The 43,206-nt window shown below is 70.8% G+C and carries 37 protein-coding genes, 1 tRNA gene, 2 pseudogenes and 1 riboswitch (1 of these 41 only partly in view); of the genes and pseudogenes, 19 read left to right on the forward strand and 21 right to left on the reverse strand.

Translation table 11 applies throughout. The annotated features are described in order from the left end of the window. The 5 genes from ACWD0A_RS17170 to galU all read right to left on the reverse strand — a co-directional run. On the reverse strand, positions 1-420 hold the 5' portion of the coding sequence (locus ACWD0A_RS17170) for a GNAT family N-acetyltransferase (protein ID WP_451298835.1). Its footprint begins 243 nt before the window's first position; the window shows 420 of its 663 coding nt (coding positions 1-420); the start codon lies at positions 418-420; its stop codon lies beyond the left edge, outside the window. Next, complete coding sequence (locus ACWD0A_RS17175) at positions 417-947, reverse strand: MogA/MoaB family molybdenum cofactor biosynthesis protein (protein WP_451298837.1); 531 nt, start codon at positions 945-947, stop codon at positions 417-419. The genes ACWD0A_RS17170 and ACWD0A_RS17175 overlap by 4 nt, the downstream gene beginning before the upstream one ends. Then, positions 944-1,435 (reverse strand): cyclic pyranopterin monophosphate synthase MoaC, encoded by a 492-nt coding sequence (moaC, locus tag ACWD0A_RS17180; protein ID WP_177150524.1) that lies wholly within the window; start codon positions 1,433-1,435, stop codon positions 944-946. The genes ACWD0A_RS17175 and moaC overlap by 4 nt, the downstream gene beginning before the upstream one ends. A gap of 73 nt (positions 1,436-1,508) precedes the next feature. Next, a complete protein-coding gene (glp, locus tag ACWD0A_RS17185; protein WP_451298840.1) occupies positions 1,509-2,810 on the reverse strand; it encodes a molybdotransferase-like divisome protein Glp in 1,302 nt (433 codons plus the stop codon). Positions 2,811-2,814: 4 nt separating this feature from the next. Beyond that, entirely contained in the window at positions 2,815-3,738 is a 924-nt protein-coding gene (galU, locus tag ACWD0A_RS17190; RefSeq protein ID WP_451298842.1) for a UTP--glucose-1-phosphate uridylyltransferase GalU, read from the reverse strand. A gap of 95 nt (positions 3,739-3,833) precedes the next feature. Between galU and ACWD0A_RS17195 the strand changes: the two genes are divergently transcribed. Further along, complete coding sequence (locus tag ACWD0A_RS17195; RefSeq protein WP_451298844.1) at positions 3,834-4,451, forward strand: 5-formyltetrahydrofolate cyclo-ligase; 618 nt, start codon at positions 3,834-3,836, stop codon at positions 4,449-4,451. On the opposite strand, the gene ACWD0A_RS17200 is transcribed toward ACWD0A_RS17195, so the two are convergent. Further along, positions 4,417-7,218: a penicillin acylase family protein gene (locus tag ACWD0A_RS17200; protein WP_451298846.1), complete on the reverse strand. Its 2,802-nt coding sequence runs from the start codon at positions 7,216-7,218 to the stop codon at positions 4,417-4,419. The two genes, ACWD0A_RS17195 and ACWD0A_RS17200, sit on opposite strands and share 35 nt — an antisense overlap. A 217-nt stretch (positions 7,219-7,435) precedes the next feature. On the opposite strand from ACWD0A_RS17200, the gene ACWD0A_RS17205 reads away from it, so the two are divergent. The 6 genes from ACWD0A_RS17205 to mscL all read left to right on the forward strand — a co-directional run bounded on the left by ACWD0A_RS17205 (position 7,436) and on the right by mscL (position 13,530). Then, positions 7,436-8,935 (forward strand): potassium/proton antiporter, encoded by a 1,500-nt coding sequence (locus ACWD0A_RS17205; protein ID WP_451298908.1) that lies wholly within the window; start codon positions 7,436-7,438, stop codon positions 8,933-8,935. A 286-nt stretch (positions 8,936-9,221) separates the two neighbouring features. Beyond that, positions 9,222-10,493 carry an MFS transporter gene (locus ACWD0A_RS17210; RefSeq protein ID WP_451298848.1) on the forward strand — a complete coding sequence of 424 codons (1,272 nt, stop codon included), beginning with the start codon at positions 9,222-9,224 and terminating at the stop codon, positions 10,491-10,493. Positions 10,494-10,561: 68 nt separating this feature from the next. Next, complete coding sequence (locus ACWD0A_RS17215; RefSeq protein WP_451298850.1) at positions 10,562-10,876, forward strand: FmdB family zinc ribbon protein; 315 nt, start codon at positions 10,562-10,564, stop codon at positions 10,874-10,876. Between the two features lie 81 nt (positions 10,877-10,957). After that, positions 10,958-11,857 carry an S-methyl-5'-thioadenosine phosphorylase gene (locus ACWD0A_RS17220; RefSeq protein ID WP_451298852.1) on the forward strand — a complete coding sequence of 300 codons (900 nt, stop codon included), beginning with the start codon at positions 10,958-10,960 and terminating at the stop codon, positions 11,855-11,857. Positions 11,858-12,378: 521 nt separating this feature from the next. Continuing rightward, positions 12,379-12,894 (forward strand): RcpC/CpaB family pilus assembly protein, encoded by a 516-nt coding sequence (locus ACWD0A_RS17225; protein ID WP_451298854.1) that lies wholly within the window; start codon positions 12,379-12,381, stop codon positions 12,892-12,894. Positions 12,895-13,032: 138 nt separating this feature from the next. Then, entirely contained in the window at positions 13,033-13,530 is a 498-nt protein-coding gene (gene mscL / locus ACWD0A_RS17230; protein WP_451298856.1) for a large conductance mechanosensitive channel protein MscL, read from the forward strand. A gap of 50 nt (positions 13,531-13,580) precedes the next feature. Here mscL and ACWD0A_RS17235 read toward each other — a convergent pair whose 3' ends face one another. Then, the gene (locus tag ACWD0A_RS17235; RefSeq protein WP_451298858.1) at positions 13,581-13,787 is read right to left on the reverse strand and encodes a hypothetical protein; all 207 of its coding nucleotides are present in this window, start codon (positions 13,785-13,787) and stop codon (positions 13,581-13,583) included. Between the two features lie 669 nt (positions 13,788-14,456). On the opposite strand from ACWD0A_RS17235, the gene ACWD0A_RS17240 reads away from it, so the two are divergent. The 3 genes from ACWD0A_RS17240 (at position 14,457) to ACWD0A_RS17250 (ending at position 17,698) form a co-directional block, all read left to right on the forward strand. Then, the gene (locus tag ACWD0A_RS17240; protein ID WP_451298860.1) at positions 14,457-15,674 is read left to right on the forward strand and encodes a low temperature requirement protein A; all 1,218 of its coding nucleotides are present in this window, start codon (positions 14,457-14,459) and stop codon (positions 15,672-15,674) included. 18 nt (positions 15,675-15,692) lie between these two features. Next, a complete protein-coding gene (locus tag ACWD0A_RS17245; protein ID WP_451298862.1) occupies positions 15,693-16,763 on the forward strand; it encodes a P1 family peptidase in 1,071 nt (356 codons plus the stop codon). A 152-nt stretch (positions 16,764-16,915) separates the two neighbouring features. Next, a complete protein-coding gene (locus ACWD0A_RS17250; RefSeq protein ID WP_451298864.1) occupies positions 16,916-17,698 on the forward strand; it encodes a DUF6227 family protein in 783 nt (260 codons plus the stop codon). Positions 17,699-17,707: 9 nt separating this feature from the next. On the opposite strand, the gene ACWD0A_RS17255 is transcribed toward ACWD0A_RS17250, so the two are convergent. From ACWD0A_RS17255 to ACWD0A_RS17270, 4 genes are all read right to left on the reverse strand, one after another. Next, a complete protein-coding gene (locus tag ACWD0A_RS17255; protein WP_451298866.1) occupies positions 17,708-19,888 on the reverse strand; it encodes a PTS fructose transporter subunit IIABC in 2,181 nt (726 codons plus the stop codon). After that, complete coding sequence (pfkB, locus tag ACWD0A_RS17260; RefSeq protein WP_451298868.1) at positions 19,885-20,838, reverse strand: 1-phosphofructokinase; 954 nt, start codon at positions 20,836-20,838, stop codon at positions 19,885-19,887. The genes ACWD0A_RS17255 and pfkB overlap by 4 nt, the downstream gene beginning before the upstream one ends. Further along, positions 20,835-21,596, reverse strand: a complete 762-nt coding sequence (locus ACWD0A_RS17265; protein ID WP_451298870.1) for a DeoR/GlpR family DNA-binding transcription regulator — start codon at positions 21,594-21,596, stop codon at positions 20,835-20,837. The genes pfkB and ACWD0A_RS17265 overlap by 4 nt, the downstream gene beginning before the upstream one ends. 183 nt (positions 21,597-21,779) lie before the next feature. Next, positions 21,780-23,336, reverse strand: a complete 1,557-nt coding sequence (locus ACWD0A_RS17270) for an MFS transporter (protein WP_451298872.1) — start codon at positions 23,334-23,336, stop codon at positions 21,780-21,782. A 62-nt stretch (positions 23,337-23,398) separates the two neighbouring features. Here ACWD0A_RS17270 and ACWD0A_RS17275 point away from each other — a divergent pair, with 62 nt between their 5' ends. After that, positions 23,399-24,358, forward strand: a complete 960-nt coding sequence (locus ACWD0A_RS17275; protein ID WP_451298874.1) for a helix-turn-helix transcriptional regulator — start codon at positions 23,399-23,401, stop codon at positions 24,356-24,358. Between the two features lie 204 nt (positions 24,359-24,562). Here ACWD0A_RS17275 and ACWD0A_RS17280 read toward each other — a convergent pair whose 3' ends face one another. Beyond that, complete coding sequence (locus ACWD0A_RS17280) at positions 24,563-25,591, reverse strand: sigma-70 family RNA polymerase sigma factor (RefSeq protein ID WP_451298876.1); 1,029 nt, start codon at positions 25,589-25,591, stop codon at positions 24,563-24,565. A gap of 150 nt (positions 25,592-25,741) precedes the next feature. Between ACWD0A_RS17280 and ACWD0A_RS17285 the strand changes: the two genes are divergently transcribed. Continuing rightward, positions 25,742-26,260, forward strand: a complete 519-nt coding sequence (locus ACWD0A_RS17285) for an N-acetyltransferase family protein (protein ID WP_451298878.1) — start codon at positions 25,742-25,744, stop codon at positions 26,258-26,260. Positions 26,261-26,285: 25 nt separating this feature from the next. On the opposite strand, the gene ACWD0A_RS17290 is transcribed toward ACWD0A_RS17285, so the two are convergent. After that, the gene (locus tag ACWD0A_RS17290; RefSeq protein WP_451298880.1) at positions 26,286-27,068 is read right to left on the reverse strand and encodes a dioxygenase family protein; all 783 of its coding nucleotides are present in this window, start codon (positions 27,066-27,068) and stop codon (positions 26,286-26,288) included. Between the two features lie 106 nt (positions 27,069-27,174). Between ACWD0A_RS17290 and ACWD0A_RS17295 the strand changes: the two genes are divergently transcribed. Then, positions 27,175-27,690 carry a MarR family winged helix-turn-helix transcriptional regulator gene (locus ACWD0A_RS17295; RefSeq protein WP_256356143.1) on the forward strand — a complete coding sequence of 172 codons (516 nt, stop codon included), beginning with the start codon at positions 27,175-27,177 and terminating at the stop codon, positions 27,688-27,690. A 113-nt stretch (positions 27,691-27,803) separates the two neighbouring features. On the opposite strand, the gene ACWD0A_RS17300 is transcribed toward ACWD0A_RS17295, so the two are convergent. After that, positions 27,804-29,336 (reverse strand): MFS transporter, encoded by a 1,533-nt coding sequence (locus ACWD0A_RS17300; protein WP_451298882.1) that lies wholly within the window; start codon positions 29,334-29,336, stop codon positions 27,804-27,806. A gap of 199 nt (positions 29,337-29,535) precedes the next feature. Beyond that, entirely contained in the window at positions 29,536-30,153 is a 618-nt protein-coding gene (locus ACWD0A_RS17305; RefSeq protein ID WP_451298910.1) for a TetR/AcrR family transcriptional regulator, read from the reverse strand. Between the two features lie 352 nt (positions 30,154-30,505). On the opposite strand from ACWD0A_RS17305, the gene ACWD0A_RS17310 reads away from it, so the two are divergent. After that, positions 30,506-31,804, forward strand: coding sequence for a M6 family metalloprotease domain-containing protein (locus ACWD0A_RS17310; RefSeq protein WP_451298884.1), 1,299 nt, complete (start codon positions 30,506-30,508; stop codon positions 31,802-31,804). Positions 31,805-31,821: 17 nt separating this feature from the next. Here the strand turns inward: ACWD0A_RS17310 and ACWD0A_RS17315 are convergent, their stop codons facing one another. Further along, positions 31,822-33,477: a class I adenylate-forming enzyme family protein gene (locus ACWD0A_RS17315; protein ID WP_451298912.1), complete on the reverse strand. Its 1,656-nt coding sequence runs from the start codon at positions 33,475-33,477 to the stop codon at positions 31,822-31,824. A gap of 188 nt (positions 33,478-33,665) precedes the next feature. On the opposite strand from ACWD0A_RS17315, the gene ACWD0A_RS17320 reads away from it, so the two are divergent. Then, positions 33,666-33,741 (forward strand) — tRNA-Arg (locus tag ACWD0A_RS17320). Between the two features lie 212 nt (positions 33,742-33,953). Then, a riboswitch (cobalamin riboswitch) is annotated at positions 33,954-34,096 on the reverse strand. A 78-nt stretch (positions 34,097-34,174) separates the two neighbouring features. On the opposite strand, the gene ACWD0A_RS17325 is transcribed toward ACWD0A_RS17320, so the two are convergent. After that, the gene (locus ACWD0A_RS17325) at positions 34,175-34,996 is read right to left on the reverse strand and encodes a hypothetical protein (RefSeq protein ID WP_451298886.1); all 822 of its coding nucleotides are present in this window, start codon (positions 34,994-34,996) and stop codon (positions 34,175-34,177) included. 104 nt (positions 34,997-35,100) lie between these two features. Here ACWD0A_RS17325 and ACWD0A_RS17330 point away from each other — a divergent pair, with 104 nt between their 5' ends. From ACWD0A_RS17330 to ACWD0A_RS17345, 4 genes are all read left to right on the forward strand, one after another. Then, positions 35,101-35,283 carry a hypothetical protein gene (locus tag ACWD0A_RS17330; RefSeq protein WP_451298888.1) on the forward strand — a complete coding sequence of 61 codons (183 nt, stop codon included), beginning with the start codon at positions 35,101-35,103 and terminating at the stop codon, positions 35,281-35,283. A 271-nt stretch (positions 35,284-35,554) separates the two neighbouring features. Next, on the forward strand, positions 35,555-37,006 hold the full coding sequence (locus tag ACWD0A_RS17335; protein WP_451298914.1) for an AAA family ATPase: 1,452 nt from the start codon (positions 35,555-35,557) through the stop codon (positions 37,004-37,006). 809 nt (positions 37,007-37,815) lie between these two features. Then, positions 37,816-38,127, forward strand: coding sequence for a hypothetical protein (locus ACWD0A_RS17340; RefSeq protein ID WP_451298890.1), 312 nt, complete (start codon positions 37,816-37,818; stop codon positions 38,125-38,127). 52 nt (positions 38,128-38,179) lie between these two features. Next, on the forward strand, positions 38,180-39,385 hold the full coding sequence (locus ACWD0A_RS17345; RefSeq protein WP_451298892.1) for a hypothetical protein: 1,206 nt from the start codon (positions 38,180-38,182) through the stop codon (positions 39,383-39,385). A 1,049-nt stretch (positions 39,386-40,434) separates the two neighbouring features. On the opposite strand, the pseudogene ACWD0A_RS17350 reads toward ACWD0A_RS17345, so the two are convergent. The 4 genes and pseudogenes from ACWD0A_RS17350 to ACWD0A_RS17365 all read right to left on the reverse strand — a co-directional run bounded on the left by ACWD0A_RS17350 (position 40,435) and on the right by ACWD0A_RS17365 (position 42,739). Further along, a pseudogene (locus tag ACWD0A_RS17350) lies at positions 40,435-41,561 on the reverse strand (tyrosine-type recombinase/integrase). Beyond that, the gene (locus ACWD0A_RS17355) at positions 41,561-41,773 is read right to left on the reverse strand and encodes an excisionase family DNA-binding protein (RefSeq protein ID WP_451298894.1); all 213 of its coding nucleotides are present in this window, start codon (positions 41,771-41,773) and stop codon (positions 41,561-41,563) included. Before ACWD0A_RS17355 ends, ACWD0A_RS17350 begins: the two are co-directional and overlap by 1 nt. Then, positions 41,770-42,651, reverse strand: a pseudogene (locus ACWD0A_RS17360) (replication initiator); the annotation flags it as partial. The gene ACWD0A_RS17355 and the pseudogene ACWD0A_RS17360, both read right to left, overlap by 4 nt. Then, a complete protein-coding gene (locus ACWD0A_RS17365) occupies positions 42,647-42,739 on the reverse strand; it encodes a GntR family transcriptional regulator (protein ID WP_451298916.1) in 93 nt (30 codons plus the stop codon). The gene ACWD0A_RS17365 and the pseudogene ACWD0A_RS17360, both read right to left, overlap by 5 nt. Positions 42,740-43,206 lie beyond the last annotated feature (467 nt).

A 43,206-nucleotide genomic window follows, 5' to 3' on the forward strand; every position in this document is an offset into this window, starting at 1 on the left:
CATCCGGTGCAGCCCGACCGTACGGAAGCAGTGGTCCACGGCGAGAGCCACCGCCGTGGGCATCACGCCGCGGCCCGCGACGTCCCGGTCGACCCAGTACCCGACATGGCCCGAGCACATGGAGCCCCAGGTGATCCCGGCGACGGTCAACTGCCCTACGAGACGGCCGCGGTACTCGATGACGAACGGCAGTATCCGGCCGGCGTTCGCCTCCGCCCGCAGGTGGCGGACCATCTGACGGTAGGTCGGGCGCTGCGTGACCGGGCCGCCCGGGGCGGGCGGCGGGATCGTCGCCTCCCAGGGACGCAGCCAGTCGCGGTTGCGGCGGTTGACCTCGCGCCAGTTCCGCTGGTCGCGCATCTTTATGGGGCGCAGGACGACATCGCCGTCCGCGAGGACCACGGGCCAGGTCACGTTCATGACGTCGGTGACGACTGGTCCGCCGGACGTGGATGGTCCCCGCCGCGGATCTGGTCCACGGCGTGGCGCAGGACCCCCTCCAGCACCGCCAGCCCGTCGCGCACTCCTCCGGTGGAGCCCGGCAGGTTGACGATCAGGGTACGGCCGGCGACACCGGCGACACCACGCGAGAGCGCGGCGGTGGGCACCTTGTCCCGCCCGTACGCCCGGATGGCCTCCGGGATGCCGGGGACCTCGTGGTCGAGCAGCGCGCGTGTGACGTCGGGGGTGAGGTCTGTGGGCGAGATGCCGGTGCCGCCGGTGGTGAGGATGACGTCGTAGCCGTCCTCCACCCCCGCGCGCAGCGCCTCGCCGACCGGGTCGCCGTCGGGCACCACGCGGGGGCCGTCGACGGCGAAGCCGAGGACGGTGAGCCTCTCGGCGATCAGCGGGCCGCCCTTGTCCTCGTACACCCCGGCGGAGGCGCGGTTGGACGCGGTGACGACCAGGGCCCGGTACGGCGCGGTGGCGTGGGCGGCGGTGGTCATGACTGTGCTCCCTCGCGTGTCCAGTCGCCGGACTTGCCGCCCGTCTTCTCCTCGACGCGGATGTCCGTGATCACGGCCGCCTTGTCGACCGCCTTCACCATGTCCACGACGGTGAGCGCGGCGACGGAGACGGCGGTGAGGGCCTCCATCTCCACGCCCGTGCGGTCCGTCGTCTTCACTGTGGCCGCGATCTCGACTGCGTCGTCCGTGACCGACAGGTCCAGCTTCACGCCCGAGACGGCGAGCGGGTGACAGAGCGGGATCAGGTCGGGCGTGCGCTTCGCGCCCATGATCCCGGCGATCCTGGCCGTGGCGAGCGCGTCACCCTTCGGGACGCCCTCGCCGCGCAGCAGCTCCACGACCTGCCGCGATACGAGGACGCGCCCGGTCGCCCGCGCGGTGCGGGCGGTCACGTCCTTCTGGGATACGTCCACCATGCGGGCGGCCCCCGCCTCGTCGATGTGCGTCAGCCTGCCTTGCGTACTCATCTGCTGTGGCGCTCCCGGTCCGGTCCCCTCAGGGCCTTGTGTGCGCAGACACGCTACCGCCACGCAGCGCCTCTCACCCCAGGAGGACCACGTCGACCTCGGCGCCGGGCTCCACGGAGGTGTCGGTCTCCGGGACGACGATCAGGCAGTCGGCCTGAGCGAGGGCCGCGATCAGGTGGGAGCCGGAGCCGCCGACCGGGGTGACGCTGCCCGCTCCGGCGTCGTACGTCCCCCGCAGGAACTGTCGCTTGCCGGCCGGGGACGACAGCGCCTTGTCCGCCTTGAGCGCGGCTCTGGCCTTCGGGCGGTGCACGTCCGGCAGGCCCATCAGCGTGCGGATCGCGGGCCGGACGAACAGCTCGAAGGACACGTAGCTGGACACCGGATTGCCCGGCAGGGCCAGCAGTGGCGTGCGGTCGCGGCCGATGGAACCGAAGCCCTGCGGCTTGCCCGGCTGCATCGCGAGCTTGCGGAAGTCGATCCCGCTGCCGGGCACGTCCTCGTCGCCGACCGAGGCGAGCGCCTCCTTGACCACGTCGTACGCGCCGACGCTCACACCGCCCGTGGTCACCAGCAGGTCGGCGCGGATCAGCTGGTCCTCGATGGTGGCGCGCAGCGTCTCGGCGTCGTCGGTGACCGCGCCGACCCGGTAGGAGATCGCGCCGGCGTCGCGGGCCGCGGCCGCCAGGGCGAAGCTGTTGGAGTCGTAGATCTGCCCCTCGGCCAACTTCTCGCCGGGCTGGACCAGTTCGCTGCCGGTCGACAGGACGACCACGCGCGGACGGGGACGCACCCGCACCGTGCCGCGGCCGATCGCAGCGAGCAGACCGATCTGCGGCGGGCCGAGCACCGTGCCCGCGGCGAGCGCGAGATCGCCCGCCTGCACATCGCTGCCGCCGGCCCGCACATGGGCCCCCTCCTGGGCGGGGCGGTGCACCCGGACCTCTCCGCTCGCGCCCTCGGGGGCCTCACCGGCCGGGCGCATCGTGCTCGCGGCCCCGCCTCCGGCGCCGCCGTCGGTCCACTCGACGGGGACGACGGCCTCGGCTCCGGGCGGCAGGGGCGCGCCGGTCATGATCCGCGCGGCCTGGCCGGGGCCGACGGTGGGAAGCTCGCCGCTGCCGGCCGCCACGTCGCCGATGACGGTGAGCACGGCGGGGAACTCCTCGCTCGCGCCCGCCACATCGGCGACCCGGACCGCGTAGCCGTCCATGGAGCTGTTGTCGAAGGGGGGCAGCGCGACCGGGACGGTGACGTCCTCGACCAGGACACAGCCCTGCGCGTCCGGCAGCTGGAGCTCGATCGGGTCGAGCGGCCGGATCGCGGCGAGGATGTCCTCCAGGTGGTCGTCAACCGACCAGATCGTGCTGCTCACGGTCCTACATCTCCTCGGTCACAAAACTGCGAAGCCAGTCCCGGAACTCCGGGCCCAGGTCTTCACGTTCGCACGCGAGTCTGACAATGGCACGCAGATAGTCGCCACGGTCGCCTGTGTCATAGCGGCGGCCCTTGAAGATCACCCCGTGCACCGGGCCGCCGGAGCGTCCCGCCTCGTCCACGGAGTGCTCGGCCTCGGCGAGCTTCTGGATGCCGTCGGTGAGCTGGATCTCGCCGCCGCGGCCCGGCTCGGTCTCGCGCAGTATCCCGAAGATCGCGGGGTCGAGGACGTAACGTCCGATGATCGCGAGGTTGCTGGGGGCCTCGGCGGGGTCGGGCTTCTCGACCAGGTCCGTGATCTTCACGACGTCGCTGTCACCGGTGGGCTTCACGGCGGCGCAGCCGTACATGTGGATCTGCGCCGGGTCGACCTCCATCAGCGCGACGACGCTGCCGCCCTCGCGCTCCTGGATCTCGATCATGCGCGCGAGCAGCGGGTCGCGCGGGTCGATCAGGTCGTCGCCGAGGAGGACGGCGAACGGCTGGTCCCCGACGTGCGGCTCGGCGCACAGGACGGCGTGACCGAGCCCGCGCGGGTCGCCCTGGCGCACGTAGTGCATGGTGGCGAGGTCGCTCGACTCCTGAACCCGCGCGAGGCGCCCGGCGTCGCCCTTGCGGGAGAGCGCCTCCTCCAGCTCATAGTTGCGGTCGAAGTGGTCCTCGAGGGGGCGCTTGTTGCGACCCGTGATCATCAGGACGTCGGAGAGGCCGGCCGAGACCGCCTCCTCGACGACGTACTGGATCGCGGGCTTGTCGACCACAGGCAGCATCTCTTTGGGAGTGGCTTTCGTGGCAGGCAGGAACCGGGTGCCGAGGCCTGCGGCGGGGATGACAGCCTTGCTGATCCTGGAGTGCGACTGAGTCATGCGGAGCACCATATCCGCTGAATATAGGCCGGAAGATGATGCTCCGGTTAACTTCATCCTCATAGAGACGTATACGAGAGGTTTACAGACGACCAATGGGCAAGGAAATGTCCGGAAAGACTGTGCTTCGCGCCGAACTCCTCGGGGCGCGACGGCTTCTGTCCGCCGACGACGCGAGCGAGGCGGCGGCCGCCCTAGCCCGGCACGCTCTGCTCCTGCCCGAGCTGGCCGAGGCCGGCACCGTCGCCGCATACGTCTCCGTCGGGCGCGAGCCCGGCACGCGTGCGCTGCTCGACGCCCTGCTCGCGCGCGGCACGAGGGTCCTGCTTCCGGTCCTCCTTCCGGACAACGACCTCGACTGGGGCGTCTACCGCGGCCCCGGACACCTGGTGCCCGCCGGACGCGGCCTGCTGGAGCCGGACGGCGAGCGGCTGGGCCCTTCGGCCGTCGTCGGCGCCGACGCCGTGCTGCTGCCCGGGCTCGCCGTCGACGCCGAGGGCATGCGGCTGGGCCGTGGCGGCGGCTCGTACGACCGCGTGCTGGCCCGGCTCACCGCGGCCGACGCCGACCCCGCCCTCGTCGTGCTCCTCTACGCGAACGAGGTGGTCGCGCGGGTCCCGGTGGAACCGCACGACCACCCCGTCCACGCCGTGGTCACGCCTCAGGGGGTGCGCCGCTTCACTGGGCCGGCCCGCCCGGCGGGACGAGCTTGAGCGTGTCGACGGTCGCGGCGTCCACCGCCTGGGCGCCGTAGACCCAGTCGAGCAGCTCGCCCTCGGCCCACTTGTCGGTCTGGTCGGTGTAGTGGGCGCTGTACGCGTGGCCCGACGCCCCGGTCAGATTGATCCACCGGGACTTGTCCCACTCGCCGACGGTGACGACCATCCGCATCGACGGGACCCACACGACGCCGTAGCCGCCTGCCGCGTTCCAGCCGGTGGCGTTGACCGCGGCCTCGCCGCCGCCCAGGTTCCACGGGCCCCGGTTGAGCACGAACTGCAGGAAGCCCGGTCCCTCGGTGCCCAGCGTCTGGTTCCTCAGCGTCAGCTGGTGCAGTCGGCCCCAGGTCCAGCTGGAGGCGTCCTTGCCGAGCTCCGCGGTCAGCTCCCAGCGGGCGTCCTCCATGGCTCGGGCGAGGAGCCCGTCACGAGTGTCGGTCGCCTCGTCCGTACGCGTCTCCGGCGTGCGCCACCACTCGTTGTCCTCGTCCTTGAGCAGCCGGCGCACCACCTCGTACCAGCGGTCGCCGCCGTCGGGCTGCGCGGAGTCGCCGTCCCGCTGGCCGCATTCGCGCACCCGCTCGGTCAGGTCGTCGTCCGGCGCGGTGCTGTCGGCGGGCAGCACGTTCAGGCACTCGCCCTCGATCCGGAGTTCCTTGGGGAGCTTGTTGCCGAACGCCAGCTTGAGCACGTTGCGCCATACGGCGTTGAAGTACGCGGCGGCACCGGAGTCCGGTTCCTGGGTGTAGTCCCAGCCCTCCAGCAGCTTCTGCGCCTCGCGGACGTACGGGTCGGAGACGTCGATCTTCAGCAGGTAAGGCGTCAGCAGCTTGGCGATCTCGCTGCTGTTGTCCATCTGCATGGTGCGCATGTCTTCGGTGGAGACCTTGCCGCCGCCCCGGATCTTCGACTCGATGAGATCGTTGATCCGCTGGCTCCGGGCGCCGTAGCCGTAGTCCTCGGTGATCAGGTACGGGTACTTCTTCGCGTCGACGACCGCCTGGTTCGCGGTGACGATGTAGCCACGGTCCGGGTTGTACTCGTAGGGCAGCTCGTCGAAGGCGATGTAGCCGTCCCACTTGTACTTCGGGTCCCAGCCGGGCGCGGGGGTCGTGCCGTCGCCCTCGGCGCGCAGCGGGATCTTGCCCGGGGCCTGGTAGCCGATGTTGCCCTTGGTGTCGGCGTAGACCAGGTTCTGCGAGGGCACCTCGAAGTCGCGGGCGGCGCGGCGGAAGGACGGGAAGTCCTTGGCCTGGTTGAGCTCGAAGACGGCGTCCATCGACTTGCCGGGCTGCAGGGCCGTCCACTGCAGGGAGACCGCGTAACCGGTGCCGCGGTCGGGTGCGGCGTTGGACACCGGAGCCCGCTCGCCGACCTTCTCCAGCTCGTCGCTGCGGTCGGAGACCAGCGGGCCGTGCTCCGTGGAACGGACCCTGATCGTCTTGTCGGAGCCGCCGGCGACCTTGATGACCTCCGTGCGGGTGGTCAGCTTCTTCTCCCGGCCGCCGACGAGATAGTTGTCCCCGCTGAGCTTCTCCAGGTAGAGGTCGGTCACGTCGGCGCCGAGGTTGGTGAAGCCCCAGGCGATGTCCTGGTTGTGGCCGATTATCACGCCCGGCATGCCGGAGAAGGTGTAACCCGCGACGTCGAACGAACACCGCTCGGAGACCGTGCGGCAGTGCAGGCCCATCTGGTACCAGAGGGACGGCAGCTGAGGCGCGAGGTGCGGGTCATTGGCCAGCAGGGGCTTGCCGGTCGTCGTGTAGGCCCCGGAGACGACCCAGGAATTGGAGCCGATGCCGTTGCCGCTGGGGCCGAGCAGTGCGGGGATCGCGTCGAGGGTGTCGGAGAGCGCGCCCAGCTGGGAGTTCAGCCCCTGGCCCGCTCCGGCCGCGCTGTCCGAGCCGCTGCCCGCGCCGCCGAGCGCTGCACCGCTCCCGCCGGAACCGCTGCCCGCCGCACCGTCGCCCGCCGAGCCGGAGGGCTTGGCGGCGGGGTCGTACTTGCCGGTGACCGGGTCGATCCCGCCCCGCCGCACTATCGGCTCGTTGCGGTCGTAGGGGTACGGCGGGTACAGGTCGCGGATCTGCTTCTCGCTGAGCCTGCTGGTGAGCAGCGAGCGGTCGATCTCCTCCTGCATGTTGCCGCGCAGGTCCCAGGCCATCGCCTTGAGCCACGCCACGGAGTCGACCGGCGTCCACGGCTCGGGCTTGTAGTCGTTGGTGAAGGCCAGGGCCGCGTACTCGACCGACAGTTCCTCGGCCGAGCGGCCCTTGAGGTACGCGTTGACACCGTCCGCGTACGCCTGGAGGTACTTCTTCGTCTCGGGCGAGAGCTTGGTGTCGTACTCCTGCTGTGCCACCCTGCGCCAGCCGAGCGTGCGCAGGAAGGCGTCCGTCTCGACCTGCCCCGAACCGAACATCTCGGAGAGCCGGCCCGCCGTCATGTGCCGGCGGACGTCCATCTCCCAGAAGCGGTCCTGCGCCTGGACGAAGCCCTGGGCGCGGAACAGGTCCTCGTCGCTGTCCGCATAGATCTGCGGAATGCCGTTGTCGTCGCGCTTGACCTCGACCTGGCCGCCGAGGCCCGCGAGTTCGATCGTGCCGTTGGTGGTGGGGAACGAGGCGCGAACCGTGCTGACGCTCCAGTAGGCCCCGTAACCGACACCCGCGACGAGCGCCAGCACCAGGACGAGCACGAGCAGTCGGGCGCGTCGCCCCTTCTTCTTCTTGGGGGAAGAGGCGGTTGTGTTGGCGGGCATCGCTGTCCTTCGAGGGGCAGGGTGGTCCTGGGAATGCTGAGGCAACTCTAGGCGCAGCGCCCCACCGGCCCAGACGCGGTGTCCACAAGGCCGTCCCCGCAGTCGGACAAACAGATCATCGCGCCATCAAGGAAACGTTAAAGATTAGGTAAGGTAACGAAGTGTCGCCGCCGGTACGAAGATCCCGGTATGAGGGCGCGAGGGGAAGGATCGGCCACTGACTGTCCACCAGCTCAACGAACTCCTGCTCATCTGCTCGCTCGTCCTGCTCATCGCCGTCGCGGCGGTGCGCATCTCGTCCCGCAGCGGGCTGCCCAGCCTGTTGCTGTATCTCGGGATCGGGATCGCGATGGGCCAGGACGGCCTGCTCGACGTCCACTTCGACGACGCCGAACTGACGCAGGTGATCGGTTATGCCGCACTTGTGGTGATCCTGGCCGAAGGTGGCCTCGGCACCAAGTGGAAGGAGATCAAACCCGCGCTGCCAGCGGCCGCTGCGCTGTCGACGGTCGGCGTCGCGGTGAGCGTGGGCATCACGGCCACGGCCGCTCACTACCTCGTCGGCCTGGAATGGCGACAGGCGCTGATCATCGGAGCGGTCGTGTCCTCCACGGACGCGGCGGCGGTCTTCTCCGTCCTGCGCAAGGTGCCGCTTCCGGCCCGGGTGACAGGCGCCCTGGAAGCCGAGTCCGGCTTCAACGACGCCCCGGTCGTCATCCTGGTCGTGGCCTTCTCCTCGGCCGGCCCCATCGACCACTGGTACACCCTCGTCGGGAAGATCGCGCTGGAACTGGCGATCGGCGCGCTCGTCGGACTGGCCGTCGGCTGGCTCGGCGCTTTCGGGCTGCGACACGTCGCACTGCCCGCGTCGGGCCTGTACCCCATCGCCGTCATGGCCATCGCCGTGGTCGCCTACGCGGCCGGCGCCATGGCGCACGGCAGCGGCTTCCTCGCCGTCTATCTCGCCTCCATGATCCTCGGCAACTCCAAGCTGCCCCACGCGCCCGCGAACCGCGGCTTCGCCGAGGGCCTCGGCTGGATCGCGCAGATCGGCATGTTCGTTCTGCTCGGACTGCTCGTGACGCCGCACGAGCTGCTGCGGGACTTCTGGCCCGCGGTGGTGGTCGGCCTGATACTGACGGTGCTCGCCCGCCCGGTGGGAGTCCTCATCAGCCTCATGCCGTTCCGCATCCCGTGGCAGGAGCAGGTGCTGATGTCCTGGGCCGGCCTCCGCGGCGCCGTGCCCATCATTTTCGCGACGATCCCCATGGTCTCCGGTGTCGAGGGCAACGACCGGATCTTCAACATCGTCTTCGTGCTGGTCGTCGTCTACACCCTGGTCCAGGGTCCGACGCTGCCGTGGCTGGCGAGGGCACTGCGGCTCGGCGACCCCTCCGAGGCCGCCGACCTCGGCGTCGAGTCGGCCCCGCTGGAGCGGCTGCGCGGCCATCTGCTGTCGGTGGCCATCCCGGACAGCTCCAAGATCCACGGTGTGGAGGTCGCCGAGCTGCGGCTGCCCTCCGGCTCGGCGGTCACCCTCGTCGTACGCGAGGGCAAGACCTTCGTGCCGCTCCCGTCGACCGTGCTGCGGCACGGCGACGAGCTGCTGGTCGTGGCCACCGATCCGGTCAGGGACGCCGCGGAGCGGCGGCTCAGGGCCGTCAGCCAGGGCGGAAAGCTGGCCGGCTGGCTGGGCACCGGAGGCGGCTCCAGGTGACGGTGGACCGTGGACTGCGCCGCCTCTGTGGCCTGGAGCTGTTCAAACCCAGGAATAGACGGGGTGATCTCTGTCATTTCCCAGGTGGTCATGGCAGGAATCCCTGTACCATGAAGGCACACTGATCGACCAACTCTGCCTGACGCAGAGCTGGCGCGACCGTATGGCGGCCGCGGCGTCCCCCGAGCGGACCCCGGTATCTACCGCAGTTCCGCGCAAGAGGACAGCTCTCGGCGGCTCCCGACACCCAGGGGAGCGCTACCAGGCGGCAGAAAGGCAAGGGGCCGTGGCGTCCACGGTCGCTTCTGGCAGGCGTCCTGGTTACGGACAGCTGCTCCGCACCCCCGGAGTCTGGACGTTCCTGCTCCCCGGTTTCGCTGCACGGCAGCCCTTCGCGATGCTCACGATCGGCATCGTCCTGCTCGTCCAGCACACGACCGGTTCCTACGGCAGCGCCGGTGCGGTCGCCGCCGTCACCGGCGTCTCCATGGCGCTGTTCGCCCCGCAGAGCGGAAAGCTCGCCGACCGCTTCGGCCAGCGCGCGGTCCTGCTGCCCGGGGTCCTGGTGCACACCGTCTCCGTCGCCTCGCTGACGGCACTGGCCCTCGCGGGTGCTCCGCTGTGGGCCCTGTTCGCGGCTGCGGTGCCCACCGGTGCGTCGGTGCCGCAGATCGGACCGATGGTGCGGGCCCGCTGGGCCGCCCGGCTCCAGGGCTCGCCCCTGATGCAGACCGCCGCCGCCTTCGAGTCGGTGACGGACGAGTTCACCTTCGTGGTCGGCCCGGTCCTCGCCACCGCCCTGTGCACGGGCGTGCACCCCGCCGCCGGCCTGATCGCCGAGGCGGCGCTCACGCTGGCGGGCGGCCTGCTGTTCGCGGCCCAGCGCCGCACCCAGCCTGCTCACGGCCACCAGAGCGCCGAGATGCGCGCGGAGCGTACGTCCGCGCTCTCCGTACCCGGCGTGCGGGTGCTCGCCGTCGCGTTCCTGGGCATCGGCGCGGTCTTCGGCGGCATGCAGGTCTCGCTGACCGCCTTCACCGAGGAGATCGGGCAGCCGGGCATGAACGGTCTGCTCTACGGTCTCTTCGCCGCGGGCAACATGCTGGCCGGCATCACCGTGGGAGCCGTCGCCTGGAAGAGCGGACCGCGCCGCCGGCTCGTCGTCGGCTACGCGGCGCTCACGGTCGCCGCGTCCCTCCTGTGGACGGTGCACTCCGTGGCCCTGCTCGGCACGCTCGGCCTGGTCGTCGGCCTGTTCATCGCACCGGCCCTGATCAGCGGCTACACGCTGGTCGAGTCGCTGGTGCCCGCGTCCGCCCGCACCGAGGCCTTCACCTGGCTGACGGGCGCGGTGGCGCTCGGGCAGGCGGCGGCCGTGACAGTGGCCGGACGGCTTGCCGACGGCTACGGCGCGAGCGCCGGATTCGTGGTCCCGCTCGTGGGCACGGCGCTGGCGCTGGCCACCCTGCTGGCACTGCGGTCGCGCCTCGCGCCGACGGCCGGCGGGCGGGTGGCCGCACGTGGGATCGGTCACCGAGTGCCGGTGACGGTGGACTGATCCAGCGGAATACGTCACTATGGATCGTCGTTAGCACTCATCGAGTGAGAGTGCCAGGAGGAAGACCAGTGCCGACCTACCAGTACCAGTGCACCGAATGCGGCGAGGGCCTCGAGGCGGTCCAGAAGTTCACCGACGACGCCCTGACCGTATGCCCGAGCTGCGACGGACGCCTCAAGAAGGTGTTCTCGGCGGTCGGCATCGTCTTCAAGGGCTCCGGCTTCTACCGCAACGACAGCCGTGGCTCGTCGTCGAGCAGCTCTCCTGCCTCGTCGAGCTCGAAGTCGTCCGAGTCGAAGTCCTCCTCGACCACGACCTCGTCGTCGAGCTCCGCTTCGTCCTCCTCGACGAGCGCCTCGAGCGCCTCCGGCTCCGCCGCCTGATCCTCACGATGCGCGGACCCCGCCGTGGCAGTGGCCACGGTGGGGTTCTTGGCGTTTTCGCGTCCGGCTACTGTGATCGCCATGGCGACCAACGCGCACCCGAACACAGGCTCCGACAGCGGTTCCGGTTCTTCTGACGGCTCCGGCTCCGCCCGCGCCGAGATCGGCGTGATCGGCGGCTCCGGCTTCTACTCCTTCCTGGACGACGTCACCGAGATCCAGGTCGACACCCCCTACGGCGCTCCCAGCGACTCGCTGTTCCTCGGCGAGATCGCCGGCCGCAAGGTGGCCTTCCTGCCCCGCCACGGACGCGGCCACCATCTGCCGCCGCACCGCATCAACTACCGGGCCAACCTCTGGGCGCTGCGGTCGGTGGGCGTGCGCCAGGTGCTCGGACCGTGCGCCGTGGGCGGCCTGCGGCCGGAGTACGGCCCGGGCACACTGCTCGTGCCCGACCAGTTCGTCGACCGTACGAAGTCCCGGGCCCAGACGTACTTCGACGGGCTGCCCCTGCCGTCCGGTGAGGTGCCGAACGTCGTGCACGTCTCGCCCGCCGACCCGTACTGCCCGCGGGGGCGCAAGGCGGGCCTGGAGGCGGCGCGCGCACGCGACTGGGAGCCGGTGGACGGCGGCACGCTGGTGGTCGTCGAGGGGCCGCGCTTCTCGACCCGTGCCGAATCGCGCTGGCACGCCGCGATGGGCTGGTCGGTGGTCGGCATGACCGGGCACCCGGAGGCGGTGCTGGCCCGTGAGCTGGAGCTCTGCTACACGTCGATGACCCTCGTCACGGACCTGGACGCGGGGGCGGAGGCGGGCGAGGGCGTCTCCCACGAAGAAGTCTTGAAGGTGTTCGCCGCCAATGTGGACCGGCTGCGGACCGTGCTTTTCGACGCGGTGGCCGCGCTGCCGGCGAACGAGGACCGCAACTGCACCTGTGGGAACGCGCTGGCGGGGGTCGATCCGGGCATCGAACTGCCGTAATCACGCTCAGGGGTGGCCGAGTTGTCCACAAGCCGGGGGCTGTCCACAGGCTTCGGCGGGGTGGGGCCGGAAAGTGGATCGTGAGGAGCGGTCGGACACGGGCAGCAGGCCCGGTCCACGCCCCATGACAGGCGGTGCTCGGCATGTCGCTGTACTCCTCTTCCGGTCCCGGCTCCTCTTCCTCCTCCGGTCCCGGCTCACTCACCGACCTGGACTCCTCTTCCGGTCCCTGTTCCTCCTCCCCCGGCTCCGCCTCCGCTCCTGGCTCGCTCGCCGGCGCAGACGACACTTCCGGTCCCGACTCCCTCGCCGGCCCCGCGACGCCGTCGGCCACTTCAGCCGCCTCGGCGCGGGTGTCGTCCGCGCCGCCTTCACCGGACGCGTCACCGGACTCGCCGGACGGCCCGTCGGGTCCGGTGACCGCTCCGCCGACCGTTCCGTTCACCCTCCCGACGGCCGGCCGGTTCACCGTCCCGGCGGCACTCTCCATGGCGTCGTCACCGGCTCCGGAGCCCCTGGGTGTGCCACAGTTCGCGCCGCTGCGGGTGCGCGGTGGCAGCCGTCGGCTGCGGCGGGCGCTGCGCAGGCAGCGGCGTGCGATGGCCGCCGGGCTGGCGGTGACGGCCGCGGCGCTGGCCGCTTCGGGCGCGCGTGGCCCGGACGATCCGGGCGGCGGGTCGGGGCCGCATGGCCAAGCGAGCCCGGGCACGGGGCCCTTGGCGGCCGCTGCTCCGGCGCATGAGAGCCGCCCTGGTGACGTTCTGGTGTCAGCTCCCGTGCGGATCGCCGACGCGGCGACGGTCCGGCTGCTGCGGCCGGGAGACCGGGTCGATGTGATCGCAGCCGCCGATTCGCCGCCGGGTGCGGATTCGCCGGCGAAGGTTGTGGCCTCCGGAGTCCGGGTCGCCGCGATCCCGCGAGCGGGCGAGGACCCCGTCGGCGGCGGCGCGTTGATCGTACTGTCCGTTCCACGGACCACCGCCGCCACGCTGGCCGGAGCCGGGGCGACGTCCCGACTGGCGGTGACAGTGTGCTGACGTTCGATACGCCGACTCGTGCCGACGTATCGCCAGGTCGCCAGTCGGCGAGTGCGAATTGGACAGGGCGGCCGGGGGCTGACGTAAGTTGCGCAATTGTCCCCCTGCCCTACCGCACATGTGAAAAGAGGCTCATTCGTGAGCGAGAAGAAGCCGAGCCTGCTCGAAGGCTTCCAGGCCTTCCTGATGCGTGGCAATGTGATCGACCTCGCGGTCGCCGTCGTCATCGGTGCCGCGTTCACCAACATCGTCAACGCTGTGGTGAAGGGCGTGATCAACCCGCTCGTCGGAGCGTTCGGCACGAAGAACCTGGACTCCTACAGCTCCTGCCTGAAGGCCCCCTGCCAGGTCGTCGACGGCGAGATGCAGGGCATCCAGATCATGTGGGGATCGGTGCTCGGCGCCACCCTGCAGTTCCTGATCACCGCGGCCGTCGTGTACTTCCTGATGGTGCTGCCCATGGCGAAGTACCTCGCACGCCGCGAGGCACAGCGCAAGGCGAAGGAAAGCGTGCACGAGACGCTGGAGGTGACGGAGCTGGAGGTCCTGAAGGAGATCCGCGACGCTCTTCTCGCCCAGCGCGGTGGGGACACCGGGGGCCCGGCGGGGGCTTCGGCACCCGGCGACCGCGGCTAGACACCGCGGGAACCGCGAGCCACCCGGCAGGAACCGCGAGCCCCGAGGGCTCAGATGTGGTGGGGCGGCTTCTCGTCGAGGAAGCGCGCAAGATCGGCGGCGCTGTCACCGCTGGCCTGAGGCCGCTCACCCCACCCGCGGTCCGTATCGTCCGAGGATTGCTGGTCCATCGGATCGTCGAAGGTCAGCTCCGGCTTGGAGTGCTGCCGGCCGGGCTGCTTCGCATCTCGCGGTCCGGGGGCGGGGGCGGTGCTCATGCCTCCAGGGTAAGGCGGCCGGGGCCCCTGCGGTCAACGGTCTCTGGGGTCCGGCGACCACAGCGCGAGGACCACGAGGTACGACAGGACCAGGAGGCCCGCACCCCACCGGGCCGACGACGGTCATCGCCAGTGCGAGCCGCGCGGGACCGGCCGGGCGGCCTGGGCGGGCCGGACGCATCGGCCCGGCCCGCGGGACCGGTCCCGGAAGAGCCGTCAGCCGCGCCGGTTGGATCGTTCGCGTGCGGCGAGCCTTCCGCATGGTTCGGGTCCAGCGAGCCTGCTCCCGGATTCGCCTCGCTCATGGCTTCTCCCCCGCGCCCGCGGTCGTCGCCCCGGGGCGGTCGAGCAACGCCGCGCGCTCGGGCGACGACTCGGCGAACCGCCGGCACCGGAGCGCGGCTGCCCGGCGCCGTCTCCGCGCCAGGGCGGTGCGGGAGGCACCGGCGGCACGGGCAGCGGCTCGGACGGGGGCACCGACGGCTTCGCCGGTACGGCGGGGGCATCTGGCGGCTCGGTCACGAAGCCACGCTAGGGCGGTTTGCAGAGATGGGCCCGTTTTGGTGGACAGGGGGGTGAGCGGGGGCCTCAACAGATGACGGAGTGACCGGATCGGCGGGCGCGCGCGTCCGGCCATCGGCGAGCGGACCGTTCTGCTGTGCTTTGCCCATGATGTCCACACCTGGTCCGGACTACGGGTCCGCTCACCACCATCACACCAGGCCGCTGCGGCGGATGACGGCCCGCAGCCGGGAGGAGGGCCACCGCACCGCGACCCCGCTGGAGCTCTTCTTCGACCTGTGCTTCGTCGTCGCCGTCGCCCAGGCCGGGCTCCAACTGGTGCATGCCGTCGCCGAGAATCACGCGGCAACGGGAGTCGTCGGTTACCTGTACGTGTTCTTCGGCGTGTGGTGGGCGTGGATGAACTTCACCTGGTTCGCCTCCGCCTACGACTGCGACGACGTGCCGTACCGGATCGCCACCCTCGTGCAGATCTCCGGTGTCCTGGTCTACGCGGCGGGCGTGCCGCGCGCCTTCGTCGACAACGACTGGACCGTCGCCGTCGTCGGCTATCTGGTGATGCGCGTGGCACTGACCGCCCAGTGGCTGCGCGCCGCCGCCTCCGAGCCGTCCGGCCCCGCCCGGCGCACCGCTGTGCAGTACGCGGTGGGCCTCGTACTCTGCCAGGCCGCGTGGGTCGCGCTGCTGTCGGCTCCGGAGGGCTCGCAGCGCTGGCTGTTCCTGATCGTCGCGATGGGCGAGTTGCTCGTCCCCGTGGTCGCCGAGCGGAATCACCAGACGGCCTGGCATCCGCATCACATCGTGGAGCGGTACGGGCTGTTCACGCTCATCGTGCTCGGCGAGACCATGCACGCAGCCACCACGGCCGTCCAGTCCGCGCTCGACGAGAACGACGCCCTCGGCGAGCTGCTGCCCATCGCCGCGGGCGGGCTGCTGATCGTCTTCTCCGCGTGGTGGATCTACTTCGCCGTCCCGGCGCACGAGCGGCTGGGGTCCAACCGCCAGGCGATCCCCTGGGGTTACGGCCACCTGATGATCTTCGCTTCGGCAGCCGCGGTCGGCGCGGGGCTGGAGGTCGCGGTGGAGGAGACGGTCGGCAAGGCGCACGTGTCGGTCACCGCCGCGTCAGCGGCGGTGACCATCCCCGCCGCGACGTTCCTCGTGACGGTGTGGTTGCTGCACGCCCGGTATTTCAAGCGCGGCGTGGCGCAGCAGGTGCTGCTGCCGGCCGGCGCGCTGGCGATCCTGGCGTGCACGTTCGCGGGCCACTGGGCGGTGTTCGCCGCCGGGCTGGCCGCGGCGGCGACGGTGGCGGTCGGCGTGACACTGGCTGCCCGCCCACCGCACCCCGCGACCGCCGGTTGACCAACTACGGTGGGAGCCATGGGCGTCGACGAACTCACGGGACCGGGGGCCGGCCCCGGCTCGGGCAGCGGCGGACTGACGGATGTGGCCGGTCTGCGCGTCGGGCATGCGCAGGTACCGGGCGAGCGCGCGCTCAGCGGCACCACCGTCGTGCTCGCGCCGGCAGGTGGCGTGGTCGCCGCCGTGGACGTACGCGGCGGCGGGCCCGGCACCCGGGAGACGGACGCCCTGGACCCGCGCAACCTCGTCCAGCGCATCGAGGCCGTCGTGCTGACGGGCGGCAGCGCCTTCGGGCTCGAGTCCGCAGCCGGAGTGATGGCGTGGCTGGAGGAGCAGGGCCGGGGCGTACGGGTGGGGCCGGACCCCTCGCAGGTCGTTCCCGTCGTGCCGGCCGCGTGCGTCTTCGACCTCGGCCGCGGCGGCGACTGGCACGCCCGGCCGGACGCCTCGACCGGACGGGCCGCCGTGGAGGCCGCGGCGGCGAGCGCGGAAGGCGCCCCGGTCGCCGAGGGAGCGGTGGGCGCGGGCACGGGTGCGGTGATCGGCCGGTTCAAAGGCGGTGTCGGGACCGCGAGTTGCGTCCTGGAGTCGGGGATCACGGTGGCGGCGCTGGTCGTCGCGAACGCGGTCGGCTCGGCGGTCGACCCGCGCACGGGCGCACTGTACGGCGCGTACGGCACCGAACGCACCAACGAACCGGAGCCCGCCGTGCACGCGGCGGCCCAGTCGCGGCTGGCCGAGGTACGCGAGAAGAACGGGCCGGCGCCGCTGAACACCACCCTCGCCGTCGTCGCCACCGACGCCGACCTGACCCGCGCCCAGGCCCACAAGCTCGCCGGCACCTCGCACGACGGCATCGCGCGCGCCGTACGGCCGGTACACCTGCTCAACGACGGCGACACCGTGTTCGCCCTGGCCACGGGTGCGAAGCCACTGGACAAGGCCGACCCGCTCGCCCTCAACGACGTCCTCGCCGCGGGAGCGGACATGGTGACCCGGGCGATCGTGAGGGCCGTGCGGGCGGCCGACGGCGTCGACGGGCCCGGCGGTGTCTTCCCCTCGTACCGGGAGCTGTACGGCACCGAATGACGTCACCCCGTGGCCAGTTGGGAACGTCCGTGCGAACGGGAACCCCGGCCGCCCGGCCCCTCGTTTTACTGGAACCCTGAACGCGTTGTCAGACCCAAGCGCTACGTTTAGCAATCAGCAAGTGACGTGTGGCGACGGCCTGGAGACCCCTCTTGAACGATCCGATCGATCCGTACGAGACAACCGAGACGCACCTCGAGCGACTCCTGGGTCGGGCGCTCAACTCCTTCGATCTGCCCGACGCGACGGTCGAGCGGCTCGGATCGGCACTGACCCATGCCAGTTCGCTGCACTCCTCCCACCACGAGGCGGGGCTGCACCGGGCGACCTATCGCCACACGTACCTGCTCGGCGACGGCAGTTCCCTCACTCTGTGGGAGCTCGTCCACAGCAACGACGGCGGCGGCACCGGGCGCGACGGCGCCTGTGACACGGAGCAGCACGAGCTCTACGCGGACGAGTCCGAGGTCCGGCTCGCCGCGTCCCGCCTCCCGGCCGGCTTCCCCGGGTTCGCCGCGGACGCGCCCGGTCCCGGCTTCTGCCTGGACGCCGACCTGGAGCTCCTCGCCTCGCTGATGACGCCGCCCCCGGCGCCACCCCCGCCGATGTACGTCCCCGACGACTCGGCCGACCACGCCCGCCGGGTGCTGCGCCGTGCGGAGAACGAGAACCGGCCCGGCGAGGAAACCGCGCGTCGGTTGCGGGCGGCGTTCGCGCACCACATCACGCAGGTCTTCGGCCGGCAGTTCCGGGTGGCGGGCAAGGACGCCGGTTTCACGCTGTACGAACACGCGTTCCTGCTGCTGGACGGCACGGAGACCAGCCTGTGGGAGGTCGAGCACACGGCGACGCCCGACGGCCGCCACATGTGCGAGGTCTACGAGGCGGAGCACGCCGCGCGCGAAGCGATGCAGCTTCGCGCGCGGGTGCGGTAGCGGCCCGGCTCAGGCGGCGACGGACACCTTCTCCGCCGACGCCGCCTCGGCGGACGCGGCGGCCTGATCCGGCTTGCGTGCGCCCTTGAGCAGGAGCACCAGGCCCGTGCTGACGAGCGTTCCCGCGGCTATGGCGAGGAGGTAGAGGAACGGGTTCCCGATCAGCGGCACGACGAAGATGCCGCCGTGCGGGGCGCGCAGCGTGCACTCGAAGAGCATCGACAGTGCGCCGGTGACCGCGCCGCCCACCATCGCGGAAGGGATGACCCGCAGCGGGTCGGCCGCGGCGAACGGAATGGCGCCCTCGGTGATGAACGAGGCGCCCAGCACCCAGGCCGCCTTGCCGTTCTCCCGCTCGGTCTTCGTGAACAGCCGACCGCGCACGACCGTCGCCAGCGCCATGGCGAGCGGCGGCACCATGCCCGCGGCCATCACCGCGGCCATGACCTTGAGCGAGCCCTCGGTCGGGTTGGCGAGTCCGCCGACCGCGAAGGCGTAGGCGACCTTGTTGAGCGGGCCGCCGAGGTCGAAGCACATCATCAGGCCGAGCAGGACGCCCAGGAGGATGGCATTGGCCCCGGACAGGCCGGACAGCCAGTTGGTCAGCGCCTGCTGCAGCTCGGCGACGGGCTTGCCGACGACGAGGAACATCAGGAAACCGACCACGATCGAGGAGATCAGCGGGATCACGACCACCGGCATGATGCCGCGCAGTGGCTTGGGCACCTTGAGGCGTTGGATGGTCATGACCGTGAAGCCCGCGATCAGACCGGCGATCAGGCCGCCGAGGAAGCCGGCGTTGATGGTCAGCGAGATGGCACCGCCGACGAAACCGGGGACGAGACCGGGGCGGTCGGCCATGCCGTACGCGATGTACCCGGCGAGCACGGGCACGAGGAAGCTGAACGCCAGCCCGCCGACCTGGAACAGCAGCGCGGCCCAGCTCGTGTGGTCGGCCCACACGAAGTGCTCGGCCACGGACTTGGCGTCGGAGATCTCGTATCCGCCGATCGCGAAGCCGAGGGCGATGAGCAGACCGCCCGCGGCGACGAACGGCACCATGTAACTGACGCCGGACATGAGCCACTTGCGGAGCTTCGTGCCGTAGCCCTCGCCGGGTTCGCCCGCCCTGTCCACGGGTGCCGCCGTCCGCGCCGCCGCGGTGACCTCGCCGCGCTCGGCCTTGCCGCGCACCTCGGCGATCAGCTCGGCGGCCCGGCTGATGCCGGCCTTGACGCCGACGTCCACGGTGGGCTTGCCGGCGAAGCGCTCCTTGTCCCGTACGGGCACGTCGTGCGCGAAGATCACGCCGTCGGCGGCGTCGATGACGGCGGGGTCGAGCCGGGCGAACCCGGCGGAGCCCTGCGTCTCGACGACGACCTCGACACCGGCGGCACCGCCGGCCTTCTCCAGGGCCTCGGCCGCCATGTAGGTGTGGGCGATGCCGGTGGGACAGGAGGTGACGGCAACGACACGGAACGGGCCGCGCGGCGCGGAACCGGTGGCCGCACCGTCGTCCGCGGCGTCCGTCCGCTCCGTGCCCGCGTCCGCGCCCGGTCCGGCGGCGTCGCCGCCGCGCTGCGGGGCCGTCGTCGCCGTGCTCGCCGGTGCTCCCGCACCTCTCGTACCGGCATCGGACGCGTCCGCGCCCGAGTCGGACGGGCCCGCGGCCGAAGCCGCGGCCGCGCCATCGTCCGACGACGCTGCGGCGCCCGCCTCTCCCGCGACCGGCGCCTCTGCCGGCGACGGTGCGTCACCGCGGATCAGGGACGCCGTTGCCGACCGGTCCGTCGACGTGCGCAGCGCGCCGGTGAAGGACTCGTCCATCAGGCGGCGGGCCAGCGACGACAGGATCGTCAGGTGGGCGTCGTCCGCGCCCGCCGGTGCCGCTATCAGGAAGATCAGGTCCGCCGGCCCGTCCGGCGCACCGAAGTCGATGCCCGCCGCGCTGCGGCCGAACGCCAGCGTCGGCTCGGTGACGTGCTCGCTGCGGCAGTGCGGGATGCCGATGCCGCCGTCCAGGCCGGTCGGCATCTGCGCCTCGCGCGCCGCCACGTCGGCGAGGAAGCCGTCCAGGTCGGTGATCCGGCCGAGCTCCCTCATCCGTGAGGCCAGCGAACGGGCCGCCGCTTCCTTCGTCGTCGCGGCCAGGTCGAGGTCGACCAGGTCCGCGGTGATCATGTCGCTCATCGCGGGCTCCCTTGTTCGGTGAGGACTCGGTCCAGGGGGATGTCCGCGGTCACGGTGACCGCGGACGGGTCGAGGTCGGCAGGGGCGGGCATCACGCTGCCCGGCAGCTGTACCGCCGCCGCGCCGTGGGCGACCGCCGCCGCCAGTGCGCCGCGGCCCTCCCCGCCCGCGGCGAGGAATCCGGCGAGAGAGGCGTCCCCCGCGCCGACGTTGCTGCGCACGGCGCTCACGGCCGCCGAGCCGAAGTACGTGCCCGCCTCGGAGACGAGCAACTGGCCGTCGGCGCCCAGGCTGGCGAGCACCGAGCGCGCGCCGAACGCGAGCAGCTCCTCCGCCGCCTTGACCGCTTCGCCGACGGTCAGCAGCGGGCGGCCCACGGCCGCGGCGAGTTCGTCGGCGTTCGGCTTGACGACGTCGGGACGCACGGGCAGCGCCGCCATCAGCGACGGCCCCGACGTGTCGAGGGCGACGCGCGTGCCCGCGGCGTGCGCACGGACGACCAGTTCGGCGTACCAGTCGGGGCCGAGGCCGCGCGGCAGGCTGCCGCAGCAGGCGATCCAGTCCGCGGACTCGGAGTGTTCCCGGACCGCGGCGAGCAGCAGCGCCGACTCGACGGGGCTCAGCTCGGGACCGGGGGCGTTGATCTTGGTGAGGGTGCCGTCCGGTTCGGCGACGGAGATGTTCGAGCGGGTGTGCCCGACCACCGGCACGGACGCGACCTCGATGCCCTGGCCCACGAGCAGGTCGGCGACGAGTGCGCCGGGCGCTCCGCCGAGCGGCATGACCGCGACCGTGCGGTGCCCGGCTGCGGCAACGGCCCGCGACACGTTGACGCCCTTGCCGCCCGGGTCCATCCGTTCGCCGGTGGCGCGCAGCACCTCGCCGCGGTCCAGCGACGGAACCTCGTAGGTGCGGTCCAGCGACGGGTTCGGGGTGACGGTCAGAATCATGCGCGTACGACTTCCGTGCCCGCGGCCTCGATGGCCTCGGCGTCCTTCGGGGCGAGCCCGCTGTCCGTGATGAGCAGGTCGACGTCCGAGAGGTCGCCGAACCGCGCGAAGTGCTCCTGTCCGTACTTGGCCGAGTCGGCGAGCAGGACGACGCGGCGCGCCGCGGCGATCTGGGCGCGCTTGACGGCGGCCTCGGCCAGGTCGGGGGTGGTCAGGCCGCCGTCCGCCGAGTACCCGTTCGCGCCGATGAAGACGACGTCGGCGTGGATCTCGCTGTACGCCCGCAGGGCCCAGGCGTCGACGGCGGCGCGCGTACGGTGCCGTACGCGGCCGCCGACGAGGTGGAGGTCGATGCCGGGGTGGTCGGCGAGACGCGCGGCGACGGGCAGGGCGTGGGTCACGACGGTGAGCGAGCGGTCCAGGGGGAACGCCGCGGCGAGGCGCCCGACGGTGGATCCGGCGTCGAGGATCACGCTGCCCTCCTCGGGCAGTTCTCCCAGGGCGGCCTGGGCGATGCGATCCTTCTCGTCGGCGGCGGTGGACTCGCGCTCGGCGAGGTCGGGCTCGAAGTCCAGCCGCCCGGCCGGGATGGCACCTCCGTGCACCCTCCGCACCAGACCGGCGCGGTCCAGGGACTTGAGGTCGCGCCGGATGGTCTCGGCGGTCACCTGGAACGACTCGGCGAGCGACAGGACGTCGACGCGTCCGCCGTCCCGGGCGAGCCGCAGGATCTCCTGTTGGCGCTCCGCTGCGTACATGTGGTTCTACATCCGATCCATGCCCGAACCTGTGGTTTCACCACGAGGCTACGCCCGGATTTCGCCAAAGTAAACAGACTCGGGCATTCGAACGGGACGACATCCGACAGGCCGATGCCCGCGCCACAACATCGTGGCGCGGGCATCGGAGCACCGGCTTCGTTCTGGGAGCGCCGGGCGGTCTCAGCGCGCGAGCACCGGCTCCGGCTCGCCTTCCTGCGCACCCTCCACCTGCTCGGCCGTCTTCTCGACCGGCTCCGGGGCGTCGTCCGTCGCGCCCGCCTCCAGGTGCTGCTTCGGCCGCGCCGGCAGCGCGAACATCACCAGGAAGATCGCGCCGAGCACCGCCGCCACCCACCACAGCGAGTGCTGGAAGGCCTCGGCGAACACCCTGCCCGCCGCGCCCGGCGCCGGCCTCTCCTCGTCGATCGTGCCGAAGAAGACCACCGACACCAGGCCGAGGCCGAGCGCGTTGCCCATCTGGGCGGTCGTGTTGATCAGGCCCGACGCCGAACCCGCGTGCTCGCGCGGCACCTCCGAGAGCACCGCGTCCGTGAGCGGCGCGACGATCAGGCCCATCCCGACGCCCATGACGACCAGGGGCAGGATCATCTGCCAGGGGGCGATCGCCGTGCCGTACCGGTCGGCCTCCCAGATGTAGATCAGCAGGCCGGCGGCCATCGTCACCGCGCCCGCCTGCAGCACCTTCCGCCCGAAGCGCGGCACCAGCAGCTGCACCGACATCCCTGCCGCCGCGGAGACGGCGATCGAGAACGGCACGCCGGTCAGACCGGCCTTCAGCGGGCTCCAGCCGAGCCCGATCTGCATGTACAGCGTCCAGACCAGGAAGAAGATGCCCAGCACGACACCGAACGTCAGCTGCACGGCGATGCCCGCGGCGAAGCTCTTCACCTTGAACAGCGACAGCTCGACCAGCGGAGAGCCGTCCTTGCGGGTCTTGTACTTCTCGTACGCCACGAACACGGCGAACACCAACGGGCTGGCCGCCATGCACAGGTGGCCCCACAGCGGCCAGTCCAGCTCGCGGCCGCGGGTGAGCGGGTAGATCAGCATCAGCAGGCCGAGGGTGACCAGGGCGACGCCCACGAGGTCGAGCCGGAGCGCCTTCGGAGCACGGGACTCGGTGATGAACTTCCGTCCCAGGATCAGACCGGCGATGCCGACCGGAAGGTTGATCAGGAAGATCGGGCGCCATTCGAGACCGAAGAGGTTCCACTGGGTCAGCAGCGCGCCGAGCAGCGGCCCGGAGACCGCCCCGAGGCCCACGACCGCACCGAACAGGCCGAAGACCTTGCCGCGTTCGTGCGCCGGGAAGGTGACGTGCACGATCGCGAGGACCTGCGGCACCATCATGGCCGCCGCGGTGCCCTGCAGGAGGCGGGAGGCGACCAGCATCTCCTCGCTGGGGGCGAACCCGCAGAGCGCGGAGGCGATCGTGAATCCGGTCATGCCGATCAGGAACAGCCGCTTGCGGCCGTAGATGTCACCGAGCCGGCCGCCCGTGATCAGACCGGCGGCGAAGGCGAGCGCGTACCCCGCGGTGATCCACTGGATCGCGCCGAACGAGGCGCCGAGATCCCGCTCGATGCTGGGGATCGCGATGTTGACGATGGTGACGTCGACCAGGTCCATGAAGGCCGCGGTCATGACGATGGCGAGAGCGATCCATCGCCTGCGGTCCGATGCCGTACCCGTTACGGCGGGCTGCTGTGAACTCATACGAGGATTCTGGAGGGCATATAGGTCAGGTCACGTCCTAGATGAGCGCCATCCTGGAAAGCATGACGGACACTCCGGCACGACTCCTCAATCTGCTCTCGCTTCTCCAGACCCCGCGCGAATGGCCCGGCAGCGAGCTCGCGGACCGCCTCGGCGTCAGCCCGCGCACGATCCGGCGCGACATCGACCGGCTGCGGGACCTCGGTTATCCGGTGGAGGCGACCAAGGGTGCGGTCGGTGGGTACCGCCTGGTCGCGGGCGCCGCGATGCCGCCCCTCCTGCTGGACGACGAGGAGGCGGTGGCCATCGCGGTCGGCCTGCGGGCGGGTGCGGGCCATGCCATCGAGGGCATCGAGGAGGCCTCGGTGCGGGCCCTGGCCAAACTGGAGCAGGTGCTCCCGTCCCGGCTGCGGCACCGCGTGACCACCCTCCAGGCGGCGACGCTCCCCCTGACAAGGGGCGACGGCGCCACCATCGATCCGCAGACGCTGACAGTCATCGCGGGCACGGTCACCGGGCGCGAGCGGCTGCGCTTCGCCTACCGCGCGGGTGACGGCGCCGAGACGCGCCGGCAGGTCGAGCCCTACCGGCTCGTGTCGACGGGGCGCCGGTGGTACCTCGTCGCGTACGACCTCCAGCGCGAGGACTGGCGCACGTTCCGCGTGGACCGGGTGACGGAGCCGTTCGCCACGGGGTCGCGGTTCGCTCCGCGGGAGGCTCCCGTGGGGGACGCGGCGGAGCTGCTGAGCCACACCATGTCGCGGCAGCAGCAGGAGCACGACGTCGACGTGAGCTTCCGCGCCCCGGCGTCGTTCGTCGCTGCCCGGCTGCCCGAGCACCTGGGCGCGCCCGTCCCGACGGGCGAGGACACGTGCCGGCTGCGGACCCGGGCGGCGGACTCGGTGGAGTGGCTGGCGCTCCGACTGGCGCTGGTGGACTGCGAGTTCACGGTGCACGGACCGCAGCCGCTGCGGGATTACGTGACGGACCTGGCGACCCGCCTGACGAGGTCCACGGCCTGACGCGGGCGTCCAGGGGCGGAGCGGACGGCCCGACGCGGGCCCGGCACCTGAACGGCCCGTCGCGGGTCCGCACCTGGGGAGCGGGCGGCCCGACGCGGGCGCTCAGGGGCGCAGCGGACCGCCCCGGACGCGCGGCGGCGGACGGTCCTGGTGGATGCCAGGATCGTCCGCCACATGCCCTCTTCCGCACCCGGCGGTCGGTGACTACGCCGCCGCGTCGAAGCCCGTGTCGCGGGCCATGCGCTTCAGCTCCAGCAGCGCGTGCTTCTCGATCTGACGGATCCGCTCACGCGTCAGGCCGTGCTCCTTGCCGACCTCCGTCAGTGTGCGCTCCCGGCCGTCCTCGATGCCGTACCGCATACGGATGATCGAGGCGGTGCGGTGGTCGAGCCTGCCGATGAGGTCGTCGAGCTCCTCGCTGCGCAGCAGCGTGAGCACCGACTGCTCCGGCGACACCGCCGACGTGTCCTCCAGCAGATCGCCGAACTGGGTCTCCCCGGCGTCGTCCACGGACATGTTCAGGCTGACCGGGTCACGGGCCCAGTCCAGGACGTCGGTGACGCGCTCCGGCGTCGAGCCCAGCTCCTCCGCGATCTCGGCGGCCTCCGGCTCCCTGCCGTTCTCCCTGTTGAACTCGCGCTGGACACGGCGGATGCGGCCGAGCTCCTCCACCAGGTGGACGGGGAGCCGGATGGTGCGGGACTGGTCGGCTATGGAACGGGTGATCGCCTGGCGGATCCACCAGGTCGCGTACGTGGAGAACTTGAAGCCCTTCGCGTAGTCGAACTTCTCGACCGCGCGGACCAGGCCCGCGTTCCCCTCCTGGATCAGGTCGAGCAGGGGCAGTCCGCTGCGTGGGTAGCGCCGGGCGACGGCCACGACGAGGCGCAGGTTGGACCGGATGAAGACATCCTTCGCCCGCTCGCCGGCCGCGGCAAGCGTTTCCAGCTCCTCACGCGTGGCTCCGCCGGCCTTGCTCTCCACCTCTCCGTCGAGGATCTGGCGGGCGTACACACCCGCCTCGATGGTCTGGGACAGCTCGACCTCCTTGGCGGCGTCGAGCAGTGGCGTGCGCGCGATCTCGTCGAGGTACATGCCGACCAGGTCGCGGTCGGCGATCTCCCCGCCCACGGCGCGAACGCTGCTCGCCCTGTCGGTCCCACCTCCGGAGCCGGAGACCTGAGAGGTGTCCCCAGCGTCGGACTGGCGACGGGCGACGGCACGGGTTGCCATGCGAGCTCCCTTGCTGAGTAGGTCACGACACCCTCACGGGTGCCCTGCATCCGAAGGAAACAACGACTGGAATCCGGACAGAATTCCCATCAGGTGCATCGATTTCCGCGATCATGCAGTACCCTGTGCCGCCACGAAGAGGGAGGACGGATGCCGCCGGAGCGCAGGGACGTGCAGGTCAGGGCGGGTGCTGAGGCCGATCTGGTCCCACTCACCGACATCTACAACCACTACGTCCGTGAGACCGCCATCACGTTCGACATCACCGAATTCACCCCCGGACAACGTCGTCCGTGGCTGCACTCCCACCCTGAAGACGGCCCGCACCGCCTCCTGGTTGCGCGGGACGCGGCCCGAGGCGTCCTCGGCTACGCCACCAGCAGCCCCTTCCGCCCCAAGCCGGCCTACTCGACCTCGGTCGAGGTCAGCGTCTACCTCGCGCCCGAGGCCGCCGGCCGAGGCATCGGCACGCTCCTCTACAAGGAGCTCTTCGCGGCGCTCGAGGGCGAGGACGTGCACCGGGCGTACGCGGGCATCGCCCAGCCGAACGAGCCCTCCAACAGGCTCCACGCCCGCTTCGGCTTCCGGCACGTCGGGACGTACGAGCAGGTGGGCCGCAAGCTCGGCCGGTACTGGGACGTGGCCTGGTTCGAGAAGCCTCTGAACTGAGGGGCGACCGGCCTGTGTCGGCGCCTCAGCCGAACTGCACGGAGCGCTTGGCCAGCCCCATCCAGAAGCCGTCGATCACGCTCCGGCCGGTCCCCAGTTCGCCCTGCGCCGCGCCCAGAGTGACGAACAGCGGGGCGAAGTGCTCGGTGCGCGGGTGGGCGATGCGGCCGGCGGGGGCCTTGTTCTCGAAGTCCAGCAGGGCGTCCACGTCGGCGGCGGCCAGCGCCCGCCGCCCCCAGTCGTCGAACTCCGTCGACCAGCCGGGCGTCCCGGCATGCCGCAGCGCGGCCAGGTTGTGGGTGAAGAAGCCGCTGCCGATGATCAGTACGCCCTCGTCGCGGAGCGGGGCGAGCCGCCGCCCGATCTCCAGGAGCTTGCCGGGGTCGAGCGTCGGCATGGAGATCTGGAGCACGGGGATGTCCGCGCCGGGGAACATCTCGACGAGCGGGACATACGCGCCGTGGTCGAGGCCGCGGTCGGGGACGTCCTGCACCGGCGTACCGGCGCGGCGGAGCAACTTACGCACCGACTCGGCGAGTTCGGGTGCCCCGGGAGCCTCGTAGCGCACCTGGTAGTAGTGCTCGGGGAAGCCCCAGAAGTCGTAGACGAGAGGGACGGTCGCGGTCGCGCCGAGCGCGAGCGGAGCCTCCTCCCAGTGCGCGGAGACCACGAGGATCGCCCTGGGGCGCGGCAGGCCGGCGGACCAGGCCGCGAGCTCGCCGGGCCAGAGGGGGTCGTCGGCGAGGGGCGGCGCGCCGTGGGACAGGTAGAGGGCGGGCATGCGCTCCGCGGCGGGGCTGGCGTTCATGGCGGCTGACTCCCGATCTCATTGAACTTTCAAGTTCATCTCACGACACTACTCCTGCGGTCCATTTAGTTCAACTTTCAAGAACAGGGCCGGTACAGTGGGATACATGAACAGGGCATCCATGGGCGACAGCGAGTCCGAGCCGCGCTGGCTGACCGAGGCGGAACAACGCGTCTGGCGTTCCTACCTGCATGCCACCACTCTCTTCGAGGACCATCTCGACCGCCAGTTGCAGCGGGACGCCGGCATGCCGCACGTCTACTACGGCCTGCTCGTCCAGCTCTCCCAGGCACCGCGCCGCCGCCGCAGGATGACCGAGCTGGCGATCGACGCGAAGATCACCCGCTCCCGGCTCTCCCACGCCATCGCCCGGCTGGAGAAGAACGGCTGGGTGCGCCGCGAGGACTGCCCCTCCGACCGGCGCGGCCAGAACGCCGTGCTCACGGACGAGGGTTTCGAGGTCCTCAAGCGGGCGGCGCCCGGGCACGTGGAGGCAGTGCGCCAGGCGATGTTCGACCGGCTCACGCCCGAACAGGTGCGGCAGCTGGGCGAGATCATGCAGGTGATGGCCGAGGGACTCCAGCCGCAGGACACGGGCGCGGACCTGCCCTGGCTGCGCTGAGCGCATCCGGTACACGAGCTCGGCCCGGCACGCGCGCGCTCGCACACGGACAGGGGCCCGGCCCGGGTCGATCACCCGGGCGGGCCCCTGCCGCGCGGCCTCTCGTGTCCGCCTCAGTGGGCGACGACGGGAATCCTGACCTCGTCCTCGACTCCGTCACCCTCGCCCGAACCGGCGGTGGGCGAACCTGCCCCCGGGCGCCCGGAGTTGATGAAGGTCGCGGCGATCGTGGCCGAGACCGCCAGGATGCCGACCGCCCACCAGATCGCGGACGAGAAGCCGTGCACCATGCCCTGGAGCTCCAGGAGCTTCGGGTCGGCCGCACCAGCCGCGTGCGAGGTGATGTACGAGGTCGTGGCGGACGCGGCGATCGTGTTCAGCAGCGCCGTACCGATCGCTCCGCCGACCTGCTGCGAGGTGTTGACCATCGCGGAGGCGACACCGGCGTCGGCCGGGTTCACGCCGTGCGTGGACAGGGACATGGCCGGCATGAACGCCGTACCCATACCGAGGCCCAGCAGCAGCTGCGCGGGCAGGATCAGGCCCGCGTACGAGCTGTCGATCTCCAGCTGCGTCAGCATCAGCATGCCGATGGCGGCCACGACGAAGCCGGGGGCCATCAGCAGCCGCGGCGGCACACGGGTCATCAGCCGGGCGCCGATCTGGGTCGAGCCCGTGATCATGCCCGCGATCATCGGCAGGAAGGCGAAGCCGGTCTTGACCGGGGAGTACCCCTTCACGACCTGCAGGTAGAACGTCAGGAAGAGGAACAGCCCGAACATCGCGATGATCGCGAGGCCCAGCGAGAGGTAGACACCGCCCCGGTTGCGCTCGGTCAGGACGCGCAGCGGCAGCAGCGGGGAGCTGACCTTCGCCTCCGTGACGACGAAGGCGGCGAGCAGCACCGCGGAGGCGACGAACATGGCCACGGTCAGCCCGTCGGACCAGCCGGCGGACTCGGCGCGGGTGAAGCCGTAGACCAGCGCGACCAGACCGAGGGTCGACAGGACGACGCCGGGGATGTCCAGCGACGAGCGGTTGCGCGCGCCTTCCGGCTCGCGGATGACGAGGTACGCGCCGACGGCCGCGATGATCGCGAACGGGATGTTGACGAAGAACGTCCAGCGCCAGTCGAGGTACTCGGTGAGGAAGCCGCCGAGGATGAGGCCGACCGCGCCACCGCCACCGGCGATCGCACCGTAGATGCCGAACGCCTTGGCGCGCTCCTTGGCGTCGGTGAACATCACCGCGAGCAGCGAGAGCGCGGCGGGCGCGAGCAGCGCGCCGAACACGCCCTGCAGGGCGCGGGCGCCGAGCATCATCGCCTCGCCGGTCGCCGCGCCGCCGAGCGCGGAGGCGGCGGCGAAGCCGAGCAGGCCGACGACGAAGGTCCGCTTGCGGCCCCACAGGTCGGCGATGCGGCCGCCGAAGAGCAGCAGACCGCCGAAGGCGAGGGCGTAGGCCGTGATGACCCACTGCCGGTTGGCGTCGGAAATACCCAGGTCCTGCTGGGCAGTGGGGAGCGCGATGTTCACGATCGTCGCGTCGAGGACCACCATCAGCTGGGCGAGGGCGATGAAGACCAGAGCTTTCCAGCGGCTCGGATCCGGCAGGGAGGTGTCAGGTGTTCCGGGTGTTTTCGGCATGGGTTGGCCACCTAAGGAGTACGAGAGGTCACGCGAGGTGCGTCATGGCGTCAAAAGGCCCGCGGGCAAGGGGTCTCGGCGTTGAGACCCCGGAGGCGGGGTGAAGTCATCGGCCGGGTCGGGCCCGGCCCGGCACCACCGGATCGGTTCGCGGCGGTGACCGCGAGGCGAGGGCGATGCCGACATCGGCGCTACGGCGTCAGGAGCTGCTCCGCAGGTCTTCGAGGGTGGCGGCGGCGCCCGGCAGTTCGGAGCGCGCGGGCGCTTCGAGGCCGTCCAGGAACAGCTGCAGATGGCGGTGGACGAACCGGTCCATGTTCAGGCACGCGGTGCCCGGCAGGGGCCGGGTGAGCTGGGAGAGGGCGACCATCAGGTCCCCGACCGCGACGTCACTACGCATCCTGCCCGCCGACTGGGCCCGCTCGACGAGACCGTGCACGGTCTCCTCCAGGAGCTCGCGTCCGGCGTGCAGATCCGGGTGGTCGAAGTCGAAGGCTCCGGAGAGCATCGGGCACAGCGCGCCGATGCGCTCGTCGGCCGCCTCGTGGACGAACCGGCGCAGGGCGGCGAACGGGTCGGCTTCATCGGCCGTCGCCGTAGCCGCCCGCTCGGTGGCGCGGGACATCACAAAGATGACGACCTCGCGGACGAGGACCGCGCGGTCGGGGAAATGGCGGTAGAGCGTGGCGTTGCCGACGCCGGCGCGACGGGCGATCTCGTCGAGCGGGACCTCGGGCCCGTACTCGACGAACATCTCGCGCGCGGCCGAGACGATCCGCTCGCGGTTCCGCAGGGCGTCGGCCCGCGGGCGCGACATGCGGCGCGTTTCGGTGGCGGCGGGACTCACGGCTCCCCTTCCTTCCGGTCTCTGCGGATCCGGCTCCTTTTGCTCGACGGGCCTCGCCGGCTCGCGATGAGCCTCGACGGGCCTCGCCGAAGCGGGGAGCCCTTCCCCGTTTCGCGGGGACACCGGTGCAAACGGGGAGAGGTTCCCCGGTTATTTCCCTCACAGGATGTGACCTGAGTCACTTCTTTCCGGGATGGAACCTGCCGCCCGGAAATACCCACGATCGGACCACCCGGCGCGCGGCCGGCCGGAGGCCGACACAGGCTGACGGACAGAGCGCAGCCAGGGTCCGGCCTGCTGCCGCGGACCCGAAGGCGAACGCATGCAGCAGCCCCGCCCCCGGATACGCACCCGGATACGCACCCGGAGCAGCCACCGCCGGCTCGGAGGGCTCGCCGCGTTCGCCGCCCTCACTCTCGCGGCTCTGGCCACGGCGAGTTCGACGATTCCCGCGCCCTCCAAGGCGTCGGCGGGACCGGTGGCCGCTCCGGACGCTCCCGGGCTCGGGTCCTGCCGCATCCCCTCGGTGTCCGGCGTGCAGATGTCGGAGGGCATACCCACCCCACCCGGCTACACCCGCTCCACCGGCGAGATCAGCGCCCTCAACCTCATGATCGACTTCTCGGACGCCGTGGGCGAGGGGTCGGCGCTCGACCGTCTGGCGGAGTTCTTCCCCCAGACCTCCGAGTGGTTCAGGACCAGCTCGTACGGCCGGCTCAGCTACCGCCCCCACGCCCCGGTGAGCGACTGGCTGCGGATGCCGCTGCCGTTCGCGGCGTACGGGATAGACCGCGGGTCACCGTACGAGCCGGGCTACCGCAAACTCGTCGAGGACCTCGTGAAGGTCGCCGACGCGAAGGTCGACTTCAGCCGGTACGACCTGGTCAACGTGCTCGTCACCCCCAACGCCGGCCCGTCCGCACTCGACACCGTGCTGTCCGTGACCTTCTCCGGCAACGACGAGGCTCCGTACGCGGACGGAGTGCCGCTGGCCAACACGTCCTTCGTCTACAGCCGCCAGGACGACGGCTCGGGATCGTACGCCAGGACCGGGTACCGGGTCCTGCCGCACGAGAACGGCCACGTCTTCGGCCTGCCCGACCTCTACACCGCGGGAGGCGGCGGCGCCGCCGGCCACTGGGACATCATGTCCGAGGACTGGGGCGCCAACAACGACCTGCTGGGCTGGCACAAGTGGAAGCTGGGCTGGCTCGACAACGACCAGGTCCGCTGCGCCTCCGCGCGGGGCACGACGGAGTACGCGCTCACGCCGCTCGCCACCGCCGGCGGCTCCAAGCTGGCGGTCGTGCCGCTGGGCGAGGACAGCGGTTACGCGGTGGAGGTACGGACCCGGGCGGGCAACGACGACGCCGTGTGCGAGCCGGGCGTGCTGATCTACCGGGTCAGGTCGAGCGTGGACACGGGTCAGGGCCCGGTGACGGTGGTGGACAGCCAGTCCGGCAGCGGCGGCTGCACCCGCAGCCCCAACGTCCACGCGGAACTGTCCGACGCGCCCTACCAGCCGGGCCAGACCTTCAGGGACGCCGAGAACGGGGTGCGCATCTCGGTGGTGGGCAAGGAGAAGGGCGACGTGTACCGGGTGCGGATCACCCGCTCCTGAGCCGGCCTCCGATTGCTTCAGGTGGTCCCGAACCCGGCCCTCAGCTCCCGCTTGAGGATCTTGCCCGTCGGATTGCGCGGCAACGGCTCGTCGCGCAACACCAGATGCGCGGGCACCTTGAACGCGGCGAGCGCCTTGCCGACGTACGCCCGCAGCTCCTCCGCATCGGCCGTGGCACCGGGCCGCAGCTGCACGACGGCAGCGACCTCTTCCCCGAGCACCGGATGCGGCACCCCGAGAACGGCGGCGTCGGCGACATCGGGATGGTCGTGCAGGACGCCCTCGACTTCGACGCAGTACACGTTCTCGCCGCCGCGGATCACCATGTCCTTGATCCGGTCGACGACACTGACGCGCCCGTCGCGGACGGTCGCGAGGTCTCCGGTCCTGAACCAGCCGTCGCGGAACGCCTCCGCGGTCGCCCGCTCGTCGCGCCAGTAACCCCGCACGACACCCTGGCCCCGCAGCCACAGTTCGCCGACCTCGCCCTCGGGCAGCGACTCGCCGCCCGGCCCGGCGATGCGGACCTCGACGGCGGGCGCGGGGCGGCCGACGCTGCCGGGGTGCGCGCGATAGGCGTCGCCGAAGTTCGCCAGCACTCCCCCGCTGGTCTCCGTGAGCCCGTACCCGCTGCGCGGCTCGATCCGCCGCCCGTACGCGGCGGTCAGCCGCGCCACCAGGTCCGGCGGTGCGGCGGCCCCGCCGGTGCTCAGATTGGTGAGCGTCTCCAGGCCGGAGCCGGCCCGCTCGGCCGCGTCCAGGAGTTGCAGCGCGGTGGTCGGTACACCGGAGTAGTGGGTGACCCGGTGCCGCTCGACGAGCGCGAGCGCCTTGCCGGCGTCCCACTTGCGCATCAGGACGAGAGCGCCGCCGACGCCCATCATCGCGTAGAGCGTCGTGAAGGCCGCGACGTGGAAGAAGGGGAAGGTCATCAGGGTGACGGGGGCCGCCCCCTGCCCCGGCACCAGTCCGCGCCCGAGCGCGGCGGCCGTGGCGTGGTAGCGCGGATGCACGGTGGCCCCGGCCTGCGCGAGATGCGTGGCGACGGCGCCCTTGGAACGGCCGGTGGTTCCCGACGTGTAGATGATGGTGGCGTCGCTCTCCGCCGCCACGTCCACGGCCGGCGGCCCGGCGAGCGGGTCGGGCGCGTCGAAGTCCTCGTACCGCTCGACCCCTTCGGCGGTCGCGCCGTCGTGGTGGAAGACGACGGTAGGGACGCCGTTCGCCCGCCGCCACGCCTCCACGCGGGGCAGCCGCTCGCCATCGACGAGGAGCACGGCCGGGGTGCAGTCGTCGAGCGCGTACGCGAGCTCCTCCTCGGTCCACCAGGCGTTGAGCGGCACGGCGACGAGTCCGGCCAACTGCGCGGCCCAGAAGGCGATCTGCCACTCGGGGTGGTTGCGCATCGCGATGGCGGCCCGGTCGCCGGGCCGCAGCGCGTGGACGTCGGTGAAGCGGCGCGCGAGGGCGCAGGCGGCGGCGAAGAACTCCCCGTACGTGTACGTCCGGCTCTCGGCGATCAGGAACGGCCGCTCCCCGTAGGCCCACGTGGCCTCGACGAACTCCCGCAGCGTGCGCGGCCCGGCCGCGTACTGCAGCGCACCGTCCTCGCCCCGCACGACGGCGAAGGGCGCGCCGGGCGCGGTGAGCCCGTCGCGCACGGCGTCGGACATCTCGGGCTGCGGCACGGCTCGCCCCTCTCCAAGCGCTCGCTCAGTACGCCGGCGACGCTATGCCGCGCCCTGTACCCCGTCAAGGCCGAGCTGGACCGACGGCACGGGCGTGAGCTGGGGAAAGGGGAATCCCACCGGGCCGGAGAGCTTATCCGCTAGGCTAGGCGCCGGATCTCACGCAGATCCCCGCCTTCGTAGCTCAGGGGATAGAGCACCGCTCTCCTAAAGCGGGTGTCGCAGGTTCGAATCCTGCCGGGGGCACCACAAAATTGCAGGTCAGCACGCTGAAGGCCTTCCAGGGAACCTCTCTGGAAGACCTTCAGGTGTGCAATGGGAACGCCCTGGGAACATTGAAATGCACATTATTCGCACTTCGGACATTCTTTAGTGATCTGACGGCCACCCACGTCTTGACCGCCAGGGGCGCGGCCCGTTCTCGGGGAAATCTGCCCCGGTTCGTCGAGGTGCGACGGCGGGAGTGTCCTGACTCGGGATCAACGCTTCCCCGATCCCGCCCCGAACGGGGCCGGCGGCCATGGCGGAGAGTCGTCCCCCCTGCACAGTGGCGGTACCGAGCCGGAATCTCACCGGGTTCCTCGTTCCGCTGTCGCTTGTCGGCCGGAAGCGTCCCGGAACGACGCGCCACCGTGCCAAGCCCTCGGCTGTGCGGCGAGACACGTGAAGGGATAGGGCGGGTCTACTCCACGGCTCGGCCTGCGGTGCGCATCAGTTCACGGATCTTGTACCCGTAGGTCTCGGCGAGACTTTCCCCGGCGTAGCACAGCACCTCGTCGCCGTCGTAGTCGCCTTCGCAGGCGTCCAGGCCGTCGAGTACGCCGAGGGCCACGGCCTCGGCCGCGTCAGGCATGCCCAGCGCCAGACGGCGACGGACATCGGCCTCGTACTGCTCGATGATCGGCTCGATCAGACGGCTCGCGACCTCGTATACGTCGGTGTACCCGAAGCCCGGGCGATAGCCGGTGCTCAGATGGTGGCTGTCCAGGGTGCGCAGGGCCTGCTCGACCTCGGCCGCCGTCCCCTCCTGAAGGGCGGTCAGTTCGACGCGGGCACGCGGGGCGAGCAAGTGGACGGCCAACTGGTCTGCTTCTGCGCGCAGTTCGGGCCGAGCATCCAGCAGCCGGTCCAGCACCGCGGCCTTCTCCACGGCGGTGAGTGCGTCCAGGGCTTCGCCGGGGGCACAGGGGGTGTCGTCGACGGGTGCGGCGTGCCAGGGCAGGCGCCGTTCGACGGCGTGCAGGGCGAGTGCCACGGCATGCCGGCACAAGCGTCCTGACGCCAGGGCGCACGGGCCGTCGCATTCCGCCGTCAGTTCCCGACCTACGACCTGCACCCATACACCGCGAGCGGCGCCCGAGCCGTCCCGCACCAGGCCGCCGATGCCGCGGGGCTCGCTCTCCGCCTCGATCACCGCACCGTCGGCGAGCAGGGTCCGCCCCTCGGTGACCTCGGTGTCGTCGGCGAACGCGTACACCGTCCCCTCGTCCATGACCACAGCCATGCGGTCATTCAAGCGCACCCCCCGGGAGAGTGGGCGAGCGGGCGGCCCTGGCCACTACGCTCGGTGCGGAGACGGCAACGCCTTCGCGAGCACGAGGTACCGCAGTGGGCAAACGCACCCAGGAACGACGGCGTGCGAAGAAGAAGCAGCGCGATACGCGGCAACGTGCCCGGGCGGAGCAGGAACGGGCCTTCGACGCCGCGTCCGGGTTCGGCGGCTGCGGCGATCCCTTTCTGCGGGGTGGGCGGCGGGCGGCCGGGGCACATCACCTGTCCGCCGTGAGCTGACCGCAGGGAACGGCTGCGACGTTCGCGACCAGCGAGACAGCGATGCCGGTTCGAACACTGGCGGGTTGGCACTTCAAAGGTGCAAGACGGCCTCCACGGTGATCCGCGATCGCGGTGACCACCCCCGCCCACCCCGCCCCGATCCCTGCCCTCGCCACCGTCCCGGGCCAACGCCGGGCACGGACGCACGAATGAAAACACTCTTGAATAAGTCCAGATATAATAAGCGCACCTATCCATGCAGAGGTGTGCCGTGGACAAACCTGCCGAGATGTTCGACCGCGACTTCGAGTGGGCCGAGCTGACCCGCTTCGCCGCCCTGCCCGGCCCGCGCGCCACCCTCGGCGTGGTCTCCGGCCGCCGCCGCCAGGGCAAGACCTTCCTCCTGGACGCCGTCACGCGGGCAAGCGGCGGCTTCATGTTCACCGCCACCGAGACCACCGAAACCGACGCCCTGCGCCAGTTCGGCGAAGCCCTCGCCCGCCACCGCGACCAGCCCACCCCGTTCCGCTTCACCCACTGGGACGAGGCCGTCACCGAGCTCATGCGCATCGCCGACAGGGGCGGCCCCACCATCGCGGTCATCGACGAGTTCCCCTTCCTCGCCAAGGCCTCCCCCGCCCTCCCCTCGATCATCCAACGCGCCCTCGACCCCGCCGCCCAGCACACCAACACCCCCGTACGGCTCCTGCTGTGCGGCTCCGCCCTGTCCTTCATGGGCGGGCTCCTCGCCGGCAACGCCCCGCTGCGCGGCCGCGCCGGCCTGGAACTCGTCGTCCCCACCCTGGACTTCCGCCTCGCCGCCGAGTTCTGGGAGATCACCGACCCGCGCACCGCGCTGCTCACCCACGCCATCGTCGGCGGCACCCCCGCCTACCGCCGCGAGTTCACCCAGGGCGACACCCCCGCCGGGCCCCACGACTTCGACGCCTGGGTCACCCGCGCCGTCCTCAATCCCGCCCGTCCGCTCTTCCGCGAGGCCCGCTACCTGCTCGCAGAGGAACCCGAACTCCACGACACCGCGCTCTACCACTCCGTCCTGGCCGCCATCGCCGCCGGAAACGCCGCACGCGGCGGCATCGCCGACTACCTCGGCCGCAAGTCCACCGACCTCGCCCACCCGCTCAGCGTCCTCCAGGACGTCGGCATGATCACCCACGAGGCCGACGCCTTCCGCCGCAACCGCTCCGCCTACCGCATTGCCGAACCTCTCATCGCCTTCTACCACGCGGTCATGCGCCCCGCCTGGGGCGATCTGGAACGCCCCGGACGCGCCCCCGCCGTCTGGCGCCGCGCCCAGTCCACCTTCCGTAGCAAGGTCGTCGGCCCGCACTTCGAACAGGTCTGCCGCGAATGGGCCCGCTGGCACGCGTCCCTCGCAACCCACGGCGGGCAGGTCACAAGGGTCGCCAGCGGGACCGTCAACGATCCTGCCGCGAAGACCAGCCACGAAGTCGACGTCGCAGTCCATGGCGAGACCGACAGCGGCCGCGAAACACTACTCGCCATCGGCGAAGCCAAATGGAACGACGTCATGGGAAAGGGCCACCTCGAACGTCTCCAGCGCATCCGTGCTCTCCTCACCGCACGCGGGACCGCCACCGACGTCACCCGGCTGCAGTGCTACAGCGGCACCGGCTTCACCGACGAACTGCGCCACCTCGCCGAGAACGACCCCGCCATCCAGCTGATCGATCCAGTTCGCCTCTATCACGGCGACTGACCCGGTCGCAGTCACCGCCCCTGCACCGGGAACATGACCTCCACCATTACCGGCGTCCCGGAGAGCCTCAGCTCACGCTCATTCTTAGTCTGCTGACCTGTGGTTGACCGGCAGGCGTTGGGTGAAGGTCTTGCCGCCGTCGCAGGATTCGTAGACGCCGTCCTGGGTTGCGATGAGGAGTCGGTTGGCGTCGACGGCCTTCCAGGTCTTGCCTGCGTCGGTGCTCTTGATCAGGCCGCGGTTGGCGTGGTCGCCGCTGTCTTCGGCGGGGACCGCTGCCGAGGAACGTCTTGGGGCCGGCGATGGTGAAGCCCATGTAGTTCGGCGGTGTCGCTGACCCGCTGGGAGGAGCCGTCGTCCGCCACGGCGATGACGCCCTCGTGCGTGGGACGTCTCCGAGCCTGTGGTGCCATCACCGGAACCGCCTGTGCAGGCGGTCAGAACGGCCGCGAGTAGAGCGGCGGCGGCAGCTGTAGCGGAAACGGGCACGGAGGGCGCACGACGCGAACGGCGTGATCCACATCGAGTCTCCGGTCAAGGCCACCTTCTCCCTCGGTCAGTTCATGACCGACGTGAACTTGTGCCTCCCGGCTCCCCGGTCCGGCTGGTTCACTTGGCGACTCACGGTGGCGGTCACATCTCGTTCAGGTCGGTGACTGAAGCGTTACGCCCAGACCGTGGTGAGTGCCGCGACGAGGTTGGTGTCGGCCGGTGCCGCAGGCCACCATTCGCCCTCGTCGTCCCGGAGGTGGGATACCAGCACTGTCATGGCCGCCCGGTGTCACCCCGCGGGTCGCTAGTGTTGCCCCATGAGCGTGTTGGACACGGCCGAGCTTGAGGCCATGATCGAAGAGGCGACTGTCGATGCCTACAACGAGGACGAGCAGCTGACCGGTCTGTTCACCATGCTTGAGGAATACCTCTGCCTGCCCTTCACCACCGCGGTTCTCGGCGTCGAGGTAACCGTGGACGGCCTCGACCTCACGCCGGACGGAAGGATCGTCGCCCTGTGCTCTCGCGGCGGCATGCGGCAATCGATCGGAATCCTGGAGCTGCCGTTGCCCAGCCCGGCGCCCGAGGGTGCGGAGTGGATCGAGGCGTACCGTCACTGGGCCGGTTGAGGTCGGGCACCTCACACCCCACGCGGAACCGGCTTGCCTGAGAGGGCTGAACGTGGCTGACGCCGTACATGGCACGCAGCAGGGCGCTGGCGAACCATCGCTGACCGACCTCATCGAGCGCAGTGCCGAGTTGAAAGGGCAGCTTGTCGCCTTCGGGCAGAGCACCCGCTTTGACCGGTGGCTGACGCCCCTCCTGCTTGAGGCCGCAGGGCCTGAGCGGCAGCTGGACGAGGGCGAGGCGATCCGGATCATCGACCAATTCATCCTGCGGTACCGCCTGCCGGACGGTGCGACCGTGGTGGACCGGTTCGTCGCCGGACGGAAGGACTTGACCGCGGTCGACCGGGAGATGCTGCTCGGCTGGAGCGACCCCGTCGAGGGAATCTTCGAGATCCAGCGCAAGGAAAAGGACGCCGTCGTCCTGCTGAACCTGGTCGACGACCTGGAGTACCGCACGTACTCGAATGTTGGGCAGGCGGCGTTCCGTGGCATGTCCAAAGGAGGATTTCTCCACACCTGCCTGGTACCCGTGCACTCGGCCGGCGGGGCGTGGCTGGTATCCGGGGCGATGACGAGCTACCCCAAGTCCAGTGCCACCGAGATCGCCCAGGCCGCTCTCCACCTGGCCACCAGCCAACCCGAACTGGTCTTCCGCAACCCCGAGAAGCTCGAGCAGGGATGGCAGCGGATGCGGGAGGACCGGGCCGCGTTCATCGAGTTCTGCGGCGGCGATGAACTGGTCCTTCCGCCTACCGAAGCCGAGGACCTGCTCAACGCCTACTACCGCCACCGCCAAGAGGCAGCCGTCGCCGGACAGCCCGACCGTGCCCGGGGCAGGCGGCTGTCTGACCTGGACCTGCCGTTCTTCGAGCTGCCGCGAGAACTCGCGGATTCGCACACCATCGGCGTCATCTATGACCAGGTCGACGGGCTCAACTTCTACGCGGAATACGGCATGTTGCGAGACCTCTTCGCGGACCCGGTGCGCGCGAGCCGTGGGCAGCATCAGGACCTGTTGCGCACGTACCTGCGCGAGGGGTCGATTGCGCCACTGCCGATCTGCCGACTCGCCGCCGCGCACCCGGAGACAGCCGACGCGGTGTTCCGGAAGCTGCTGCGGAAGCCCGGATTCACCTGGAGCGAGCACGGTGAGGCGCTGCTGCGCCGACGCAAGCCCTGGTACTACGCGAACGAGCCCCGCCCTGGTGTCTCCGTAATCGGCGACCGCCTCGGCGCGCTCCTCACCGGCCGCCGGTAGCCACCGTTCACACGGCAGCGACTGCTGCACAACACTGCCCGTTCTCCGTCCAAGCCGTGTTTCGGGAGCCCAGTGGGTGAGGGTGAAAGCTGAGTTGACGAGAGTACCCGCGTCCGGCTCATCGCCATCTGAGCGGACAACTGCGCGCCGACCGAAGAGAATCTTCGCAGCTCACGCTGCGATAGGCGAAAAAGGGCTTGACTGATGTGAACTTGTGCCTCCCGGCGGTCGTCATCGTCGCCCTTTTGGGGCTGTGGGCCGCGACGGTGACGCCCGTGGGGCCGCCGTGGCGCCAGGCGCCGGGTGAGGCCGATGAAAGCGGTTGGTTTGGTGCCGGAGTTCTGGATCAGGTGATGGAACCACTCGGGTTCGGGGGTGCTCGCGGCGCTGTGTACGGCGCCCCTGGGGCGGTGCAGGCTCGGGGTGTCGCCTTCCAGGCGATGGGCGGCGCGTGTGGCGGTGTCGACCATGAGGCGTTCCAGGGCTGTGGCGCGGGCCGCTGCCGGGCGGCGGGGCGACCGGCAGCGCGGCGGCGCGGGGAGGCCGGGCAGGCCGGGGGGCGCTCAGCCAGGGCGGCCCCAAGGCCCATGCGGACTTTGGCATAGGAGAGAGCCAGTCAACTGACCTGCGGAAACGGCCACTGGCTCAACTCCCGGGCCAAGGGAGCAAGCCTGTCGCCCCTCCCAAAGCATCAGCGGTGCTCAACGGAACCCGACTGGGCGACAGAGCTGCGTAGACACTCCCGCCGACTCTCGAAGACCCTTCCCAAGGCCTCAGTTGGGAACCTGATGGGAACAGCAGGACAAAGAAAGCCCGCGAAGGATCGTGAAAGATCACTCCCCCATCTTTCCTCATGAGGACGTTGACCTGGGAAAACAGCGAAACATCAGGCCGGACAAGGCAAGACGAGTAACCTCGTGATCATGCTCCTAAAGCGGGTGTCGCAGGTTCGAATCCTGCCGGGGGCACAGCACTAAGGGCCAGTTCAGAGGGGCGATTCCCTCGAGCTGGCCCTTTGCCATGATCGCGGCTGTGCCACGCACGTGCCACTAGGACTCCGCGTCGCCCTGTCTCTGGCGGATCATGGCTCCTAGCCGGTCGGCGATGGCCCGGTCCCGGTCGGCGGTCATGTGCTGGTAGATCAGTGCGGCCCGAGCCGTGCTGTGTCCCATGCGGGTCATCAGCTCTCGGGTACTGGCCCCGGCTGCGACCAGGGTATTCCCGGTATGTCGAAGATCGTGGAAGTGGACGTCACCAGAGATGCCCGCCTTCTTGCGTGCCTTGATCCAGTCGTCCCGGAAGTTGCTGCGGCGGAGTCGGCCACCCTGGGGCCCGAGGAAGACATGGCCATCCCGGCCGGCACCGGCGTAGTGCTCCAGGTGCTCGGTCACGTCGGCCAGGATCTCGTCCGGAAAGGCAACGGGCCGGACGCCAGCCGCCGACTTCGGAGCCTTGTCGAAGAGCTTGCCGTCCTGCATCTCCGCTTGTGCCCGCTGGACCAGGACCACGCGCCCGGCGACGTCGATGTCCCGGCGGCGGTGCGACGCCAGCTCACCGAACCGCAAGGTGGTGAAGGCGGCCAGCAGTACGAGCAGGCGGTACCGGGGTGCGATGGCATCGGCCACGGCGTACACCTCGGCCACTGTCAGCACCGGACGCTCGGGCACGTCGTACCGGTCGGCGCCCTTCATCCGGCAGGGGTTGCGGCGGATCAGTTCGTCATCAACGGCCGTGTTCATCATGGCTCGAAGGATCTGATACGCCTTGACGACAGTGGGTTCTCCCACGCCAGCGGCGAGCAGGTTGCCGCGCCAGGCCCGGACCTGAGACGTGGTGACGTCGGCCAGAGTCCCAGCGCCGAATGTCGGCTTGATGTGCAGCCTGATTACGGCCTCGTTCCGCTCTCTGCTCCGGTCAGCCAGCTTGCGGTCCCGCAGCCATGCGTCCGCGTACTCAGTGAAGGAAACGGCTCCCTTGTCGGGGTCGTCCCACTGCCCGCGCGAGATGTCGGCCTCGATGTGCGTCAGCGCCACCTCGGCGTCAGTCTTGGTCGCGTAGGTCTGTTCAGCGCTGCGGAGCTGTCCGTGGCAGGGTCGCGGTACCGAGCCTGCCATCGTCCCGACTTGAGCTGTCGGACAGAGCCGAAGCGTCGACGGTTGCCCTTCTTGTTGGCCATCAGGCGGCCCTCCGCAGGCCAGACCGCCGGATCGTCACCGGCTCGACGGTGTTAGCCGTAACGAAGGCGGTAACGGCACTTCCGGGGATGCGGACGTGTCGGCCGACTTTGACGAAGGTGATCCGGCGTTCCTCGATGAGTCGCCGGGGAAACCGGACGGTGGTGCCGAGGAGCTGGGCTACCTGCTCCACGGTGAGCAGCTGGTCGGTCATGAGCAGTCTCCTTCCGTGGTGTCGGGTGTGAGTGAGGCGGCGAGCCCTTCCTCGCCGCGGGTGAGTCCGGTTCCGGCGAAGGCCCAGTGGGCGAGGACGAGGGTGGTGTCGTCGTCGCCCTGGTCGGCCGGCACGGTGGTGTCGTCGCCGCGGGCGATGGCGGCTTGCAAGCGTCGCCATTCGGCGCGGGCGGTGCGGAGTGCGCCGAGGGTGGTGGAGTAGCGGCGGGTCTTGGTGGAGAAGTGGCCGCGGAAGCCGAGCATGTGGGCCCAGGCGCGGAGCCGGAGGTCTTCCAGGTCTTTGCGGGCGCCGAGGGTCCAGGCGGTGCGGATGAGTCGGCGGGCGTGTTCGGGGATGGACTTGCGGCCGAGTTCGGCGAGGAACTTGATTGGGCGGTCGAGGGTGCCAGTCGCGGTCTCGGCTCCCTTCGTTGCGTACTTGGCGATGTAGGCGGCGACGGCGCGTTCGGTGAGCTCGGTGCCGCCGTCGAAGTCGGCGGAGCGGATCGGGCGGATGTCGAGCTGGGTGCCGAAGGCGAAGGTGTGGGCGCGTCCGTCGACGACGGGGCCGGGCACGTCAGCAGCAGCGGCGGCGGCGCGAATGGCGTCGGCGAGGAGTTCGGCGGTGGCCCAGGCCGGGGGCGGGGTGTCGCCGCCGTCAGGGCCGTCGAGGCGGATCACGGCGTGGAAGTGGACGGCCCCGCGGCGCTGGTACTCGGCGACCTTGGCGAAGGAGACGCGAGCGTGCTCCTTGAAGGCGCGCTGCGAGAGCCCGGCACGCTTGGCGACCTCACGGCGCAGGTAGATGGAGAACCGGGCCCAGATCTTCGAGGCATGCGCGTTCCACAGCACGGCCGCTTCGTAGTCATAGCGTTCAGGGGGAGGGCAGCTTCTCGCCGGGCTTGAGCCTGCCCGTGGCCACCCACTCTCGGATCGTGCGGTAGACCCGCTCCGACTTCGGTCCCATCCCTTGAGCCCACTCCCTGATGTCATCAGCTGGCGCGGACCAGCGTAGCCGTGCGGACCGACCGCCAACAGGTGACGATCACGTGCCCAGGGCCGCTGGGGAGGCAGTGAGTAGAAATCTTCTCTACGAGTTCAAGGCTCCTCGCTCCGCTCGTCGCGCGCTCCCCGGCTCACCGCCGGGGCCCGACGCTCCTAATGGCGCCGTAAGACGCTTGGCGGTGTCTCATGGCCGAGCGTCTTTGGGCGGGTCGGCATGTGGTGATCCGTAGTCGCTCCTGAGGCTTGACCTCTCAAGACAGAGCCGGCCCCCGTGCCTACTTGTCCAGTTCAGCATCGCGGGGGTGGCGGGGCCGGCCCGCGCGGGACGAAGGCAGGCAGTCCCTGGCACGCCCGGCGCGCAGCCCGCGGGCGACCGCACAGCAGCCGGCTCCGGCGCGGATGCCGAGGCGCCCGACGCGGACGGGGCGG

The sequence above is a fragment of the Streptomyces sp. NPDC002867 genome (assembly GCF_053591895.1).

What these genes read in the sequence shown, in the direction of transcription:
- ACWD0A_RS17285 (WP_451298878.1), top strand. Translation starts at nt 25,742, where the DNA reads ATGCCGCCGGAGCGCAGGGACGTGCAGGTCAGGGCGGGTGCTGAGGCC.
- ACWD0A_RS17295 (WP_256356143.1), top strand. Translation starts at nt 27,175, where the DNA reads ATGAACAGGGCATCCATGGGCGACAGCGAGTCCGAGCCGCGCTGGCTG.
- ACWD0A_RS17325 (WP_451298886.1), bottom strand. Translation starts at nt 34,996, where the DNA reads ATGGCTGTGGTCATGGACGAGGGGACGGTGTACGCGTTCGCCGACGAC.
- ACWD0A_RS17275 (WP_451298874.1), top strand. Translation starts at nt 23,399, where the DNA reads ATGACGGACACTCCGGCACGACTCCTCAATCTGCTCTCGCTTCTCCAG.
- ACWD0A_RS17245 (WP_451298862.1), top strand. Translation starts at nt 15,693, where the DNA reads ATGGGCGTCGACGAACTCACGGGACCGGGGGCCGGCCCCGGCTCGGGC.
- ACWD0A_RS17340 (WP_451298890.1), top strand. Translation starts at nt 37,816, where the DNA reads ATGAGCGTGTTGGACACGGCCGAGCTTGAGGCCATGATCGAAGAGGCG.
- moaC (WP_177150524.1), bottom strand. Translation starts at nt 1,435, where the DNA reads ATGAGTACGCAAGGCAGGCTGACGCACATCGACGAGGCGGGGGCCGCC.
- ACWD0A_RS17310 (WP_451298884.1), top strand. Translation starts at nt 30,506, where the DNA reads ATGCAGCAGCCCCGCCCCCGGATACGCACCCGGATACGCACCCGGAGC.
- galU (WP_451298842.1), bottom strand. Translation starts at nt 3,738, where the DNA reads ATGACTCAGTCGCACTCCAGGATCAGCAAGGCTGTCATCCCCGCCGCA.
- ACWD0A_RS17300 (WP_451298882.1), bottom strand. Translation starts at nt 29,336, where the DNA reads ATGCCGAAAACACCCGGAACACCTGACACCTCCCTGCCGGATCCGAGC.
- ACWD0A_RS17290 (WP_451298880.1), bottom strand. Translation starts at nt 27,068, where the DNA reads ATGAACGCCAGCCCCGCCGCGGAGCGCATGCCCGCCCTCTACCTGTCC.
- ACWD0A_RS17365 (WP_451298916.1), bottom strand. Translation starts at nt 42,739, where the DNA reads ATGGGACCGAAGTCGGAGCGGGTCTACCGCACGATCCGAGAGTGGGTG.
- ACWD0A_RS17315 (WP_451298912.1), bottom strand. Translation starts at nt 33,477, where the DNA reads ATGTCCGACGCCGTGCGCGACGGGCTCACCGCGCCCGGCGCGCCCTTC.
- ACWD0A_RS17175 (WP_451298837.1), bottom strand. Translation starts at nt 947, where the DNA reads ATGACCACCGCCGCCCACGCCACCGCGCCGTACCGGGCCCTGGTCGTC.
- ACWD0A_RS17255 (WP_451298866.1), bottom strand. Translation starts at nt 19,888, where the DNA reads ATGAGCGACATGATCACCGCGGACCTGGTCGACCTCGACCTGGCCGCG.
- ACWD0A_RS17355 (WP_451298894.1), bottom strand. Translation starts at nt 41,773, where the DNA reads ATGACCGACCAGCTGCTCACCGTGGAGCAGGTAGCCCAGCTCCTCGGC.
- ACWD0A_RS17200 (WP_451298846.1), bottom strand. Translation starts at nt 7,218, where the DNA reads ATGCCCGCCAACACAACCGCCTCTTCCCCCAAGAAGAAGAAGGGGCGA.
- ACWD0A_RS17220 (WP_451298852.1), top strand. Translation starts at nt 10,958, where the DNA reads ATGGCGACCAACGCGCACCCGAACACAGGCTCCGACAGCGGTTCCGGT.
- ACWD0A_RS17305 (WP_451298910.1), bottom strand. Translation starts at nt 30,153, where the DNA reads ATGTCGCGCCCGCGGGCCGACGCCCTGCGGAACCGCGAGCGGATCGTC.
- ACWD0A_RS17240 (WP_451298860.1), top strand. Translation starts at nt 14,457, where the DNA reads ATGATGTCCACACCTGGTCCGGACTACGGGTCCGCTCACCACCATCAC.
- pfkB (WP_451298868.1), bottom strand. Translation starts at nt 20,838, where the DNA reads ATGATTCTGACCGTCACCCCGAACCCGTCGCTGGACCGCACCTACGAG.
- ACWD0A_RS17335 (WP_451298914.1), top strand. Translation starts at nt 35,555, where the DNA reads ATGTTCGACCGCGACTTCGAGTGGGCCGAGCTGACCCGCTTCGCCGCC.
- ACWD0A_RS17235 (WP_451298858.1), bottom strand. Translation starts at nt 13,787, where the DNA reads ATGAGCACCGCCCCCGCCCCCGGACCGCGAGATGCGAAGCAGCCCGGC.
- ACWD0A_RS17270 (WP_451298872.1), bottom strand. Translation starts at nt 23,336, where the DNA reads ATGAGTTCACAGCAGCCCGCCGTAACGGGTACGGCATCGGACCGCAGG.
- ACWD0A_RS17265 (WP_451298870.1), bottom strand. Translation starts at nt 21,596, where the DNA reads ATGTACGCAGCGGAGCGCCAACAGGAGATCCTGCGGCTCGCCCGGGAC.
- ACWD0A_RS17195 (WP_451298844.1), top strand. Translation starts at nt 3,834, where the DNA reads ATGGGCAAGGAAATGTCCGGAAAGACTGTGCTTCGCGCCGAACTCCTC.
- ACWD0A_RS17280 (WP_451298876.1), bottom strand. Translation starts at nt 25,591, where the DNA reads ATGGCAACCCGTGCCGTCGCCCGTCGCCAGTCCGACGCTGGGGACACC.